56 protein-coding genes (1 of these 56 only partly in view) are annotated in these 57,522 nt (G+C 52.3%); 36 read left to right on the top strand and 20 right to left on the bottom strand.

The window, feature by feature from the left end; translation table 11 throughout:
- The 11 genes from PHE17_RS14755 to PHE17_RS14705 all read right to left on the bottom strand — a co-directional run.
- Positions 1-284: the 5' portion of a hypothetical protein gene (locus PHE17_RS14755; RefSeq protein WP_301016659.1), read on the bottom strand. It extends 319 nt beyond the left edge of the window; the window shows 284 of its 603 coding nt (coding positions 1-284); the start codon lies at positions 282-284; the stop codon falls past the left edge of the window.
- Positions 285-287: 3 nt separating this feature from the next.
- On the bottom strand, positions 288-419 hold the full coding sequence (locus PHE17_RS14750; RefSeq protein WP_301016658.1) for a hypothetical protein: 132 nt from the start codon (positions 417-419) through the stop codon (positions 288-290).
- 18 nt (positions 420-437) lie between these two features.
- Complete coding sequence (locus PHE17_RS14745; RefSeq protein ID WP_301016657.1) at positions 438-1,205, bottom strand: OmpA family protein; 768 nt, start codon at positions 1,203-1,205, stop codon at positions 438-440.
- Positions 1,206-1,360: 155 nt separating this feature from the next.
- A complete protein-coding gene (locus PHE17_RS14740; RefSeq protein ID WP_301016656.1) occupies positions 1,361-1,783 on the bottom strand; it encodes a rhodanese-like domain-containing protein in 423 nt (140 codons plus the stop codon).
- Entirely contained in the window at positions 1,776-2,060 is a 285-nt protein-coding gene (locus PHE17_RS14735) for a succinate dehydrogenase assembly factor 2 (protein ID WP_301016655.1), read from the bottom strand. Before PHE17_RS14735 ends, PHE17_RS14740 begins: the two co-directional genes overlap by 8 nt.
- A complete protein-coding gene (locus tag PHE17_RS14730) occupies positions 2,053-2,289 on the bottom strand; it encodes a succinate dehydrogenase assembly factor 2 (RefSeq protein WP_301016654.1) in 237 nt (78 codons plus the stop codon). The genes PHE17_RS14735 and PHE17_RS14730 overlap by 8 nt, the downstream gene beginning before the upstream one ends.
- Positions 2,290-2,298: 9 nt before the next feature.
- Positions 2,299-3,078, bottom strand: a complete 780-nt coding sequence (locus tag PHE17_RS14725; protein ID WP_301016653.1) for a succinate dehydrogenase iron-sulfur subunit — start codon at positions 3,076-3,078, stop codon at positions 2,299-2,301.
- A gap of 12 nt (positions 3,079-3,090) precedes the next feature.
- Positions 3,091-4,878, bottom strand: a complete 1,788-nt coding sequence (sdhA, locus tag PHE17_RS14720; RefSeq protein WP_301016652.1) for a succinate dehydrogenase flavoprotein subunit — start codon at positions 4,876-4,878, stop codon at positions 3,091-3,093.
- A gap of 23 nt (positions 4,879-4,901) precedes the next feature.
- A complete protein-coding gene (gene sdhD / locus PHE17_RS14715) occupies positions 4,902-5,282 on the bottom strand; it encodes a succinate dehydrogenase, hydrophobic membrane anchor protein (RefSeq protein ID WP_301016651.1) in 381 nt (126 codons plus the stop codon).
- Positions 5,283-5,306: 24 nt separating this feature from the next.
- Positions 5,307-5,684 carry a succinate dehydrogenase, cytochrome b556 subunit gene (gene sdhC / locus PHE17_RS14710; protein WP_301016650.1) on the bottom strand — a complete coding sequence of 126 codons (378 nt, stop codon included), beginning with the start codon at positions 5,682-5,684 and terminating at the stop codon, positions 5,307-5,309.
- A 37-nt stretch (positions 5,685-5,721) separates the two neighbouring features.
- Positions 5,722-6,411 (bottom strand): GntR family transcriptional regulator, encoded by a 690-nt coding sequence (locus PHE17_RS14705; protein ID WP_301016649.1) that lies wholly within the window; start codon positions 6,409-6,411, stop codon positions 5,722-5,724.
- Between the two features lie 262 nt (positions 6,412-6,673).
- On the opposite strand from PHE17_RS14705, the gene PHE17_RS14700 reads away from it, so the two are divergent.
- The 18 genes from PHE17_RS14700 to PHE17_RS14615 all read left to right on the top strand — a co-directional run bounded on the left by PHE17_RS14700 (position 6,674) and on the right by PHE17_RS14615 (position 31,584).
- Positions 6,674-9,520, top strand: a complete 2,847-nt coding sequence (locus PHE17_RS14700; RefSeq protein ID WP_301016648.1) for a 2-oxoglutarate dehydrogenase E1 component — start codon at positions 6,674-6,676, stop codon at positions 9,518-9,520.
- The gene (zapE, locus tag PHE17_RS14695) at positions 9,517-10,641 is read left to right on the top strand and encodes a cell division protein ZapE (protein WP_301016647.1); all 1,125 of its coding nucleotides are present in this window, start codon (positions 9,517-9,519) and stop codon (positions 10,639-10,641) included. Before PHE17_RS14700 ends, zapE begins: the two co-directional genes overlap by 4 nt.
- Positions 10,642-10,771: 130 nt before the next feature.
- Positions 10,772-12,022: a 2-oxoglutarate dehydrogenase complex dihydrolipoyllysine-residue succinyltransferase gene (odhB, locus tag PHE17_RS14690; RefSeq protein ID WP_301016646.1), complete on the top strand. Its 1,251-nt coding sequence runs from the start codon at positions 10,772-10,774 to the stop codon at positions 12,020-12,022.
- Positions 12,023-12,033: 11 nt separating this feature from the next.
- Complete coding sequence (lpdA, locus tag PHE17_RS14685) at positions 12,034-13,470, top strand: dihydrolipoyl dehydrogenase (RefSeq protein ID WP_301016645.1); 1,437 nt, start codon at positions 12,034-12,036, stop codon at positions 13,468-13,470.
- A gap of 12 nt (positions 13,471-13,482) precedes the next feature.
- Positions 13,483-14,652, top strand: coding sequence for an ADP-forming succinate--CoA ligase subunit beta (gene sucC, locus PHE17_RS14680; protein ID WP_301016644.1), 1,170 nt, complete (start codon positions 13,483-13,485; stop codon positions 14,650-14,652).
- Positions 14,649-15,521 (top strand): succinate--CoA ligase subunit alpha, encoded by an 873-nt coding sequence (gene sucD, locus PHE17_RS14675; protein ID WP_301016643.1) that lies wholly within the window; start codon positions 14,649-14,651, stop codon positions 15,519-15,521. Before sucC ends, sucD begins: the two co-directional genes overlap by 4 nt.
- 36 nt (positions 15,522-15,557) lie before the next feature.
- Positions 15,558-16,862, top strand: a complete 1,305-nt coding sequence (locus PHE17_RS14670; protein WP_301016642.1) for a citrate synthase — start codon at positions 15,558-15,560, stop codon at positions 16,860-16,862.
- A gap of 26 nt (positions 16,863-16,888) precedes the next feature.
- A complete protein-coding gene (acnB, locus tag PHE17_RS14665) occupies positions 16,889-19,492 on the top strand; it encodes a bifunctional aconitate hydratase 2/2-methylisocitrate dehydratase (protein WP_301016641.1) in 2,604 nt (867 codons plus the stop codon).
- A 134-nt stretch (positions 19,493-19,626) separates the two neighbouring features.
- Positions 19,627-21,414, top strand: a complete 1,788-nt coding sequence (locus tag PHE17_RS14660; protein WP_301016640.1) for a sensor histidine kinase — start codon at positions 19,627-19,629, stop codon at positions 21,412-21,414.
- Positions 21,404-22,063, top strand: coding sequence for a response regulator transcription factor (locus PHE17_RS14655; RefSeq protein WP_301016639.1), 660 nt, complete (start codon positions 21,404-21,406; stop codon positions 22,061-22,063). Before PHE17_RS14660 ends, PHE17_RS14655 begins: the two co-directional genes overlap by 11 nt.
- A gap of 231 nt (positions 22,064-22,294) precedes the next feature.
- A complete protein-coding gene (locus tag PHE17_RS14650) occupies positions 22,295-22,945 on the top strand; it encodes an SH3 domain-containing protein (protein ID WP_301016638.1) in 651 nt (216 codons plus the stop codon).
- A gap of 46 nt (positions 22,946-22,991) precedes the next feature.
- Entirely contained in the window at positions 22,992-23,720 is a 729-nt protein-coding gene (locus tag PHE17_RS14645) for a hypothetical protein (RefSeq protein WP_301016637.1), read from the top strand.
- 81 nt (positions 23,721-23,801) lie between these two features.
- Complete coding sequence (locus PHE17_RS14640) at positions 23,802-24,590, top strand: hypothetical protein (protein ID WP_301016636.1); 789 nt, start codon at positions 23,802-23,804, stop codon at positions 24,588-24,590.
- Positions 24,591-24,679: 89 nt separating this feature from the next.
- A complete protein-coding gene (locus tag PHE17_RS14635) occupies positions 24,680-27,148 on the top strand; it encodes a Cys-every-fifth RiPP peptide CefA (protein ID WP_301016635.1) in 2,469 nt (822 codons plus the stop codon).
- 71 nt (positions 27,149-27,219) lie between these two features.
- On the top strand, positions 27,220-28,674 hold the full coding sequence (locus PHE17_RS14630; RefSeq protein WP_301016634.1) for a TIGR04463 family radical SAM/SPASM RiPP maturase: 1,455 nt from the start codon (positions 27,220-27,222) through the stop codon (positions 28,672-28,674).
- The gene (locus PHE17_RS14625) at positions 28,671-30,626 is read left to right on the top strand and encodes a RiPP maturation radical SAM C-methyltransferase (protein WP_301016633.1); all 1,956 of its coding nucleotides are present in this window, start codon (positions 28,671-28,673) and stop codon (positions 30,624-30,626) included. The genes PHE17_RS14630 and PHE17_RS14625 overlap by 4 nt, the downstream gene beginning before the upstream one ends.
- Entirely contained in the window at positions 30,623-31,081 is a 459-nt protein-coding gene (locus tag PHE17_RS14620) for a hypothetical protein (protein WP_301016632.1), read from the top strand. The genes PHE17_RS14625 and PHE17_RS14620 overlap by 4 nt, the downstream gene beginning before the upstream one ends.
- A gap of 89 nt (positions 31,082-31,170) precedes the next feature.
- Positions 31,171-31,584, top strand: coding sequence for a lysozyme inhibitor LprI family protein (locus tag PHE17_RS14615; protein WP_301016631.1), 414 nt, complete (start codon positions 31,171-31,173; stop codon positions 31,582-31,584).
- Positions 31,585-31,644: 60 nt separating this feature from the next.
- Here PHE17_RS14615 and PHE17_RS14610 read toward each other — a convergent pair whose 3' ends face one another.
- Both PHE17_RS14610 and PHE17_RS14605 read right to left on the bottom strand, forming a co-directional pair.
- Positions 31,645-32,292, bottom strand: coding sequence for a hypothetical protein (locus PHE17_RS14610; RefSeq protein ID WP_301016630.1), 648 nt, complete (start codon positions 32,290-32,292; stop codon positions 31,645-31,647).
- 152 nt (positions 32,293-32,444) lie between these two features.
- A complete protein-coding gene (locus PHE17_RS14605) occupies positions 32,445-35,510 on the bottom strand; it encodes a cellulase family glycosylhydrolase (RefSeq protein ID WP_301016629.1) in 3,066 nt (1,021 codons plus the stop codon).
- 162 nt (positions 35,511-35,672) lie between these two features.
- On the opposite strand from PHE17_RS14605, the gene PHE17_RS14600 reads away from it, so the two are divergent.
- The gene (locus tag PHE17_RS14600; RefSeq protein ID WP_301016628.1) at positions 35,673-36,302 is read left to right on the top strand and encodes a TetR/AcrR family transcriptional regulator; all 630 of its coding nucleotides are present in this window, start codon (positions 35,673-35,675) and stop codon (positions 36,300-36,302) included.
- A 114-nt stretch (positions 36,303-36,416) separates the two neighbouring features.
- On the opposite strand, the gene PHE17_RS14595 is transcribed toward PHE17_RS14600, so the two are convergent.
- On the bottom strand, positions 36,417-36,674 hold the full coding sequence (locus tag PHE17_RS14595) for a hypothetical protein (protein WP_301016627.1): 258 nt from the start codon (positions 36,672-36,674) through the stop codon (positions 36,417-36,419).
- A gap of 73 nt (positions 36,675-36,747) precedes the next feature.
- Between PHE17_RS14595 and PHE17_RS14590 the strand changes: the two genes are divergently transcribed.
- A complete protein-coding gene (locus tag PHE17_RS14590; protein ID WP_301016626.1) occupies positions 36,748-37,302 on the top strand; it encodes an NUDIX hydrolase in 555 nt (184 codons plus the stop codon).
- 3 nt (positions 37,303-37,305) lie between these two features.
- Here PHE17_RS14590 and cysZ read toward each other — a convergent pair whose 3' ends face one another.
- Positions 37,306-38,034, bottom strand: a complete 729-nt coding sequence (gene cysZ, locus PHE17_RS14585; RefSeq protein ID WP_301016625.1) for a sulfate transporter CysZ — start codon at positions 38,032-38,034, stop codon at positions 37,306-37,308.
- Between the two features lie 84 nt (positions 38,035-38,118).
- Here cysZ and PHE17_RS14580 point away from each other — a divergent pair, with 84 nt between their 5' ends.
- Together PHE17_RS14580 and PHE17_RS14575 are read left to right on the top strand one after the other, a co-directional pair.
- Entirely contained in the window at positions 38,119-38,742 is a 624-nt protein-coding gene (locus PHE17_RS14580) for an NAD(P)H-dependent oxidoreductase (RefSeq protein WP_301016624.1), read from the top strand.
- 43 nt (positions 38,743-38,785) lie between these two features.
- Positions 38,786-40,543 carry a glycoside hydrolase family 9 protein gene (locus PHE17_RS14575; protein ID WP_301016623.1) on the top strand — a complete coding sequence of 586 codons (1,758 nt, stop codon included), beginning with the start codon at positions 38,786-38,788 and terminating at the stop codon, positions 40,541-40,543.
- A 2-nt stretch (positions 40,544-40,545) separates the two neighbouring features.
- On the opposite strand, the gene PHE17_RS14570 is transcribed toward PHE17_RS14575, so the two are convergent.
- A complete protein-coding gene (locus tag PHE17_RS14570) occupies positions 40,546-41,424 on the bottom strand; it encodes a neutral zinc metallopeptidase (RefSeq protein WP_301016622.1) in 879 nt (292 codons plus the stop codon).
- A gap of 143 nt (positions 41,425-41,567) precedes the next feature.
- Here PHE17_RS14570 and PHE17_RS14565 point away from each other — a divergent pair, with 143 nt between their 5' ends.
- From PHE17_RS14565 to PHE17_RS14505, 13 genes are all read left to right on the top strand, one after another.
- Positions 41,568-42,179, top strand: coding sequence for an RNA polymerase sigma factor (locus PHE17_RS14565; RefSeq protein ID WP_301016621.1), 612 nt, complete (start codon positions 41,568-41,570; stop codon positions 42,177-42,179).
- A 2-nt stretch (positions 42,180-42,181) separates the two neighbouring features.
- Positions 42,182-42,592 (top strand): hypothetical protein, encoded by a 411-nt coding sequence (locus PHE17_RS14560; protein WP_301016620.1) that lies wholly within the window; start codon positions 42,182-42,184, stop codon positions 42,590-42,592.
- Between the two features lie 21 nt (positions 42,593-42,613).
- Entirely contained in the window at positions 42,614-42,835 is a 222-nt protein-coding gene (locus PHE17_RS14555; RefSeq protein ID WP_301016619.1) for a hypothetical protein, read from the top strand.
- The gene (locus tag PHE17_RS14550) at positions 42,832-43,299 is read left to right on the top strand and encodes a DUF3106 domain-containing protein (protein ID WP_301016618.1); all 468 of its coding nucleotides are present in this window, start codon (positions 42,832-42,834) and stop codon (positions 43,297-43,299) included. Before PHE17_RS14555 ends, PHE17_RS14550 begins: the two co-directional genes overlap by 4 nt.
- 287 nt (positions 43,300-43,586) lie before the next feature.
- On the top strand, positions 43,587-44,594 hold the full coding sequence (rpoS, locus tag PHE17_RS14545) for an RNA polymerase sigma factor RpoS (protein ID WP_301016617.1): 1,008 nt from the start codon (positions 43,587-43,589) through the stop codon (positions 44,592-44,594).
- A 188-nt stretch (positions 44,595-44,782) separates the two neighbouring features.
- The gene (alaC, locus tag PHE17_RS14540) at positions 44,783-45,976 is read left to right on the top strand and encodes an alanine transaminase (protein ID WP_301016616.1); all 1,194 of its coding nucleotides are present in this window, start codon (positions 44,783-44,785) and stop codon (positions 45,974-45,976) included.
- 2 nt (positions 45,977-45,978) lie between these two features.
- Complete coding sequence (locus PHE17_RS14535; protein WP_301016615.1) at positions 45,979-47,289, top strand: homoserine dehydrogenase; 1,311 nt, start codon at positions 45,979-45,981, stop codon at positions 47,287-47,289.
- Positions 47,290-47,292: 3 nt separating this feature from the next.
- Complete coding sequence (gene thrC, locus PHE17_RS14530; protein WP_301016614.1) at positions 47,293-48,723, top strand: threonine synthase; 1,431 nt, start codon at positions 47,293-47,295, stop codon at positions 48,721-48,723.
- 37 nt (positions 48,724-48,760) lie between these two features.
- Entirely contained in the window at positions 48,761-49,408 is a 648-nt protein-coding gene (locus PHE17_RS14525) for an OmpA family protein (protein WP_301016613.1), read from the top strand.
- Positions 49,409-49,487: 79 nt separating this feature from the next.
- Positions 49,488-50,051, top strand: a complete 564-nt coding sequence (locus PHE17_RS14520) for a CDP-alcohol phosphatidyltransferase family protein (protein ID WP_301016612.1) — start codon at positions 49,488-49,490, stop codon at positions 50,049-50,051.
- The gene (locus tag PHE17_RS14515; RefSeq protein ID WP_301016611.1) at positions 50,048-51,139 is read left to right on the top strand and encodes an AI-2E family transporter; all 1,092 of its coding nucleotides are present in this window, start codon (positions 50,048-50,050) and stop codon (positions 51,137-51,139) included. The genes PHE17_RS14520 and PHE17_RS14515 overlap by 4 nt, the downstream gene beginning before the upstream one ends.
- Positions 51,136-51,846, top strand: a complete 711-nt coding sequence (gene hda, locus PHE17_RS14510) for a DnaA regulatory inactivator Hda (RefSeq protein ID WP_301016610.1) — start codon at positions 51,136-51,138, stop codon at positions 51,844-51,846. The genes PHE17_RS14515 and hda overlap by 4 nt, the downstream gene beginning before the upstream one ends.
- A 50-nt stretch (positions 51,847-51,896) precedes the next feature.
- Positions 51,897-52,577: a DUF533 domain-containing protein gene (locus PHE17_RS14505; protein ID WP_301016609.1), complete on the top strand. Its 681-nt coding sequence runs from the start codon at positions 51,897-51,899 to the stop codon at positions 52,575-52,577.
- A gap of 60 nt (positions 52,578-52,637) precedes the next feature.
- Here the strand turns inward: PHE17_RS14505 and PHE17_RS14500 are convergent, their stop codons facing one another.
- From PHE17_RS14500 to PHE17_RS14485, 4 genes are all read right to left on the bottom strand, one after another.
- Complete coding sequence (locus PHE17_RS14500) at positions 52,638-52,823, bottom strand: PA3496 family putative envelope integrity protein (protein WP_301016608.1); 186 nt, start codon at positions 52,821-52,823, stop codon at positions 52,638-52,640.
- Positions 52,824-53,053: 230 nt separating this feature from the next.
- Positions 53,054-55,390 carry a protein-disulfide reductase DsbD gene (dsbD, locus tag PHE17_RS14495; protein WP_301016607.1) on the bottom strand — a complete coding sequence of 779 codons (2,337 nt, stop codon included), beginning with the start codon at positions 55,388-55,390 and terminating at the stop codon, positions 53,054-53,056.
- Entirely contained in the window at positions 55,387-55,524 is a 138-nt protein-coding gene (locus PHE17_RS14490; protein ID WP_301016606.1) for a hypothetical protein, read from the bottom strand. The genes dsbD and PHE17_RS14490 overlap by 4 nt, the downstream gene beginning before the upstream one ends.
- 301 nt (positions 55,525-55,825) lie before the next feature.
- Positions 55,826-56,143 carry an H-NS histone family protein gene (locus tag PHE17_RS14485; RefSeq protein WP_301016605.1) on the bottom strand — a complete coding sequence of 106 codons (318 nt, stop codon included), beginning with the start codon at positions 56,141-56,143 and terminating at the stop codon, positions 55,826-55,828.
- 271 nt (positions 56,144-56,414) lie between these two features.
- Between PHE17_RS14485 and PHE17_RS14480 the strand changes: the two genes are divergently transcribed.
- Positions 56,415-57,428 (top strand): diguanylate cyclase, encoded by a 1,014-nt coding sequence (locus PHE17_RS14480; RefSeq protein ID WP_301016604.1) that lies wholly within the window; start codon positions 56,415-56,417, stop codon positions 57,426-57,428.
- Positions 57,429-57,522 lie beyond the last annotated feature (94 nt).

Raw genomic sequence — 57,522 nt, 5'->3', positions numbered from 1 at the left:
GCGGTGTTTGTCAGACCGGATGCTGCACCACCGAATACTGAGCGGGAAGCGGATGCATTGTCTGGTGTTTCGCGGCTGCGCAACAGGCTGTTCATGTCAGCCGTGTAACCACCAGCTTTCGCACCATCAGCTTCGTGGTCGTATGCCGCGCTTCCGCCGCCACAGCAGATGCCCATTTTGCGTAACAGCCAGCACAACAACATGCCAAGCAGGAAGGCCAGTGCCAACAGGATGATGATTTCCCAACTGGCAATGCCAAAGGTGTAATCAGGCGTGTGGTTCATTGCTTAGTCCTCTTGGCTTTTGTTGCGGAAGTAACAAAACAGGAAGCCCAACAGAAACGCGACTGCCAACATAATGATGACTTCCAGACTGGCGTTGCTCGCATCACTTACACGGCTGGTAATATCTTTAAACATGGTTCAACTCCAATCAGGTTATTTTACTGGGGTGATTTCTACACGGCGGTTTTTCTTCCGGCCTTCTTCGCTGCCATTATCCGCAATCGGTTTGTCAGCACCCTCGGAGGCGGCAGCAACGCGGTCTTTCGGTGCGCCCAGTTTGACTAGGATTTGCTGGAGCATTTCTGCGCGTTTTAAACCGAGTGCTTTATTCTTGGCGGCATCCCCTTTGTTGTCAGTGTGCCCAACGATGGTGACTTTCGCCGTGCCATTGTCTTTGAGGAATTTAGAAACTTTCTCGAAATAGGCTTTGGTGCTGTCAGCCAATTGGGGGTTGGCGGAGCCAGTGGGGAAGTGCAGGGTAGCAGGGCCGATGTCAGCACCGTTGGTGCTTGCAGTGGTTTCTATAGTGACTTTATCAGCGTCGGCTTTGGCTTGTTCGGCGGCAGCTTTATCAGCATCTGCTTTAGCTTGGGCATCAGCAGCAGCTTTATCGGCGTCGGCTTTGGCTTGTGCGGCAGCATCAGCGGCAGCTTTATCAGCATCGGCTTTGGCTTGGGCGGCGTCAGCAGCGGCTTTATCGGCATCAGCCTTTGCTTTTGCGGCAGCGTCAGCAGCAGCTTTATCAGTATCGCCTGCGGTATTTGCTAGTCCAGAAATACCTGCTGCGGCAGTGCCAGTGGCAATTTGGGCAGCGGTCGTATCAGCACCGCAGAATCCTTTAATTTTGCAGGTGTACCACCACCAGCTACCGACGCCCCAAATACCTGCTAACAGCAGTACGATTAATGATTTCATCTTCATACGGAGGAACTCCTTTGGTTGGGTAAGTGTCGTGTGAGTCACTGAACACACTTTCTATAGTATGCAACACCTTGAATTACAACCAAAGGGGATCATGAAAATAAAACCCTAGAATTAACGGTGAAATTTTTTACCGACCGGCATTTTTCAACAGATTAGCATTGTTCCCACGGCAGCCCATGAAAGCGCCAGCCGCCGAGTGTACCCCGGTGATGGTGTTCGTCACGTTCGCCTTCAAAGCCTTCATCAACGTGCATGACTTTTTGGAAACCGGCCTCTAACAGCGCTGCGGCTGCTTCCCGTGAACGTTTGCCGCTACGGCAGATGAGGATGACGGATGCCTCTTTGTGCGCATCAACGTGCTTGAAACGGCCTTCCAGCAGGCGTTGGACTTCAGCAACGAACGTTGGGTTGACTTCCCAATCCGGTTCGTCGATCCACGCAATGTGCGTTGAGCCGACGGGATGACCGACAAACAGGTATTCCATGGATGAGCGGATGTCGATCAGGGCGCTGTTCGGATTTTCTTGCAACCAAGCGTAAGCGGCCTTAGGGTTTAAGTCATGTAGCTCATGCATTGTGGGTTCCTCCTGCGGTCTTGTCGTTATGTGTGCGTATTTTTTCGATAATAGCGCGGACTTTAGCGTCATTGGATTGGCGGTTGCCGATTAACCAATCCAGAATGTCCTGATCCCGTGAGTTCAACAGGCGCTCGAAAGCAAACTGTTCGCCCATATCCAAGGTGCTGTAACAATCTTTCAGGAACGTGCCCAGCGGGCGGTCAAGCATTTGTAAGGTGCGGCGGCACGCCCAGCGCAGGCGTACCATCCGCTCTTCAAATTGCGGGTCAGTCATGCGCCTGCCTTAATTTGACGATCAGGCTTTCATACTGCAACGGCACGGGGTCAATGCCAAGAACCATGCCGAACAGTAGGGGGTCTTGCAAGTCAAGCAATTCCTCCAAGTACTGCTTCTCATCGTCCCCGGCAGTTGGGTAGTGGTTTTGCAGGTAGCGCCCGAAAACCACATCCAATTCCTTCATGCCGCGACGGCAGCGCATTTTTACGCGGGATAATTCACTCATACCCCACCTTTACCGCCGTTCGATCATTTTTTTCTTCAGCTCGGCAATTGCCTTGGCAGGGTTCAAACCCTTAGGGCAAGTGTTGGTGCAGTTCATGATCGTATGGCAACGGTACAGGCGGAACGGGTCTTCGAGGTTATCGAGGCGGTCGCCGGTCGCTTCATCACGGCTATCCACCACCCAGCGGTAGGCTTGCAACAGCACTGCGGGCCCCAAGTAACGGTCGCTGTTCCACCAGTAGCTTGGGCAAGAAGTGGAGCAACTGGCGCACAGGATACACTCGTACAAGCCATCCAATTTCTTGCGGTCTTCCGGCGATTGCAGGTGTTCGCGGTCAGGTGGGGCAGGCGTTTGGGTCTGCATCCACGGCTTGATGGAAGCGTACTGCGCGTAGAAATGCGTCAGGTCAGGAACCAAATCTTTCACCACTTCCATGTGCGGCAGTGGGCTGATCTGGACATCGCCGTCAAACGCATCAATCGCCTTGATGCACGCCAGCGTGTTAGTCCCGCCGATGTTCATTGAGCAGGAACCGCAAATCCCTTCACGGCAAGAGCGGCGGAAGGTCAACGACGGGTCGATTTCGTTTTTGATCTTCAGCAGCGCATCCAACACCATCGGCCCGCATTGGTCGAGGTCGATTTGGTAAGTATCCCAGCGCGGGTTTTCGCCGCTGTCTGGATCGTAACGGTAGATGCGGAAGTTTTTAACACGGGTTGCACCAGCGGGTGCTGCCCACGTTTTACCTGTTTTAACCACCGAGTTGGCAGGTAATGTAAATTCAGCCATGGCTATGCTCCCTTAGTAAACCCGTTTCTTCGGTGCGATGTATTCGATTTCATCCGTCAGCGTGTAAGTGTGGACGGGGCGGTAGTCGATAGCGACTTTGCCTGCTTCGTCCAGCCACGCGATGGAGTGCTTCATCCAGGTTTCATCGTTGCGGTCTGGGAAGTCTTCGCGGGCATGTGCGCCACGGCTTTCTTCACGGTTCAGGGCGCAGTTGATGGAGGTTTGGGCGCAATCCAACAGGTTGGCAAGTTCAAAGGTTTCCATCAGGTCGGAGTTCCACACCAAGCTGCGGTCTTTCACCGAAACATCGTTGAAGCTGGCGTAAATCTCGTTCATTTTCGCCACGCCTTCTTTCATGGATTCGCCGGTGCGGAACACGGCGGCGTGCTTTTGCATGGTGCGCTGCATGTTATCGCGGACTTGCGCGGTTGTCAGTTTGCCGTCAGCGTGGTGGATGCGTTTGAAACGATCCATCGCTTTTTGCACGCCAGCCTCAGGCAGGTCTTGCTGTACCGCACCCGGTGTCAGGGTTTCTGCGCAACGGTTAGCCGCCGCACGACCGAATACCACAATGTCGAGCAGGGAGTTGGAACCCAAGCGGTTTGCCCCGTGGACGGAGACGCAGGCACATTCGCCAATCGCCATCAGGCCGGGAACAACGGTGTCTGGTTCGCCATTTTTCAGGGTCACGACTTCGCCGTGGTAGTTGGTGGGGATGCCACCCATGTTGTAATGCACGGTCGGCAATACTGGGATCGGCTCTTTGGTTACGTCCACGCCAGCGAAGATACGCGCACTTTCGGCGATCCCCGGCAAACGTTCGTGGATCACATCAGAACCTAGATGTTCGAGGTGCAGGTGGATATGGTCTTTATCCTTGCCCACGCCCCGGCCTTCGTTAATCTCGATAGTCATGGCGCGGCTGACGACATCGCGGGAAGCAAGGTCTTTGGCATTCGGTGCGTAACGTTCCATGAAACGCTCGCCCTGTGCATTGGTCAGGTAGCCACCTTCACCACGCACCCCTTCCGTAATCAAGCAGCCCGAACCGTAAATGCCAGTTGGGTGGAATTGGGTAAACTCCATGTCCTGTAATGGCAAGCCAGCGCGTGCCACCATGCCGTTACCGTCGCCGGTACAGGTGTGGGCAGACGTAGCGGAGAAGTACGCACGACCGTAACCGCCAGTTGCCAGCACCACTTTCTGGGCGCGGAACAAACGCAGGATGCCGTTCGCCAAATCCCAAGCCATGACCCCACGGCAAATGCCGTTTTCGTCCATGATCAGGTCGGTAGCGAAATGCTCGATGAAAAATACCGCGTTGTGGCGCAAGGATTGTTGGTACAGGGTGTGCAAAATCGCGTGCCCAGTACGGTCAGCCGCCGCGCAAGTACGGTGGGCAATGCCTTTGCCGAATTCGGTGGTCATGCCGCCGAAGGGGCGTTGGTAAATACGGCCTTCTTCAGTGCGGGAAAACGGTACGCCCTGATGTTCCAGTTCAATAACTGCCGGGCCTGCTTCGCGGCACATGTATTCGATGGCATCTTGGTCGCCCAGCCAGTCGGAACCTTTTACGGTGTCGTACATGTGCCATTGCCATTTATCTGGCCCCATGTTGCCGAGGGCTGCGGACATGCCGCCCTGTGCCGCCACGGTATGGCTACGGGTAGGGAAAACCTTGGTAATGCACGCTGTGGACAAACCTTTCACCGCCATCCCGAAAGTGGCACGCAAACCCGCGCCGCCAGCACCAACGACAACTACGTCGTAGGTATGATGTTCAATCTTGTATTCGGACATTGTGTATTCAGCCTCTCTCTAATTCAGCCTGCAAAAGCGACACGCAAAATGCTCAAGGTGCTGCTGACGCCCAGCAATACCAGTACCAGTTTCATCCCGATCAGGGCAGCGAATTTCGCCCCCTCATGATGCAGGTAATCTTCAATGATGACCGTCAAACCTTGCGCCGCGTGAAGGAATGTGGTGAAAACAAACAGTGTCAGCAACGTGGTGGTCATTGGTTGGGCAAACCATGCTGCCACGCTGGCGTAATCATCCCCTGCATGGGCTGCAACTGCAAACACCATCCACAAGGTAAGGGGGGTTAATGCGACAGCAGTCAGGCGCTGCATCCACCAGTGGTGTACCCCATCGTTGGTAGTACCAAGGCCGCTGGCGCGTTTAAAAGGTGTCAACATGCTCATGTGTATTTCCTTCTGAATGGGGGGTTAAGCAATCAACCAAAGGAGGATTGTCAGGGCAAAGGATGCACCGACTGTGATTTTTCCGCCCAGATACACTGTCGGTAAATCAAAGCCGTAGCCAACATCCCACAACAGGTGGCGGACGCCGTTGGCTAAGTGATAGAACAATGCCCATGACCAGAAGAACAGCACGACTTTGCCAAGGAAAGAACCGAGGATGGCATTGGCAGCGGCAAATGTTTCCACGCCTCCAGCAATGGCGGCTAGCCAATACGCGACCAGCAATGTACCGACAGCTAGCGCTACGCCAGTAATTCGGTGCAGGATCGACAAAACCGAGGTGATCTGCGGTTTGTATACCTGCAAATGCGGTGAAAGTGGTCGGTTGCTCGTGTGCTTCATGGATAGTCCCCGTTAGTGGAAAGGTCTGTTGCTTGGCTTAACTCTCTTCCTGCGGCACGTTTTCCAGCATATTGCGGGCATAATCCCGCGAGGCCCGGATGTGGTGGCGCATTAAAGTCTCTGCCATTTCCCCGTCGCGCCGCTCAATGGCTGACACGATCAGGTTGTGTTCCTGAAATGCCTGTTCACTGCGATGGAAGCCGGATTTGAGCCGGAAGCGGTAAAACCGCACCAGATCGTACAAATCTTGGCATAACATGCGGATCAGGCGCGAATTCTTGCTGCCCTGAATAATGCAGAAGTGGAAATCAAGGTCAGCATCCTGCTGGGAGCTATCCTGACGTTGGGCGATTTCCTGCCGATGGCGCTCCAGTATCTTCCGCAAGTGCGCCAACTCGTCTGCGGTTATGTGTTCGGCTGCCAAGCGTGCAGCCATGCCCTCCATTGCCTCGCGTATCTGGTAAATTTCCATCAACTGCGCGGTGGAAAAGCCGATGATGCGTGCACCAATATTGGGCTTGCGCGTCACCAAGTTACAGTTCTCCAATTTGCCAATCGCTTCCCGTAATGAGCCTCGGCTCACCCCGTAAGCAGTCGCCAGTTCGGGTTCGCTAATCTTCTTTCCAGCAGGGATTTCGCCTACCAGAATGGAACGGCGCAGATCAAGAAACAACTTGTCTGCAATCGTCACGGGTTCTTGCAATTTACATGCTGTTGAAAACGCCATGGTGCTCCTCACTTTGTCGACATCTTGTATGTTATGTTGACAATAATACCGTGAAATGGCGGTTTTTCAAGAGAAATATCCTGACATTGTTGACACTTTTAAGTTATAATGTCGACACTATAACAAAGAAATGGCAGAATTTGGCTTGAAAAACAGGCTTGCAATGCACTAAGTGACATCAAGATGTCGACAATGCACCATTTTGCTGCATTGCGTCAAGCCAGGGGTGTTTGATATTTACCATCAATGCAGGTTCAACAAGATGAAGAAAGGAGAAGCGCAGGCAGTAGCCTGTAATGTAGATACACAATTGGATGGCAATAGTGTCCTGTATCTGGAGGAGATGTACGAACGGTACTTGCAGGAACCAGCTTCGATCCCGTCAAGCTGGCAGCAGTATTTCGATGGTTTGCCGTCAGTGGGTGGGCAAGAGCGCGATACCCGCCACTCAGTAGTAAAAGATTATTTCCGTGCCTATGCAGCCAAACCGCAGGCATACGCAGCGCCCGCCGCCAGTGGTGGCTCCATTGATATGGAACACGAGCGCAAGCAAGTTAAAGTCTTGCAGTTGATCAATGCCTACCGTTTCTTGGGGCATTTCCACGCTAAAACCAATCCGCTGGATGAAAATGCCCCCGCCTTCGTTAAGGAATTGACGCTGGCCTACCACTCCCTCAGCGACAGCGATCTGGATACACAGTTTAATACTGGCTCCTTGTTTGCCCCGGATATGATGAGCTTGCGCGAAATCATTGCCCAGTTGGAAAAAACCTACTGCCAGCATGTCGGCGTGCAATACATGCATACCACCAGCACCGAACAGAAACGTTGGATTCAGCAGCGCATCGAAACAGTGCGTTCTTCCCCAGTATTCACTAAAGAAGAGCAACTTGAAATCCTTGATCGTCTCACTGCGGCGGAAGGGTTGGAACGGTACCTGCATACCAATTACGTTGGGCAGAAACGTTTCTCGCTGGAAGGTGGCGAAAGCCTGATCCCCATGCTCAATAGCCTGATCCAGCACGCAGGTACACTGGGTGCGCAAGAGATGGTGATTGGCATGGCGCACCGTGGGCGTTTGAACGTGCTGGTCAATGTGTTGGGCAAAGCCCCCGGCATGTTATTCGGCGAGTTCGAGGGCAAATACTCTTTTAGCGGGCGCACGGGCGACGTGAAATACCACATGGGTTACGCCTCTGACATGCAAACACCGGGTGGTGCGGTGCATGTGGCAATGGCATTCAACCCCTCACATCTGGAAATCGTTGGCCCTGTAGTGCAAGGTGCAGTACGGGCGCGGCAAGACCGTTGGGACGACGCAGGCGGTGATAAGATTATCCCGGTTGTGTTGCACGGTGATGCGGCGTTTGCCGGGCAGGGCGTTAACATGGAAATGCTGCAAATGGCAGAAACCCGTGGTTATCGTACCAGCGGCACTATCCATATTGTCATCAACAACCAAGTCGGTTTCACCACCAGTGCGGCGGCGGATGCGCGTTCCACGTTCTATTGCACTGACATTGCCAAGATGGTTGATTCCCCAGTCTTCCACGTCAACGGTGATGACCCTGAAGCGGTGGTGATGGTGACGCAAATTGCCTTCGATTTCCGCGCCAAGTTCGACAAAGACGTGGTGATTGACTTGGTGTGCTACCGCCGCCACGGTCATAACGAAGCGGATGAGCCGTCTGCCACCCAGCCGGTGATGTACCGTAAAATCCGTGCGATGCCAACTACCCGCGAACGTTACGCGCAGCAATTGGTTGCACAAAGCGTAATCAGTGAAGAAGAAGCACAAGCACGGGTGCAACGCTGCCGTCAGCAATTGACCGAAGGTGCGCCAACCGTGCCGCATTTGCTGGAAAAAGGCCAAGTGGAAAACCCGCATCCGGTCAAGTGGAAGCGTTTCGTTGGCGGTACATGGGATATGCCTACCGATACCACCATCGAGGCAGCTACTGTGCGTGACTTGGGTGAAAAACTCACGGTTTACCCAGAAGGTTTCAAACTCAATTCCCGCGTGGCACGTATCGTTGCCGACCGCAAGAAAATGGCGGCTGGCGAACAAGCGATGGATTGGGGCTTCTGCGAAAATCTGGCTTACGCAAGTTTGATTGAAGAAGGCTACCCGATCCGTTTGTCGGGCGAAGACTGCGGGCGTGGTACGTTCTTCCATCGCCATGCGGTGTTCCATGAGCAGGAAACTGGGGAATCTTTCATTCCTTTGCAAAACCTGTCCCCAGCGCAAATGCCATTCGTGGTCATCGACTCACTGCTCTCGGAAGAGGCGGTACTGGGCTTTGAATACGGTTACGCGACTACCGAAGCCAATACCCTGACCATTTGGGAAGCGCAATTCGGTGACTTCGCCAACTGTGCGCAAGTGGTTATCGACCAGTTCATCAGTTCCGGCGAACAGAAATGGGGTCGCTTGTGCGGTCTGGTGATGTTGCTGCCACACGGCTTTGAAGGGCAGGGGCCGGAACACTCTTCCGCCCGTTTGGAACGTTATTTGCAACTGTGCGCCCAGAACAACATGCAAGTGTGTGTGCCGAGTACGCCAGCTCAGGCTTTCCACATGCTGCGCCGCCAAATGCTGCGTGATTACCGCACGCCGCTGATTGTGATGACTCCGAAAAGTTTACTGCGCCACCCAATGGCAGTGAATACGCTGGAAGACCTGACCGAACGCGGTTTCCAAAATATCATTGATGAAGTGGATGGCATTGACCCACTGAAAGTGACCCGTTTGGTATTGTGCAGCGGCAAGGTGTATTACGATTTGTTGGAAAACCGCCGTAAAGCCGGGCTGAATCATGTCGCCATCGTGCGTATTGAGCAGTTGTACCCATTCCCCGAAGCGGACATGAACGCTATGCTTGACCGTTACCCGAATGTTGATGTCAACGTCTGGTGTCAGGAAGAGCCGCTGAACCAAGGCGCATGGTTGAGCATCCAGCCATCGCTGCGTTTAGTCTTGGGTGGGTTAGCACGTTTGGATGTGTCAAGCCGTCCGGCGTCTGCATCCCCGGCGGTGGGCAGTGCGAAAGTCCACGGCATCCAGCAACAGGAATTGGTGAATTCTGCATTGGGGATTGTTGAGCCATGAAAGAAGGAAGCGTTATGCCATTGTTGAAGCATTATCACGATGCCATCAAGGAGGGTTCGATCCAACAGGATCCCGCCCAACTGGAAGGTCTCAAGGTTTTGCAAGATGTCTGGAACGGATTGCTCAAGCCGCGTGAAAAAGCGCCAGCGCGGGGTTTGTTTTCGGTCTTCTCCAATCGGCGTAACGTGGTCGAACCCGTGTGCGGCGCTTACCTTTGGGGTGGCGTCGGGCGCGGTAAGACGTGGTTGATGGATATGTTCTATTCGCGCATTCCGCTGGCAGAAAAGCGGCGGATGCATTACCACCACTTCATGTTCTTCATCCACGAAGAATTGAAGAAACTGTCAATGCTGCGCAACCCGCTGGAAGCTCTGGCGGAAAAACTGGCGCAAGATGTACGTCTACTGTGCATTGACGAATTCCATGTGATGGATATTGTCGATGCCATGATGTTGCACGGCGTATTGGATGCCATGTTCAAAAATGGTATTACGCTGGTAACAACCTCCAACCGCGTACCGGGCGACCTATACTTGAACGGTTTGCAGCGTGAACGTTTCCTGCCCGCGATTGCTTTGTTGAAGAAACACACGCATGTCGTTGAGTTGGATAACCACATCGACTACCGCATGTTGAAGAAAATCAGCGGTGACAGTTTCTTGGAAGATGACGATGCCATCTTGGTGGAACACGAGTTGGAAAAGTGTTTCGCTGAATTGGCTATTGGTGAAATCCACATTGGGCAGGACATTGAAGTGCAAGGGCGCATCCTGCCAACCCACCGGGTCGCTGACAACAGTGTTTGGTTTGATTTTAAAACCTTGTGCGAAACCGCCCGTTCAACCCGTGACTATATAGAACTGGCAGAGCGTTTTGATTATATTGTGTTGTCTGGTCTGCATGTCCTGACGGAAGACCATGAGGCTGCCGCCCGCCGTTTCCTTAACTTGATCGACGAGTTGTATGACCGTCAGGTGCAATTCATCTTTTCCACCACCATTTCGCTGGAAAACCTCTATCAAGGGCAGAAGTTGCACTTTGAATTCCAGCGTGCACTGAGCCGCCTGAATGAAATGCAAGGCGACGACTATCAACAGGTGAGGTTAGCAGAAGCCGTATAATGTCGACAATAACGGCATCAAACTGTTTTAATTACGTGAATTCTGGCATATAATGTCGACAATCCAGAAAACCAAAAATCTAAAGCGCCTTGGCGCGGTTTCAAATAATACAATCGAGGATGTGTATACAATGAGTAGTGAGATTCTGACCCCCGTACTGCCGGAGTCCGTTGCCGATGCTACCGTAGTCGCATGGAGCAAGAAAGTTGGCGATGCGGTCAAGCAAGACGAAGTGTTGGTTGAAATTGAAACCGACAAGGTTGTTCTGGAAGTTCCCGCACCGATGGATGGTGTCCTGACCGAAATTATCGAAGTGGCTGGTGCAACCGTCATCAGTAGCCAATTGCTGGGTCGCCTCACGGCTGGCGCTGTTGCCGCCGCCCCTGCGCCGCAAGCCGCTGCTGTTGAAGCCCCTGCCGCCGCAGCCAGTACAGACGCCCAAACCGCTCCAGCAGTACGCAAGTTGATGGCAGAAAATGAACTGTCAGCCAGCGACGTGGAGGGTTCCGGCAAACAAGGCCGCATCCTGAAAGAAGACGTTCAAGCTGCTGTTGCCGCCAAACCTGCCACCGCACCGCAACCTGCCACCGCACCGCAACCTGCCACCGCACCGCAACCGGCTGCTGCACCAGCACCTGTCGCAGCACCTGCACCAACCGTTACTGTTACCGCTTCCGGCTCCCGCATGGAACAGCGCGTCCCGATGACCCGCCTCCGCGCCCGCATTGCCGAACGCCTGATGTACGCCAAGCAATCTACCGCCATGCTGACCACTTTCAACGAAGTCGACATGAAGCCGTTGATGGATATGCGCAGCGAATACAAAGACGCATTCGAGAAAAAACACAAAGCGAAACTGGGCTTGATGTCCCTGTTCGTCAAAGCAGCCGCTGTTGCGCTGCAACGTTTCCCTGAAATCAATGCCTCAATTGATGGCAATGATGTTGTTTACCACGGCTACTGCGACATCGGTATTGCCGTTTCATCTGATCGCGGACTCGTCGTTCCGATCCTGCGTAATACTGAAAATATGGGTCTTGCTGACATCGAATCCGGTATCGCCGGTTACGCTGCCAAAGCCCGTGAAGGTAAGCTGGATATGAATGACTTGTCTGGTGGCACGTTCACTATAACCAACGGGGGCGTTTTTGGGTCGTTGCTATCAACCCCAATTCTAAACCCTCCTCAAAGCGCGATCCTGGGGATGCACTCGATCCAGAAGCGCCCTGTCGTTGTTAATGATCAGATCGTCATCCGCCCCATGATGTATGTGGCGCTGTCTTACGACCACCGTATTGTCGATGGTCAAGGTGCGGTTACTTTCCTTAAAACCATCAAGGAATTGGTCGAAAACCCAGTTCGCTTGGTTCTGGATGTGTGAGGTAACACGCCATGTCTGAAAAGTATGATGTCATCGTCATCGGGGCAGGCCCCGGTGGTTATGTTGCCGCGATCCGTTGCGCCCAACTCGGCCTGAAAACCGCGTGTGTGGAAGAATGGATCAACAAGCAGCAAAAGCCAGCCCTTGGCGGTACTTGCCTCAATGTAGGCTGTATCCCTTCCAAGGCACTGCTGGAAAGCTCCGAACGTTACGAAGAAATTGCCCATCATAATGCCGATCACGGTATTACTGTTGACGGTTTGCAAATCGACGTGGCGAAGATGATTGCCCGCAAAGATAAAATTGTCAGCCAGTTAACTGGTGGCATTGAGCAACTGTTTAAGGCGAATGGCATTACTTGGCTGCAAGGCCGGGGCAAGCTGTTGGCTGGTAAACAGGTGCAAGTGACCGGACACGATAGCGCAATTACCACCTATAGCGCGGACAACATCATCGTCGCGGTCGGTTCTACTCCAATTGAACTGCCGATTGCCAAATGGCTGGATACCCGCATTGTCGATTCTGCTGGTGCGCTGGATTGGGAAACCGTCCCCAGCAAACTCGGTGTAATCGGTGCTGGTGTTATCGGTTTGGAACTGGGCAGCGTATGGCGTCGCTTGGGTGCGGAAGTGGTAGTGCTGGAAGCGATGGATGATTTCCTTAGCTCAGCCGACCGCGACGTTGCCAAAGCCGCGCAAACCCAGTTCAAAAAGCAAGGGCTGGACATCCGCCTCAGTTCTAAAGTGGCGAAAGTTGAAGCCAGTGATGACGGCGTAACCGTTACCTACAACGACGCTAAGGGCGAACAATCCGTAGTGGTTGAGCGCTTGATCGTGGCAGTTGGGCGCAAGCCGAATACGGCTGGCGCATTTGCTGACGATTCCGGCGTGCAATTGGATGAGCGTGGGCGCGTGGTGGTGGATAGCCACTTGCGCACCGCTGTTCCCGGCGTGTATGCCATCGGTGACTGCGTGGTTGGCCCAATGCTGGCACACAAAGCCTCCGAAGAGGGCGTGATTGTTGCCGAGCAGATTGTCGGGCAGAAACCGCACATTAATTACGATGCGATTCCGTGGGTTATTTACACCCATCCAGAAATCGCATGGGTAGGCAAAACTGAAGCTGACCTGAAAGCGGCGGGTGTTGCTTACAACGTGGGTAGCTTCCCCTTCGCCGCTAACGGGCGTGCCAAAGCGATGGATCAGGCCGACGGGATGGTAAAAGTGTTGGCGGATGCCACCACTGACCGGATTCTGGGTGTGCATCTGGTCGGGCCGCTGGCTTCCGAAATGGTGGGTCAAGCGGTTATCGCTATCGAAACCGAATGTTCGGCAGAAGATGTGGCACGTATGGTATTTGCCCACCCAAGCCTTTCCGAAGCTGTCCACGAAGCGATGCTGGCGGTCGACGGCCGTGCGCTGCACGCGGTTGGCAAGAAACGTAAATAAAAGGAACGCAGGATGAATCTACACGAATATCAAGCCAAGGCCGTATTCAGCCAGTACGGTTTGCCAGTCCCCAACAGTAAGGTGGCAACCACGGCGGAAGAAGCAGCCAGTGCGGCAGCTTCCCTTGCTACCCCTAAAGTGGTGGTCAAGGCGCAAGTCCATGCCGGTGGGCGTGGCAAGGCCGGTGGTGTCAAGCTGGTTGATTCTCCGGCTGCGGCAGCCGAAGTGGCAGCGAGCCTGTTGGGTAAAAATCTGGTCACTTACCAGACCGACAAACACGGTCAGCCCGTCAACACCATTTTGGTGGAAGAAACCTGCAACATCGCCCGTGAATTGTACCTCGGCGCAGTGGTAGACCGCTCTTCCCGCCGTGTGGTGATCATGGCTTCCACCGAAGGCGGTATGGAAATCGAAAAGGTTGCCCACGAAACCCCGGAAAAAATCCTCAAAGCCACCATCAACCCGCTGGTCGGTGTTATGCCTTACCAAGCGCGTGAACTCGGTTTCGGCTTGGGTTTGAACGCAGACCAAATCAAGCAGTTCACCAAGCTGCTGACTGGCTTCGGCAAGATGTTCGTGGAAAAAGACTTGTCGCTGGTTGAAATAAACCCGCTAGTCGTCACCGCTGAAGGCAAACTGTTATGCCTCGACGGTAAAATCAATGTGGACAGCAATGCCCTGTACCGCCAGCCTGAATTGGTGGCGATGCGTGACAAGTCACAGGAAGATGCCCGCGAAATCGAAGCGTCCGAATGGGATTTGAACTACGTTTCCCTCGAAGGCAACATCGGCTGCATGGTCAACGGCGCAGGCTTGGCAATGGCAACGATGGACATCATCAAGCTGTCCGGTGGGCAACCTGCCAACTTCCTCGACGTAGGTGGCACTGCCACTGCTGAGCGCGTCGCGGCGGCATTCAAAATCATCCTCTCCGATACCAATGTCAAAGGCATTCTGGTCAATATCTTCGGCGGCATTGTGCGCTGCGACCTGATTGCGGAAGGCATTATCAAAGCGGTACAGGAAGTAAATGTGGCTGTCCCTGTGGTGGTGCGTTTGGAAGGTAACAATGCCGAGAAAGGCGTTGAACTGTTAAACAACAGTGGTTTGGCTGTTATCGCCGCCAGTGACCTTGGTGATGCTGCCCTTAAAATCGTCAGTGCTGTAGGAGAAGCCGCATGAGTGTATTGATTAACAAAGACACTAAAGTCATCTGCCAAGGCTTCACCGGCAAGCAAGGCACGTTCCATTCCGAACAGGCGATTGCTTACGGCACGAAAATGGTCGGCGGTATCACGCCGGGCAAAGGCGGTTCCGAGCACTTGGGTTTGCCCGTATTCAACACCGTGCGTGACGCTGTGGCGCAAACGGGTGCAGATGCTAGCGTGATTTACGTGCCAGCGCCTTTCTGCAAAGATTCCATCATTGAAGCGGCAGAATCCGGCATCAAGCTGATTGTGTGCATCACCGAAGGCATTCCCGTCATGGACATGCTGGAAGCGAAAATGGTGGTTGATAGCCTCGGCGTGCGCCTGATTGGGCCTAACTGCCCCGGTATTATTACCCCCGGTGAGTGCAAAATCGGTATCATGCCGGGTCATATCCACCGTGCGGGCAAAGTGGGGATCATTTCCCGCTCTGGCACGTTGACCTATGAAGCGGTCAAGCAAACGTGGGAATGGGGCCAAAGTACCTGTATCGGTATCGGCGGCGACCCAATTCCGGGCACAAATTTCATTGACGCGCTGACGTTGTTCCAAGCTGACCCGCAAACCGAAGTGATCCTGATGTGTGGTGAAATCGGCGGTTCTGCGGAAGAAGAAGCGGCTGAATTCATCAAAAGTCATGTCAGCAAGCCGGTGGTTTCCTACATTGCAGGCGTCACTGCACCGAAAGGTAAGCGCATGGGTCATGCTGGTGCGATTATTGCAGGTGGTAAAGGCACGGCAGATGAAAAGTTTGCGGCATTAGAAGCAGCGGGTGTCATCACCGTGCGTTCTCCAGCCGAATTGGGGCAAGGTGTTGCTGCTGCGTTTGCCAAACTCGCCTGATTGATTTATTGACTTTCCGTAAGAGTGGATTGAAACATGACCAAACAGACTGTAACCATTACTGATAATGCAACGGGTAAGCAGGTTGAACTGGATGTCTTGGAACCGACCGTCGGGGCAAAGACGATCGACATCCGCAAGCTGTACAAGGAATTGGGTTATTTCACCTATGACCCCGGCTTTATGTCAACTGCCAGTTGCTCCAGCGAAATTACCTATCTGGATGGGGATGCAGGGACGCTGCTCTACCGGGGTTATCCCATTGAACAATTGGCGGAACACAGCAGTTTCCTCGAAGTATGTTACTTGCTGTTGAACAAGACGCTGCCAACTGCTAAGGAAATGGCTGACTTCGAGTACATGATTACCCGCCATACCATGCTGCATGACCAAGTGCAGTATTTCTACCGGGGTTTCCGCCGTGACGCGCACCCGATGGCAACCATGGTCGGGGTGGTTGGGGCGCTGTCGGCGTTCTACCACGATGACATGAATATCCACGACCCGGAACAGCGCCAACGTTCTGCGCACCGTTTGATTGCGAAAATGCCGACCATCGCGGCGTGGAGCTACCGTTATTCCGTGGGCTTACCGTTTGTGTACCCACGCAATGACTTGTCGTATGCGGAAGATTTCCTGCATTTGATGTTCTCCGTACCGACTGAGCCTTACCAGATTGACCCGCTCCATGCCAAGGCGTTGGAAGTCATCCTGATCCTGCACGCTGACCATGAACAGAATGCGTCTACATCAACAGTGCGTTTGGCGGGTTCATCCGAAGCTAACCCGTTTGCAGCGGTGGCAGCGGGGATTGCATCCCTGTGGGGGCCTGCACACGGTGGGGCAAACGAAGCTGTGATTACCATGCTGCGTGAAATCGAAAAGTCTGGCCTGCCATTGTCGCATTGGGTTGACCGTGCCAAAGACAAGAATGACCGTTTCCGTTTGATGGGCTTTGGGCATCGTGTGTATAAAAATTACGACCCACGCGCTAAGATCATCCGCAAGCTGGCGAATGAGATTCTGGATCGCTTGCCTGCTAATGACCCGAACCAGAAGTTGTTTGCGATTGCCCGCGAACTGGAACAGGTGGCGTTGAATGATGAATATTTCAAAGCGCGTAACCTGTATCCTAACGTGGACTTCTACTCCGGCGTCATCTTCCTGAGCATGGGGATTCCGGTCAGTATGTTTACGGTTATGTTCGCGCTGGCACGTACCATCGGCTGGATTTCGCAATGGGATGAAATGATGGGTGATGAATCATCCCGCATCGGTCGCCCGCGTCAGTTGTACATGGGGTCAGCAGCACGCGATTATGTGCCGGTAGAAAAGCGTTAAGATTTTGTTTTGAGGAGATCATTTGAATGTTGGAAGCGTACCGCAAACACGTTGAAGAACGCGCCGCCCAAGGCGTCCCACCCAAGCCATTGGATGCTGCACAAACGGCTGCACTGGTTGAATTGCTGAAAAATCCTCCGGCGGGTGAAGAAGCGTTTCTGGTTGACCTGTTGGAAAACCGCGTTCCCGCTGGTGTGGACGAAGCCGCTTATGTGAAAGCCGGTTTCCTCGCTGCGGTTGCTAAAGGTGACGTGAGCTGTGGTCTAGTGAGCCAAGTCCGCGCTGTCGAAGTGCTGGGCATGATGCTGGGTGGCTACAATGTACAACCGTTGATTGCTGCATTGGATAGCGACGTGACCGCAGCGGCAGCCGCTACTGCTTTGTCACATACTTTGCTGATGTTTGATGCGTTCCACGATGTGGAAGAAAAAGCCAAAGCAGGCAACGCAGCAGCGAAGCAAGTTATGGCTTCTTGGGCAGCGGGCGAGTGGTTTACTTCCAAGCCAGAAGTGGCTGAGAAAATCACCGTTACGGTCTTCAAAGTTCCCGGTGAAACCAACACTGACGACTTGTCTCCTGCGCCAGATGCGTGGTCACGCCCTGACATCCCACTCCATGCCAACGCGATGCTGAAAATGGCACGCGACGGTATCGAGCCAGAAGTTCAAGGCAGCGTAGGCCCGCTGAAGCAAATCGAAGCCATGAAAGCGAAAGGTTTCCCGGTTGCTTACGTTGGTGACGTTGTTGGTACAGGTTCTTCACGTAAATCAGCAACCAACTCTGTGCTGTGGTTCTTTGGCGATGACATGCCGGGGATTCCTAACAAGCGTGTGGGCGGTTACTGCTTCGGTAGCAAAATTGCACCAATCTTCTTCAATACGATGGAAGATTCCGGTTCACTGCCAATCGAAATGGATGTTGCCCAAATGAACATGGGCGACGTGGTTGACGTTTATCCGTATGAAGGCGTTGCCAAGCGTCACGGTACGGATGAAGTCATCTCCACTTTCGGCCTGAAAACCCAAGTGTTGTTGGACGAAGCCCGTGCGGGTGGTCGTATCAACCTGATCATCGGGCGTGGTTTGACCGCGAAAGCGCGTGAATCACTGGGTCTGCCGCCAGTTGACCTGTTCCGCACTCCTGAGCAACCTGCTGACACGGGTAAAGGCTTCACACTGGCACAGAAAATGGTCGGTAAGGCTTGTGGCATGACGGGTGTACGCCCCGGCATGTACTGCGAACCGAAAATGACCACGGTAGGTTCACAAGATACCACTGGCCCGATGACCCGCGACGAGCTGAAAGACTTGGCTTGCTTGGGCTTCTCGGCTGACTTGGTTATGCAGTCTTTCTGCCATACCGCTGCTTACCCTAAACCAGTTGACGTAACCACTCACCACACGCTGCCTGATTTCATCATGACCCGTGGCGGTGTTTCCCTGCGTCCGGGCGATGGTGTAATCCACTCATGGTTGAACCGCATGTTGTTGCCGGATACCGTTGGTACTGGTGGTGACTCGCATACCCGTTTCCCGATTGGTATTTCCTTCCCGGCGGGTTCTGGTTTGGTGGCGTTTGCGGCGGCGACGGGCGTTATGCCTTTGGATATGCCGGAATCTGTACTGGTACGTTTCACGGGCACAATGCAACCGGGTATCACCCTGCGTGACCTCGTGCATTCCATTCCACACAAAGCGATCCAAATGGGTCTGCTGACAGTGGAAAAGAAAGGTAAGAAGAACGTCTTCAACGGTACTGTGCTGGAAATCGAAGGTCTGGATCACCTGACGGTCGAACAAGCCTTTGAACTGTCTGACGCTTCTGCTGAACGTTCTGCTGCTGGCTGTACGGTTGCGTTGTCTGAAGCATCGGTTGCTGAATACCTGCGTTCTAACATCGTGATGTTGCAGTGGATGTTGGTGGAAGGTTACGGCGATCCACGTACTATCGAGCGCCGTATCAAAGGCATGGAAGCATGGTTGGCTAACCCAAGCCTGATGCGTGCTGACGCTGATGCGGAATACTCGGCTGTGATCGAAATCAACATGGATGAGATCAAAGAGCCTATCCTGTGCGCACCGAATGACCCAGATGATGCACGTCTGTTGTCTGAAGTTGCAGGCCGCAAGATTGATGAAGTCTTCATCGGTTCTTGCATGACCAATATCGGTCACTTCCGTGCCGCAGGTAAGTTGTTGGATGCTACCAGCAAGCAAATCCCAACGCGCATGTGGATCACGCCACCGACGAAGATGGATGCTTCCCAGTTGAGTGACGAAGGTTACTACAACATTTTCGGTCGTGCCGGTGCGCGTATGGAAATGCCGGGTTGCTCACTGTGCATGGGGAATCAGGCGCGTATCGCTGAAAACTCCACTGCTGTGTCTACTTCTACCCGTAACTTCCCGAACCGTTTGGGTACTGGCGCGGATGTGTTCCTGGCTTCTGCGGAACTGGCTTCTGTGGCGGCAATCATGGGTAAACTGCCTACGGTTGAAGAGTACATGGAATACGCGAAGAAGATCGACAGCATGTCAGGTGACATTTACCGTTACCTGAACTTCGATAAGATGGAGCATTACCAGAAGGCGGCGCAGAAGCTTGTGCCGATTCCGGTAGTGGCGGGGTAAGAGAAAGAGTTCCCCCCATCCCCGACCCTTCCCCCGCAAGGGGTGAAGGGAGGAAGATAAAGAAAAAGCCTCGCTGGTCGGGGCTTTTTTTATGCGCTAACATCGGTCATCACCATTGAACTCGGTAAACCGAAGTGCAACTGTTCTGGACTCCTCTCGCCATCAATTTTTTCATCGAATTGCTAATGGTATCGCTGTTGACTGGCTATTTTGCAGTGCGCTTGGCAAATGCGCTGCGAACGCAAGTCAATGTTAAAATAGCGTTTTTCTTATTGCTGACCTTTGCCTCGGCAACTTGCGGCACGCTGCTGCAATTTCTCGGTATTGCACTTCACCCCGACTATGCGGAATTCGCACTGCCGTTTGTTAGCGTGTTTGGCGCGTTGGCGATGTCAGGTTTTTTACTGTTTGCGTTCTATTTTCAACGCCAATCCAGCCCAAAATGGTGGGTCGAAGCCACGATGCTGGTGAGCATTTGCCTTATTATTGGCGTTGAAAGTTTCGTTGCTATTCAGCGTATCGCGCTGCTGAGCCAAGGCATTGTGGAATATAGAGATCATTGGTTGAGCATTCCCTTTCCCTTGGGCTTTTTTGCCGTACACGCCATCTTGTTGTTTCGACTGGTGGATGCGCTGGCTCAGGAACAGCATAGCCGTCGATACAACGCTGTGTGGCTGGCGCTTCAGGCGTTACTCATCCCTTCCATTAGGCTGGAAAAGCAGGCGGCTGCGCTGCGGGCATTTTTCTATGTGACCGTGCTGCCCGCTGCTATCGGGATTGTGCTGATCGTGCGTGGTTTTGGTTGGATCGACTGGAGCCTAGCCGAGTTGATGAACTGCTGGCTGACCTTGCTCACCTACGTCGCTTTTACGCTGGTATACATTAACCATACCCCGGAATATTCTTCATTCCAATTCAAGCTGGTGGGGATCACCTTGGCGGTGGTGCTGTCGATCCTGTCGGGCATTTCGTGGATCATGAGTTCGGTTTACACGGATGCTGATCCGAATCGTATTTATCAGCCGATAGCGGTTTTCATCCTTGTTTCTACCCTTGCGATTCTGCTCATTTTTCCGCGCTTCTTCCATGTCAGCTTGAATCGCCCCCTGCAAGCCATGATCCGTGGTGTGCGGGACATTCAGGCGGGTGACCTCACCACCGCAATTAAGGTGTCATACCGCGATGAAATTGGTTTTCTGACCCAATCTTTCAACGAAATGGCGGCAGTACAGCACAATCTGGTGTTGCATCTGGAAGAGCGGGTAGCGGAACGTACCGCTGAAGTGGCAAGTTACGCCGCTGAAAATGCCCGTCTGGAGGAACGCAACCGCCTGTCACGTGAGTTGCACGATGCCGTGAGCCAAACCTTGTTTTCTGCCAGTTTGATGGCGGAAACCTTGCCGCTGGTCTGGCAACGCAACTCGCAACAAGGGCAGCAAGTGCTGGATGAACTGCGCCAGCTTAACCAGAATGCCTTGGTGGAGATGCGTATTTTATTATTGGAACTGCGCCCATCTGCCCTGATTGACAAGCCGTTTGGTGAACTGGTGCGCCAGTTAAGCACCTGCGTCGGCGTACATACCCCGTTGGCGGTCAAGTTGGAGATTGAGCAGGACTGCATTTTGCCCCCAGAGGTGCAAACCACGTTTTACCGCATTGCCCAGGAAAGTCTCAATAACATCAGCAAACACGCCAAGGCAACGCAGGTCAGTCTGTATTTTGAAGGAATGCCGACGCAAGCTATACTCACCATCAGCGACGACGGCTGCGGTTTTCATACAAACCGGGTGCTGGCGGGGCATTTAGGTCTGGATATTATGCGGGAGCGAGCCGCAAACATTGGCGCATCACTGGAAATCGAGGCGCAACCTGACCACGGAACAACCATTACACTGATTTGGAACAAGGCAGATGCCGAATAAAGTGAATAAAGCGATTAGGGTACTTGTGGTGGATGACCACATGGTCGTGCGTAAAGGACTGCGGCATGTTATTGCGTTCTTTCCGGGTATCGTGGTGGTTGCAGAAGCCGACAGTGGCGAAGAAGCTTTGTGCTTGTGCCAACAACTTCAGCCTGACGTGGTGTTAATGGATGTGAAAATGGAAGGCATGGGCGGTATTGCCGCGACCCAAGCCATCCGCCAATGTTGCCCGCAGATCAGGGTGATTGCACTCAGCATGTTTCAGGATATGGCACTGGTCACGCAGATGCTGCAAGCAAAAGCCAACGGTTATCTCCTGAAAAATATCTCCGCCGAAGACATGGAACAGGCTATCCACTCGGTTCATGCTGGTGAAACGGTACTTTCCCCTGTCATTGCCAAGGCACTGGCAGTGGAAAAATCGGCTTCCAGTAATACCGATGCCAAGTTGAGTGCGCAGCAGCGCAAAGTGCTTGGCTTGCTGGTGCAAGGTTTCAATAACACTGAAATTGCAGGTAAATTAAACATATCCCAACCCACCGCGCGTTATCACGTCAGCGCGATTTTGCTCAAACTGGGCGTTGCCACCCGCGTGGAAGCTGCCGCCCAAGCCATTAAACAGCAGTTGCTGAATAACGATTTCTGCTGATTTGTCATTGAGTATTCTCAAAATACTGTACAACTGTACAGTTCTATCCTGATTGGAATGTTTTATTATTATCGTTATATATAAGTGAGCTTATGGGTTGAAAGCGTGTTTGGCTCATTTATAACGGGCTTGAATCAACCGCAACCATTCCGACCGAGGATCAATCGCAGCATTTAGACGCCCCGTTGCTTAACAGGGTATTTCTTCATCAATACGATAACGAGGGTATGTATGTTAAAGCGTTCATGGTTAGCAGCCAGTTTTGTTGGGGTAATGTTAGCTCTTCCTGTCATGTTGCAAGCAGCGCCACTGTTACCAGTGGATGAAGCGGCAAAACAGCCCGACTTTTTTACTTTTCGTGCGCAATTGCAGATTGCAGTGGCGAAACGCGACAAGGCGGCAGTGTTGGCAGTCGTCAGCAAGACTGTCCAAAATGGCTATGGCGACGATAACGGCATCGACCATTTCAAGAAAAATTGGGCCATCGACAAGTCGAATAGCGAGTTGTGGGAAACGCTCGGCACGGTGTTGGCATTGGGTGGCAGTTTCCAAAGTGATGGCAGTTTCGCCGCGCCCTATGTGGCTTCGAGTTGGCCCGATGCGGCTGGGGATGGGTTTGAAAATACCGCGATTGTCGGTAACAAGGTCAATGTGCGCAAAGCACCTAAAACGGATAGTGAAGTTCTACAAACGCTTAGCTATGAGGTTGTACCAGTGGATACAACCGATCATGGCAATGATGCGTGGGTCGCTATCAAGCTACCTGATGGTAAAAAAGGTTATGTTTCCCGTAGTTTTGCGCGTAGTCCAGTGGATTACCGTGCATCGTTTGAGAAAGTTAACGGGCGTTGGCAGATGACATCGCTGGTGGCTGGGGATTAGGCGAATCGAGTTGAGTTGTTACAAACCAGTTTAGTGAGGAATGGTTATGGAAATGAAATTACTGTCTGTGGCTGCATTATTAGCCGCAAGCTTATTCGGGCAAGCAACAGTCGCCCATGCTGAAGATTGGCGCAAGGAAGCGGAAGGCCGCGAAGTGGATTGCTCACTGAAGGTCAAGGGCAAAACCTACCTCAAGGGTACGTGCATATACGATGCCGACAAGGATGGTTCTTTCCGCCTGTTTGGGGACAAGTATTTTGTTTACCTGAATATGCTGGAAAAAGGCGTGGCGGGGGCTTCCTGGAATGGCACAGAGCAGGCATCCCACGCACAGGAGTTGCTGGGTGAAGATTTCAAACTCAAGGGTGGTTGCTGGGTTGGCAAAAATGCTGAGATTTGCGCATGGGACAAAAAGGAAGCAAAGCCCAAGGGTAAAGCCAGTGCTGCTCCAACCCGGATCAAGTTTGCCAAGGGCGCATCCAGCGCGGTAGTTACGGGCAAGCTTGCCGATTTCGACGGTGAGCAGAACTATCTCATCGGCGTAGGTAAAGGCCAGACCATGACGGTGGAACAGCTGGACAAGAAAAGTGATGGTTCCGTTTCCATCTATATCACTGACCCCAAGGGTGAAAACGCCAATGACATGGATCTTTCCTGCCACAGCAATGCAAAGGTCAAGCCCACAATTGCAGGCGACTACAAAATTCAGGTGGTCGAGTGTAAGAAGGCTGATCCGTGGAAAGGCAAATTCGCGTTTAAGATCACGGTGAAGTGACAAGTTTATCAGTGGCAACTGGTGTGGCTGGAAAGTTACTGCCAAGTAAGCGGTTTTTGGTCATTTGAGAGCGAGGGGTTTATGAAAAAATGGTTATTGTCAGGTTTGGTATTGGGGATGTTTGGTCATGCCCAAGCAGGGACAATTTATGCTTCCTACACCGACTCACAACGCGGGGTGACGGTGCGGGATGAGAACTTAACGCAGTCGGCATTTTTACCGATGACTTTTGCACCGGGTGCGATTGGCGATGGTGAAGGCGATACGTTTTATACCTTGTCGAAAAACAATATCTACCACTACGACAAGGATGGTCAGGAGTTGGCTCATTTTGCGTGGGGTGATTCCACCATCAAATACACCGGGGTAGCTTTGCATGGCGTGAATATTTATGTGACCTATACGGGTTCGCAGACGGGTATTAGCGTGCGCAATGCGGAAACCCTGGAGCAATCCGATGTGTTCCCCACACCGTTTGCGCCGAGTGCGATTGCGCTTGATGATAATGGCCTCATTTATTTGGCGGCACGTAACCATTTGTATAAGTACAGTAACGATGGGCAGTTATTGGTTGATATGACATTCCCTGAGCCAGGTATCAACTATTCCGGTATCGCCGTTAAGGGTGGCAAGGTTTATGCCGCTTACAACGGTTCGCAGCGCGGTTTCACTGTCCGTGATGCCCGGTTGGAGCAAGAAAATTTCGTGGAAACAGGTTTTAGCCCAACCGGCATTGCGGCAGGTGACAGCAATGATGTTTACCTTTCCACGAAAGATAATTTGTACCGCTACAGTGTCGATGGGCAACAGTTGAAAAAAATGAACTTCCCGCGTATTACCTATACGGGAGTGACGTTTGATGACCAGTGAATTATCAAGCCCCACTTAGCTGGGGCTTTTCACTATCCTGATGCTTACATGAATTAGAGCTGTTAACGAATTTAAGAGAGAGCTTACTTATGAAATACCTTGTCCAACCTTTAGCCCCCCATTCTGTAAATAGCCCGCTAGTGGGCGGCAATCAGGATCAGGTATACGCAATTTCATCTGCCTATTCGGGTTTTGCACTTACGGCTGATGCGAGAAGCGCGCAGATTAAGCAATATAAATGGAATGAAGCTACCAACCAGCAATGGAAAATTGTGGCAAATTCTGACGGCACATACCGAATCCAGAATATCGCTACTAATCAGTCGATGGATGTGTATGCGTTTGGCGGGCAGGGTGCAAAAGTTTATTCGTGGGACTCAAACGATGCCAATAACCAGCGTTGGCGAATAACTGAAGTTCAGGCCGGGCATTTTCGTATCGAAGCTGTGCATAGTGGTTTGGCTCTGGATTTGGGTACCCTTGGTGATGGGGGTGAAATTATCACTTACCCTTGGCATGGTAATTTGAATCAGTTATGGATATTGTCGGCTGTCCGCTCCAAAGATGTTGCCCAGGAACTCGCAGTGACCATTTATCAGGGGGATAATTATACGGGGGCTAATTATATATTGGGGATCGGGAGTTATGATATAAATGACTTAAGTATGTATAACGATGATATTTCCTCTGTTAGAGTGCCGCAAGGTTTGGAAATTTCCCTTTATCAGCATCCCAATTTTAGGGGTGAAGTCCGCAAATATACGGCAGACACGCCCCGCTTGGAAAGTAATGTAGATAATCAAGCGTCGTCGGCTGTTGTCCAGAAAGTTATTACCTTTTATGAACATACGTATTATAGAGGCAGTTCAGCTACGCTAGGAGTTGGGGTATACAAAGATGCAACGGCTATGGGGTTGCCTGATAATACTATCAGTTCCCTGCGTGTTCCCTATGGTATGTTGGTAACTTTATATGAGTACCCTGATTTTCAAGGCGATTTCCGCACTTATTACTCTGATTGTGCTGAAACCATTGTCGCAAATTTTAATGATAAAGCATCATCCATTATTGTTAAACAAATGGGGGTTGTTGTACCCAAGGGGGCTTTGCGTTTTGGTGACAAGATTCAGCTAAAAACTGCTCATGGCAAGTGGATGACAGAAACAAATGGTAATGTCCGGGCGGATGCTGCATCAAATGCGATTGGGGAAACCTTCACGCTGGTCCGTTCTGGTCCAACCACGACCATGCCACTTGCCAGTTTCGGTGACATCGTATCGCTAAAAACGCAGCACAATACGTTTTTGTCTGCCACTGCGGGGGGAGATGTGACCACCGTTAGCTCGGCGGCGGGTACGTCTGAGCAGTGGCAGGTTATTCGTGCAGGGGCTACTGCTTCCAATAGTTTCATGAGTGTGGGGGATAAAATTGCATTCAAGTCTGTTCCTCAGCAAAAGTATTTGGTGGCTGAAGCTGGTGGGGATGCCAATGCTAACCGTGCCGCGTGTGGAGCATGGGAGACATTTGAGATTATCCGTATGTTTGACAATAGCACGGCGGAAGGCGGGCCAGCTCAAACGTATACCATTTCACCGCTTAGCTCAGGACTGGTTCTGACTGCTGAGGCTAACGATGCCCAAGTCAGGCAACGCAAGTTGAGTGGGGCTGCAAATCAGCAATGGAAATTTGTTGCTCACCCTGATGGGACGTACCGAATCCTGAATGCGGCTAACAACCAGTCAATGGATGTCTATGCTTTTGGTAATGTAGGCGCAAAGGTTTATTCGTGGGCTTCAAATGATGCCAATAATCAGCGTTGGAAAATCACGGAAGTCCAGGGTGGAAAGTTCCGGATTGAAGCACTGCACAGTGGTTTGGCACTGGATTTAAGTACGACAGGAGATGGTGGTGAGGTTAGCACTTACCCATGGAATGGTGGGCTAAACCAGTTGTGGGCATTGTCTCCTGTCGAGGGGAGTATTTCTATTGCACCAGCGGGCAGTGGGGCAACCAGCACATCATCAGGTGGAGCAGCTGTTTGTGGTGCAGCAGTCTGTGGGGCAGAAGCCTGTGGTGCTGACCTTTGTGGCGCGGATGCCTGCGGTGCGGATGCTTGTGGGGCAGATGCGTGTGCCGCCGCTGCTTGTGGTGCCGCTGCGACATTGATAGGGGCTTGTGGTGCTGCGGTTTCGGTCATTGCACTTTGTGGCGCAGATGTTGCAGGTGCCGGTGCGTGCGGTGCGGCTGCGTGTGGTGCTGCGCTGGCGGGGATTGCAGCATGTGGTGCGGATGCCTGTGGCGCGGCAGCTTGCGGCGCAGCAGCCTGTGGCGCTGCTGCATGTGGTGCAGCAGCCTGTGGCGGGGATGCGTGTGGTGGGGATGTTTGTGGCGCGGCAGTGGCAGGTGCAACGGCATGTGCTGCCAAAGTGTCACCGATTAATGCGTGTGGTGCAGATGCTTGTGCCGCCAATGTTTGTGCCATCAATTTATGTCCAGCGGATGCTTGTGCAGCAGATGCTTGCGCTGTGGATCTTATCCCTATTATTCCGGGGATTTGACTTCAGATAGCTTTCCTCATGCGATCGGGAGGGGAAAGTTTTTTTCGTTGAAAGTGACCCGGAGAATAGGCATGAGTCGATACAAAACCTCCCGTTACGTGATTACTGCGCCGTTAAAAGATGGGCGTGAATTGGCATACAACGGTATGAGCGGCGCACTAGCCGTATGGGAGCCAGCCGAGGCGCAGGTGTTTCAGGACATTGCCCAAGGGCGGGAAACTACCGATAGTCGCACAGCCGCAGAATTGTTTTACGGTGGCTATTTGGTAACACCGGAAACCGATGAGTTGGAGTTATTGCATGGACAATATCGACTACACCGTTTTAACCGTCGGACATTAGTCCTGACGGTTGCCCCCACCTTGGCCTGTAATTTTGCCTGTGATTATTGCTTCCAGGGACAAGATAAACCGATCGAAACCATGGGGCAGACGGTTCAGGATGCGGTGGTGGATTTTGTTTTAAAACTCAGCCATGAGTTAAATCATGTGCATATTGCCTGGTATGGTGGTGAACCATTGTTGCGTATGAACGTGATTGAAGCCCTGTCAGACCGTTTTATGGCTGTGTGTGATGAAAGAAATATTCAATACGATGCCATGGCGGTTACGAATGGCTATCGTTTGACGCTCGCGGTGGCTCAAACCCTGGTGAAAAAACGAGTAAAAACGGTACAGGTGACATTGGATGGTAATCAGGTATACCACGATAGCCGTCGCTTCTTGTTATCGGGGGGCAATACGTTCGATAAAATCATTAAAAATCTGAAAGAAGTGGTGACTCATACCCCGCTAAAAATCAATATCCGTGTCAATATTGACCATCGTAATAGTACGGGCGTTTTTCAATTGCTGGATGTGTTGGCGGCAGAAGGTTTAGCCAACCAGCAAAATTTCCGGTTGTATTTTGCTCCCATTGAGGCGATGACAGTTGGTTGCCATTCGGTCGAAGGGGCTTGCATGAGCAAGTCGGATTATGGCCAGTTGGAAACCCGGATTTACCGTTATGCGTTTGATAAAGGACTGACAGGGCTGCCTTATCCTCCCCGGTTTCATGGGAGTTGTGGTGCAATCCGTCCGAGCAGTTTTATTGTGATTCCCTCCGGTGATATTCATAAGTGTTGGGATACCGTGACATATCCGCAACATGCGATTGGCTCTATTTTTGATATGGATAAAGCTATCCGCTCTGAAAAAACCATGAGATGGTTGAGTTGGTCGCCGTTCAATAACGATGCATGCCGTAACTGCAAATTACTGCCGAATTGTGCGGGCGCGTGTGCGTATAAATTTTTGCACGCAGATGATACACGTGGTGAGGCGGCTTCTTTACCTTGTCCAAGCTGGAAATACAATATCAAGGAGCGATTGCTGCTACGGGCGGAGAAAAGTGCTGCTATTTTGCCGACCGATTGGGATGCTGAAATGGTTTATACTAACCCACAGGAATTGTGTGTAGATAAGGTTATCCTGAAACCACAGGATAAAGAGCCTTCTGCAACGACCGAAGTGTTGGAGGTAACATGATTCATCTGGTGCAAATGCCCTTTGGCTCCATCACAACACCGAGTTTGGCGTTAGGGCAATTCAAGGCTCAATTGGCTGAGGCAGGAATTGCCGCGCAAGTGTTTCCTTTCAATATGGCATTTTCACGTTTGATAGGGGCGGGTGCATACGAAATTATTGCCCGTTTTAAAGGTGTGGAAACCCAGATAGGTGAATGGCTGTTTGCCCAAGAGGCGTGGCAACGGGAGTTCGGGCTGTCAGAAGAAGACTTTTTGAGCCTTTCAGGGGATGAGTTAGAGGGGATTCCACATGTCAAAGATTTACCTGCATGGTTACATCAAATTCGCCACCAGATTGTGCCTGCGTTTCTTGATCAATGTATAACGCGTTTGTTGGCCGTTGCGCCCGTGCAGGTGGTTGCGTTTAGTTGTTCATTTTTCCAGACACTGCCCGCCCTGGCTTTGGGGCGTCGTCTCAAACAACGTTTCCCCCATGTGAAACTGCTCTACGGTGGTGCATGTTTTCACGGAGAAATGGGGGAAGAACTGATGCGGGTAGCGAATTGGATAGATGCCTGTTCCACCGGAGAAGCGGATGACGTTATTGTACCGTTGTGTCAGGCGATGCTGGAAGAACGAACACCATCCGGTTTACAAGGAATTTTGTACCGCCAAACATCAGATGGAGAGGTGATAAAAGATAAACCTCACCAACCTATTGATAGCGAAACGTTGGATCGTATTCCTGCCCCGGATTTTAGTGATTTCTTCACGGAGGCGCAAAATGTCAACTATCTGCAAGACCCGAATTGGCGTATGCGGGTTTTGATTCCTTTTGAATCCAGTCGAGGTTGCTGGTGGGGGCAGAAACAGCATTGCACCTTTTGTGGATTGAATGGGGATGGCATGAATTATCGTGCTCGCTCGGCAGATAATACGCTAGCACTATTGCATACTTTGGCGGCACGTTATCCGTGGGTGAAACGGTTTCAAGCGGCAGATAATATTATGCCAATGTCATATTTTCATGACTTGCTTCCACGATTGCAAAATAATTTACCTCGTTCAGATGTTGAGTATTTTTGGACAGTCAAAACCAATCTGCGGCAACATCAAATCGAGCAATTGGCTGCGGCCAAAGTATTGTATTTACAACCCGGTATTGAATCGCTGTCCGATAACATCCTGAAGCAGATGCGTAAAGGTGTGACGGTTTTACAGAATATTTATTTTATGCGCACTTGTCAGGAACAGGGGATTACGGTTTATTGGAATAATTTGATTCGTATTCCGGGGGAAATGGCAGAGGATTATGCCAATATGGTGAAGTTACTCCCGCAACTACGTCATTTACGCCCTGCTTATGGTGGAACACCCAAAGTAGAGTGCCATCGCTTTAGCCCTTATTTTTTTGAAGAAGAGCATTGGACAACGAATTTACGCCCTATGCGTTGGTACGAGGAGCTTTATCCCAGTGATAGTGTCAATATTCGCAAAGTGGCCTATTATCATGAAGCCGATTGGAAAGGGGTATTAGACAATACAGCCTATGATGCTCTTCTGCTGGAGAGTGAGCTGTGGACTGGGGCATGGCGTGGTGATAATGCGGAGCCGAAGTGTATCATTGTTAAGCGCGAAGGGGATACATTACAGGTAGAAGACAGCCGGAGGGGAAGTCCGCTGCGGCACGCATTGCAAGGCAGCCGTCGTGCAGTTTTGCTGGCGCTACATGCACCGACCTCGCGGACGTTATTAATGCAGAATTTACCTGAATTCTCAGTAGATGAAATCGGTGAGGCACTTGAGTATTTATTGGCATTACAATTGATCATCACGGATGGAGCCAAGTATTTATCATTGGTTATCACTGAAGGTGTATATCAACTGGAAGAATGGCAACGTAAAGGTCTCCTGAAAGCAGTAACCAATCAGAAGATAAGTCAGTCTCTGGTAAAATTGGAGAAGGTTTCATGAATAATGTGCTTGTAATTATTGCTGGTGTTATTGTCATTGTCAGTATTGTGCTGGTAGCTTTTTGGTTGTTGTGGAGTCGGATAGGGCAATCAGGGCAAGAGGTTCTGGAAAGCCGTTATCCGCTTGATAAGCCAATACTTTCTGATGCTGGCGCTTATTTTGTAGGGGTGGAAAGTAAAGGGCGGCTCCAGCTCCGGGGAAATGGTGCGCTGGCACTAACAGCAACGGAGTTGTGGTACAAGGCCGCATTTTTCTCAACCGAGTTGGTGATTCCCATGCAAGATATTAATCATGTAGAGCTTGTGGATAGCCATCTTGGTAAAGTCGTATTTGGACGAAAAATGTTGAAGGTGTATTTTAAAAATATCAATGATCAAGCTGATAGCGTAGCTTTTTTGGTAAATAATGAATCCTTATGGAGGCAGTCGCTGGAACGCGCCAAATTTGGTAAGTGAATATGAATGATGCAGAATCGGAGTAATTGATGGTTCAATTCTCTGATTTTTTTGGACTACACATATTTATTAAATAATGGGAAATGACTATGATGAAAATTGTTATCAGCACCGCTTTGGTATTGCTGTTATCCACCACCACCGTTACCGCCGGGGAGATCGAATGCAACCCCGACGGCAACCAAATGGAAATGAATCAGTGCGCCGCCGATGATTACGCGGCGGCGGACAAAAAGCTCAACGCCACCTGGAAAAAGTTGATGGCGCAATTCAAGAGCGACAAAACCGCCACTGCCAAGCTGAAAGCCGCGCAAAAGGCGTGGATTGCGTTCCGTGATGCTGAAATTGCCGCCCAGTTTGCCTGTGACGAAGGTGATATACGGGTGTGCTGGGGCAGCATGTACCCGATGTTGGTCAATGGCGAACTGCAAGCCATGACCGAAACCCGCACCGAACGTTTGCAGAAATACCTCGACGACGGTTTGGGTGTGCCGATGAACTAATCCCCTTGGCTGAAACCGAAAAGCCCCGTTATACGGGGCTTTTTGTTGGCGTGGGGATGTCTAGGTTCTGGTTTCAGTTTCCTGTACCACCACATCCGTGCCGCAATACGGGCAATTCAGGTGGGTTTGCCCGCCATTCCACAGATGCGCCGGGATTGAGGCATTACAGGCAGGGCAGGCGAGCCGCATCACTTTGAAGTTCCCCAAACCTTGTGCAGTTGGGCGTACCTTCGGTGTATGGGTTACTGGATGTCGCGGGGCTTCGGTTGTGGGTTGCCGGGGTTTGCAGGCCATTATTCCCGCCAGACCGACCAGCGCCGTCATGACCATACCGCCCATTACACCTTCTTGCGCGTCGGGGTCTGCATTGAACCAAGCATCTGCTGCCATCAGCAGCGTGATTCCCAAAAATATCAAAGCGATGGCGTTCAATGCAGCGGCAATGCCAGACTCGCAGCACGCCATCGACCTCACGGTTTTATGCAGCCAAGCTGTTAACCCCGGCGTGTCAGTTTTCACAGGCTCGGTGGCACGCAAACACAGGAATAGGCCGGGAATCCCCGTGGCAAAGCTAAACATGCTCAGCCCAAAAAAGGCATCCATACCCGCTGGGTCATGGTCGAAAAGGGTGGTCAAGGCCAATAGCGCCAACAGCGTGGCGATACCTAAGAGTAGGAACCCTGACCTGCTTTGGCAGTGCTTAAACATGATGCTCCCGCGTTTGGATGTCTTGCCTACCGTATACCGGATTGGGGGCGCAGAACGCAAGGCATGAAGAAGGCTTTAGTGACTTCGCATGTGCTTTTATGTGCTGACATCAGGGGACGTGGACAACTAAGCGCCCACATCCCCATCCATCATCAGCGCGTAGTGCTGGTGAAAGTACTTTTGACCCCGCCGATGTTTAGGACACTGCTCATAGCGGTAAGTGCCTTGCTGGAGGAAGTGTGGCGAACCTTCACGGTCTTGCCCTCAGTGACCGTCCCCGCAGCGCTGGTGTATGCCCCACCGTTGATGCTGTAGGCCGCACCCGTGCCGGTAACACTGATGCTGGCTGCTGCATTAATCCCGCTGACCGTGATGGCATTGGATTCAACCACTGTTGAAGGCGCAACACCCGTCTGCGCGTTGAAGATGAAAGCATCCGGCCTAGTGTCCTTCGCCAACGTAGTGCTCTTGAACACGCCGTTGACCCCGCCGACAGTCAACGTGGTAGTGACGCTGGTGGAGAAACTAGCGGAAGTCGTGTGCCGCACTTGCACCTTGTCGCCGTTGCTGACCGTCCCAGCAGTAGCGGTATATGTTCCACCGTTGACGCGGTACTCGCCGTTTGCCACGTTGATGGCGGTCGGAAGCGTGATGCCGCCGATGGTCACGACCCCGGATTCAACGGGTGTGGCAAGGGCGGCGCTGGCTTTGGTGACAAAGCTGAAAGTGTTAGGTGTGACATCACCAGTGGTGCTTTTAAAGGCTCCATTGACCCCGCCAATAGTGATGGTGGTGGTCACACTGGCATTAGATTTGCCGGACGAGGTATGCCGCACCTTCACGCTGTCCCCGTTGCTCACTTTACCCGCTGTGCTGCTATAAGCTCCGCCGTTGACGCTGTAGGAGCTGCCACTGCCGGAACTTACGCTGATGCTGGCAGGCGCATTGATCCCGCTGACTGTGATGTTGGCGGATTCAACCGTACTGTTCAGCGGAACATCCTTCTGTGCAGCAAAACTGAAGGCATTCGGCTTGGTGTCGGCGGTAGCTGTGGTGCTGGTGAACGTGTCGGATACGCTGCCGATGGTCAGGATAGTGTTCACCTTGGTTTTAGACAGGTCGGAAGACATGTGGCGCACCTTTACTTGGTCGCCGTTATTGACCGTCCCCGCTGCCGAGGTGTACGCCCCGCCGTTGATGCGGTATTCCCCTCCAGTGACTGAAACCGGCGCAGCACTGTTGATCCCACCAAGGGTGATACCGTTGGATTCCGTCAGGGTGGATAGCGCCACGCCCGTTTGGTCGGTGAAGCTGAATGGGTTGGGGGTCGTATCATTCGGGTCTGCAAGCGTGGTGGAGCTAAAGGTGTCTGACACACTGCCGATGCTCAGGACAGTATTGGTGGCAGTGGCATAACTGGCAGATGATGTGTGCTGTACTTGCACCGTGTCACCATTGTTGACCGTCCCCGCCGCAGATGTGTACGCCCCGCCGTTGATGCGGTATTCCCCTTCACTCACGCCGATGTCTGCCGCCACTTTAAGACCGCTAACGGTGATGGTGTCGGAGGTGATTACGGTGGATCGTGCCACGTCGGTCTGGTCGGTGAAGCTGAAGGCATCGGGATTGATGCCATTAACACCGTTGATGGTTGGCAGTGCTTCCTTGAGAGCCACAGTGGTCTTTGTGTGTTCATTAGGGTAGCTGTTCCAACCCCGGTAAATGCCAAAGTTCGGCTCGTTGTAGTGGAACAACTGGCGGCTGATACCGAAATGGTCAAACGCGGCATTGGCGTGTTGCAACCATGTCTCCCCGTTTACACCTGCCAATTCGTATTTCTCGAACGTGACCCCGTATTCACCAATGTTGAACGGCACGGTAAAGCTGTCAGTGGCGGCATCGTAGAACTCAGTCAAGCCTTCCCCTTCACGGAGCTGCTGTTTGAACTGTGCCAATGTGCCAACGTAAGGCGTATTGTTGGTATGTGAACCTGCCCAACTCCAAGGCTCATACCAGTGGACATCGTACAGGATATTGTTGTCCGCCAGTTTGTACATGCCGATGTCGCTGGGGTGGAAAGACACCTCCACGTCAATCAAATGGTTGCTGTCCACCGCACGGATTTTGCTGATCAGGGTTTGGGCGTATATAAACCAGTTGTTGATGTGCGGTTCATTAATCAAGTCATAAGCGGCGATGGTGGTTTCATTGCGGTAACGCTGGGCGATGGCCACCCACAAATCTTCCAAGCGTTTTTTCAGGTCAGCACGGCTACCAAACCCAGTGAAATCGTTGCTTTGGTAGCCACCGGGTGGGACGTGCATATCCAGTATCAAACGCAAGCCGTTTTGTTTGGCCCACTGGATATGCCGGTCAACTAATGCCCAGCCTTCATTCTTGTAGACACCGGGTGCGGTGCTGTTCTCAAACAGGTTGTAAGATAGCATCAGGCGCACACTGTTGAAGCCGAGGTCACGGATTTCTTTATAAGATGCCGCATCAATATTTTTGTACTTGAAATCGTCGAGGGGTGGCGGTGGGTCAACATCATTGCCTTGGTCATACAGGTAAACGTTGATCCCTTTCATCAGGAACGGGGTTTTTTGCGTCCCCATCACCAAGCGGTTGCCATCAGCATGGATCAAGGCCGAAGTATCCAGCGTTGCGGGCGGTTGGTAGCCAACCTCGTCTGTGGTCAGTGGTTTCACAAACACTTCATCCACATGGAACGGTTTGTTGGCAGCCCCGCTAATACAGACTTTGAGCGTGTCGGTGGGGGTAAAACTGGCTTGCCACACCCCAAACACCTGCGTCCATTTGTCGGGATAAACCCCGGCATCGTAGCTGGATTGCTCGCCATCCAGGGTGATTGGGCTAGCCCCGTTCTTGATCAAACCAAGGGAAAGGTTGGCAGAACTGCCCACACCACTGCTCAAGCGTACCCGCGCCCCAAATTCGTAGAGTGTGCCATTTTGCAGGTTGGCGGTGTTCAAGGTGTACAGTGCCCCGGTAGCACACCCGCTATAGGCGGAATTGACTTTCATCCCAGCTTGTCCGGCATAAGCTGCCACAGGGTCAAGGGTGAGGATGGATTTGGTACTTGCCCATGCTAGCGAACCGCTTTCAAAACCGCCGTCCGTAACCAAGTTTGTCCCAGCCAAAGCACCTTGCACCGCCAATACCAACGGCAAGGCATAAAACCACGTTTTACGCTTCATAGTTGAAATTCCCTCGCATTAATCTTATTCATGTAGAATCATCGGTAATTGCCAGTGCTGCTATCACTCACTGCCAACAATGTTAACAATGATTACATTAATGCTACGTATTAATATTGACCATTGTCAAACTTTATAAAGATGGATAATGGCATTTCCTATATGACCGAGAAAAAAGACACTTACCACCACCCCAACCTGCGTGAGGCGCTGATCCAAGAAACGGAAAAGATGTTGGCAGGGTGTCAGTTGGACAGCATCACCTTGCAAGAATTGGGGCTGCGCTTAGGGGTGACTCGCTCTGCCCCTTACCGGCATTTTGCCAGCAAAAACCTGCTGCTGTGTGCAGTGGCGGAACGGGCTTGTGGGCGTTTCAAACTCATGCTGCGTGACATCCGCCTGCAAGCGCAATTGCCCCCACAAGAACGTTTCCGGCAAATGGTCATCGCCTACTTCACGTTTGCTGTTGGCAATCCAGACTATTACCGGCTGCTGTTCCGTGAGCCGCTGATGGGGGCAAACCAAACCCCAGAACTGGCACAATCCCGCGCCAGTTCATTTGAGGAATTGCTGTTGATGTTGCAGGAATGCCAAGATGCCGGGTTGGTGCAGGTGGGTGATAAGGGGCAGCAGGCATTGTTTGTCTGGTCAACCATGCACGGTATGAGTAGCCTGTTGGTGGATGGGCATCTGCGTTTGGATGTGGTGGGGGAGGGGATATTCGAGGTGCTGTTCCAGAATATTATGCAGGGCTTGGCAGCTTATCCCTTGGCTGTTGCCAGCCCCCTTTGAAGCGATGCCCTAGAAAATACCCCTGAAAACAGGTGCAGGGTTGGATTTGGCAGGAATTGGGTCTCGACCGCCGCCACTACAGGGATAGTGGACGACGGTTGAGTGCTTCCGTTATCACCAACGGCGTGGGTGACGGATGTCTGGGCTTGCGCCGGGGCCACCAATCGGGCCACGTGGATTTTCCCAGTTTGTGCCAGGGCCACCGCGTGGGCCGGGCGGATCGTTGTCACGGTCATTGCGGTTATGGTCGCGGCATTCCAGCGGATGGTTTTCGCACCATGTGTGGACACGGTGGTTATCGTGGCGTGGTGGGTTTTCGACGCAGGCGGTCATACCTAACACCAACATGGAAAGTAATATCGTTTTTTTCATCGGGATGCTCCTTTTTTCAGGCTCAACAGCCATGTACTATCAGACCACAGAAATTGGCGAAGGGTTCAAATAAATGAAGTATTGCAGTGATTGTGGCGCAACTGTCACCCATAAAATGCCTGAGGGCGAAACCCGGCTGCGCTTTATTTGCGACAGTTGCGGCATCATCCATTACCAAAACCCCAAAATCATCGCGGGGGTATTGCCGTTGTGGGGCGAGCAAGTGCTGCTGTGCCGCCGCGCGATTGAGCCGCGCTACGGCTTGTGGACGCTGCCTGCCGGTTTCATGGAAAACGGTGAAACTACCGACCAAGCCGCTGCCCGTGAAACCCACGAAGAGGCCAATGCGCCCGTCAGCAATTTGACGTTGTACACGGTGATTAGCTTGCCCCATGCGAATCAGGTGTACATGATTTATCGCGGCGAATTACCGGCAGAAGATGCCTTTTCCCCCGGCACGGAAAGCCTTGAAACCCGCTTGTTTCACGAAGCAGAAGTTCCGTGGGATGAGTTGGCGTTCCACACGGTACGCAAAACGCTGGAACGCTACTTCCACGACCGTAAGCACGGGGTGTTTCCGGTGCATAATTTTGAATGCCCGCCGATGACGGTGAAGTTGGCTACTTAACGTTCAGGCGTTTTTGGAAAGTTTCTGTACCCACAACGCAGTACCACCTGCCACACCCACGGGCATGACGAGGAAATTCAGTACCGGGATCGCGGTCATCAGCGACAGCAGCCCGCCAAAGCCTAACGCTTCCGGGCGGTTTTTCTTCAATGCCTTGAGTTCATCGGTGAAAAACAGGTTGTGGTTGCCCATCGGGTAGTCGGCGTATTCAATCGCCAGCATCCACGCGCCGAACAGCATCCACGCTACGGGTGCGGCAATGTTTACTACCGGGATCACGGTCAGGATCAGCAGCAAGATGAACCACTTGCCCATGTACCACAATTTGCTCAGTTCACTGCGGAAGGTGCGGGCAACCAGTGCGGGGATGCTGCCATAGCCCGCAAATTCGGGGACAGGCAACCCATTGATGCGGGCTTCCACCCGTTCTGCCAGTACCGAGTTAAAGGGTGCGGCAAGGATATTCGCTACGATGGAAAACACGTAAAACACCACGAAGAAAATCAGCACGGCGAATACAGGCCACAGTAACCATTCCAGCCATGCCAACCAGCTTGGCAGCAGGCGCGTCATCCAGTAGTCAAGTTGGGACTTTGCCAGCCATACGCCACCCGCAAACAGCACCGTATTAATCAGCAGTGGAACCAGCACAAACGGGCGGATGCCGCGCTGGGTAATGAGTGACAGGCCGCTAAACACATAGCCAAAGCCTTTGAATAATCCCGTTATCATTGTTGCTTCCCTATTCCAGAGCATGGAGGTGTGGCTATACTGTAGCGCATTTATCCCAGCGTTTTAAGTTAAGGAGTTTTAACCATGCAAGCATTCATGCAAGCGATGTCCTTCCGCCATGCCTGCAAGAAATTCGATCCGGCACGCACCATTCCCGCTGACGAATTTCAGCAGATTCTGGAATTTGCCCACCTGTCGCCGTCGTCGTTTGGCATGGAACACTGGCGTTTCGTGGTGGTACAAACCCCGGCGTTGCGGGCGAAATTGCGCGAAGTGTGCTGGAACCAGCCGCAGATTACCGATAGCAGCCACGTGGTGGTGATTCTGGCGAAAGTTGCCGAGGTAGAGCCGGGCAGTGAATACGTGCAACGCCTATTCGAGCGCCGGGGTTTGCCGGAAGCGGCTAAGCAAGCGTATCTGGCGAAATATGCCGCTCACTATGATGCTGAAATCCGACCGTACATGAATACCTTCGCGTGGAGTTCCAAGCAGTGCTATATCGCGCTGGCAAACATGATGACGGGCGCGGCGAGTTTGGGGATTGATTCCTGCCCGATTGAAGGCATGTCCAAAGAAGGCGTGGAAACGCTGCTGGAAATCGACACCCAACGTTACGGCGTGGCGGTGGCAGTGGCATTCGGCTACCGCGCTGGCGAACAAACGCCCCGTCTGCGCCAAGCACTGGACGATTTGGTGGAATACCGCTAGATTGGAGGCTTCCGCATGAATACAACAATAAATGGAAGCCGCCATGCCAAACATTCACCGATTGCGTTTACCCCTGCTGCTGTTGTGCCTGTGGGGGACAAATGCCCTCGCCCTGCAACCGGCTGACCCCAGCGAAACAGTTCCCTCTGACGTTGCCAGCGTTAGGCAGGAAGCGCGTATTGGCGTAAACCAAGCTGGTTATCTGCCGGATGCCCCTAAACGCGCGATCATCCTGAATGCGGATGCCACCGCACCGTTGGAACTGCGCCAAACCCATAGCAATATGCTAATGGCGACCTTGCCTTTGGGTGAGGCCACTACTACGCCGCAAGGCTTGCGCTGGCAGTGGGTGGATTTCAGCAACGTCCAATTGCCCGGTGAGTATTTCCTCCAGCAAGGTTCACTTAAATCGGCGGCTTTCCAGATCGGTGCGGATGTTTACGCCAGCCCGTCGTGGTTGCTGCAACGCAGTTATTACCTGCAACGTTGCGGGGTAGCATTACGCGATCCGGTCAGCGGTATTGGGCATGAGGCTTGCCATGCCAACGATGCGGTATATGCCCGCGATGATGCCTTCAGTAAGGCAGGCGAGCCGCACGAAGCGCAAGGCGGTTGGCACGATGCGGGCGATTTCGGCAAATACATGGCAACCGCGACGGTCACGGTCAACCGCTTGCTAAGCCTCTACTTGATGCAGCCACAACGCTATCAGGATGGTGCTTTACAAATCCCCGAATCCAGCAACGGCAAGCCCGACCTGTTGGACGAAGTGGCCTTTGAATTGGATTGGATGCTGAAAATGCAGCGTCAGGATGGTGCGGTTTACCGCAAGCTGGCAGGCCCCAAATGGGTCTCAGCACGTAAGCCCGAAGACGACACCGAGCAACGCCTGATTTTCGGCGTTTCTACCCCTGAAACCGCGAAATTTGCCTCCAGTATGGCGTTGGCTGCCCGCGCCTACCGTGAGGTTTCCCCGCAAGCTGCTAAAACCTACCAGCAAGCGGCTGAAAAAGCATGGGCATGGCTGGAAAAGAACCCCAATATGGACGCGGATTGGCAGAAAAGTGACGATGGTGGTTCTGGCAAATACTTGTCTTCCGGCACGGACACCGAAGCCAGTTTGGAGTTTGACGACGATGACCGGCTCGCCGCTGCGGTGGAACTTTATCTGACGACAGGGGATAAAAAATACCGCGCTTACATCCTGAAAATTGCCCCCGATACACCCTACACCCTGTTTGAGTGGAAAGACCCTTCTGCGCTAGCATTGTGGCATTTGCTGACCTACGACCAGTCGGCGGAATTAGCGCCGTTACGTGCCAGCATCAAGCAAAAGTTGTTGGTAAGGGCGGATGAATTGTTGCAGACGGTGGCAGATTGCCCGCTCCAGATGGCGAACCCGCACCTCGTGTGGGGTTCCAATAAAATGCTGGTGGAAGAGGGCATTACCTTGCTGCACGCTTGGCATTACACACAGGATAAGCGCTATCGGGATGCTGCCTTGGCACAGGTGGATTTCTTATTCGGGCGTAATCCCTTTGCGCTGTCGTTTGTTACGTCGGTGGGCGAAGCGCATGTAAAAACGCCACTGCACCTTTTCGGCACGGCTATCCAGCGCACTATTCCCGGTTTGCTGGTGGGTGGGCCGAATGTGATTGCGCAAGATAACGTAGCCCCGCGTGATCGGGGGCTACTCAGTTATGTGGATGATCCACGGGCGTATTCGGTGAATGAATACGCCATTGATTACAATGCGGCAGTGATTGGGTTGCTGGAAATACTGGCGATTTACCGCCAATAGTTTCAGCGTCCGCTAAACGTATCGCACTGGCGTATGTCGCCCGACTGGAAACCGCGTTGGAACCAGCCCATGCGTTGTTTGGATGTGCCGTGGGTGAACGAGTCCGGGTTGACCGAATTTCCAGACATGCGCTGCAAACGGTCGTCGCCGATGGACTCGGCGGCAGCGACCGCTTCCTCTACATCACCCTGTTCCAACATATTGAACTGTTGGTGAGTATGGTTTGCCCAAACCCCGGCGTAACAGTCGGCTTGTAACTCCAGCGCCACCGATAGGGCATTGCCGTCTTTTTCACTCGCCCGTGCTTGCATGGCGCTGACCTTATCGGTAGTGCCCAGCAGGTTTTGCACGTGATGCCCGATTTCATGCCCCAATACATAGGCTTGGGCAAAGTCGCCGGATGCGCCTAAGTTTTTGAGTTCGCGGAAGAAGCCTAGGTCAATGTAAACCTTTTGGTCGCCGGGGCAATAAAATGGCCCAGTGGCAGCACTGGAATAGCCGCAAGCCGAGTCGGTCTGGTCATTAAACAGCACCAGTTTGGGTTCAGTGTACTGCCCACCAAGTTGTTTGAAAATCGGCCTCCAGACATCCTCGGTGGTGGCGAGGACAGTAGACACAAATTTCCTGCCTTCATCATTAATGCCAGTGCCACTGGTTGGTTGGCTGGATTCTGAACCGCCAAACCCGCCGAGGATGGTGTTTGCCCCACCGACCAAGCCGAGCAGTTGGATCGGGTTTGCGCCCATGTACCAGCCGACCAGCACGATAGCCACTGTCCCCATCAGGCCGATACGGAAACCGCCGCCACCACCACCGCCACTGCTGCCGCCACCACGGCGGTCTTCCACATTGCTGCTTTCTCTTCCCGTTCTCCAACGCATTTTTTGCTCTCCGTAATGTCTCAAAGGGAAATGGAACTATTTCACAGAACTACAACTAAATGGGGCGTATATGTCAACTTCTAAATGGTTGGAACGTTTTGAGGAGGGAGTCCACGGCATTTGTCCGGTGGATTTAAAACAATATGATCGAATCTGCGGCACTGATAACGGGTCACAATGACCAGTTGGGGCGGAACACGCAAAGGGAGCGGAATCTGACGGCGACTGCGAGGATGAACAACTTCCTACGGGGGGTGGAACGTCGTGCATTCGTGATTGCGCGTCTGGCGACTCAGGATGAGGATGAGTCGTTGGATATTGTGCAGGATGCAATGTTCAAACTGGTACAAAAGTATTCGTCCCACCCGGAAGCGGAGTGGGGTGCGCTATTTCACGCCATTTTGCACAGCAGGATCAATGACTGGCATCGGCGTCAGAAAGTGCGTAACCGTTGGCGGGTGTTTTTCTGGGCACATGATGATGAGGACGATGATGGGCTGAAACCTGAAGATCAGGTTGCCCAGACCCAGTTCCTCGAACCCGAAAGTCAGGCTTTGCACGAAGAAATGAGTGAAACCATGCTGTCAGCCGTGGGACAGTTGCCACTCCGTCAACAACAAGCATTGCTGTTACGGGCGTGGGAGGGCTACGATATTAGTGAAACCGCAAAAATAATGCGATGTTCAGAGGGCAGTGTGAAAACGCACTATTCCCGCGCCATCCACAGTTTACGGGAAAAACTGGGAGATTATTAATCATGAAAAATTTAACAGAGCAGGTCTTGGTTGAGGCAGTCAAACAGGGGTTAGACTGTTCAGCCAATGGCTTGGATGCACAGATCAGGGGAAAATTGAGTCAAGCGCGGTTACAGGCGTTAGCACGAAATGACCGTTCGTCGGACTTTTTTGGCTTCATGTCGTTTTCTAACGGATTTGCTGCGACTGCTGTAGTCACACTGGCAGTAGCACTTTGGGTCTTACCGAATGCGACCGATTCACTCACCCCGGAGACGGTTCCAGAAGCATCAATAGTACCTGAACGTTCCTTACCAGAAGCCGCTGCGCTTAATCAGGAGGGGAATGTAATGGATATTTTGATGTCCAACGAGGAGATGGATTTTCTCGAAAATCTGGAAATGTACGAATGGATGGATGCCGAATACGGCTAACCTAGGACATTAGGTGATGTTATGCAAAGGAATGGAATCCGCATAGGCTGTTATGGCCTGTTGATCTTGTTGGTGTGGTTTTTACCGGCATCTGCCGACGAAACAGCCGATGAAATTACTGAAATGATGTCGTGGTGGGATGAATACGGGAGTTATTGGGACGATGCCAATGAATTGATTGAATTTGCTGGCGAAGATTCCCTTTATATGCTGGCAGAGAATACCGTGGAGAATTCGGAATGAAATCCAGCGATACAAGCCGTTTCATCTATCCCTTATTTGGAACGGCAATACTGATGATGGGCGGGCAGGTCATGGCTGATACCGTGAAATGGTCTGAACTGAATGGTAATGAACAGGCGGTGTTGAGACCGTTTGCAGGTGACTGGGATGATTTCCCGGAAGGCAAGCAGACAACCTTGCGCCGTTGGGCAGCCAAGCCACCGACAGAACGCGGGCGCATTAAGCAGCGTTATACCGAATGGAAGCAACTTTCCCCCGCCCAGCAGCGAAAAGTTGCAGCACAGCTCCAACACTATAAAGCTATGCCTACGGCTAAAAAAGCAAGGATCAAGGTGTGGTATCAATGGGTGAAAACCCTTCCCCTCGCCGAACAGCAGAAACTCCGTCAGGTGTGGCCGGACATGAGTGATGCAGAGCGTAAGGCTTATATGCAAAGCCTGCGTCAACGTTATGGTGGCCTCTAACGTTTACTGTCAAATAGTTTTGTTTGTTCAGTGTGCGTTCAGTTTGAATTTTCAGTACTTTTTATGCTGGCTATGCGATTGTTTAGTAATCATGTACTTAAGTTTTTCGTTAAGTTTACATTAAGGTCTTTTCGCTGGCGTGCTTTTGTGCTAACGTGCATCCAGAATAAGTTTAAGAGTGTCAGTTTGGGGACGAAGGATAAGTCAAACACCCCGTCAGAAGGGTGAATTTCGATCAGGTGACGCTGATCCTGTGTATGAAACCCCGTTACAACAAAGGAGTCTACATGATGCCAAGACCACAGACTCGCATTCGTGACAAAGAAGAACCGTTTGTCGCGTTTGATACCGCTGAAGAAGATGATTTGTGCGCCCTGGAGGAGGAGTTGGATGATGCTCCAGAGGTTGAAGTTGATGATGCCAGCCCACTCGTTACCGTTACCACAGTGGGGACGTATGAGATGGATGCCACGCAGATGTATTTGCGTGAAATCGAGTTCTCATCACTGCTGACGCCTGAGGAAGAGGTGTATTACGGTCGGCTTGCCCGCGCAGGTGATGAGCTTGGGCGCAAAAAGATGATTACCTGTAATTTGCGTCTGGTGGTGAAAATTGCCCGCCGCTACATGGGGCGCGGTTTGCCGCTGCCTGATCTGATCGAAGAAGGGAATCTCGGTTTGATCCATGCGGTAGAGAAGTTTGATCCTGAACGTGGTTTCCGTTTTTCCACGTATGCCACTTGGTGGATTCGGCAAAATATTGAACGGGCACTGATGAACCAGACCCGTACCATCCGTTTGCCCATCCACGTCAATAAAGAGTTGAATGCTTATCTGCGTAAGGTGCGCGAAATGACCCAGAAGTTGGGTTATGAACCGTCTTTGCAGGAAGTAGCGGCAGTCATGGATAAGCCGGTGGAATCCCTGCGTAAGCTGCTGGATTTCAATGAGCGCATTACCTCGCTGGATATTCCCGTCGGCAAGGATGGCGATAGCCCCTTAGTGGATTTTGTCAGTGGCGATGGGGAAGACGAACCCGCCAGCAAACTGGAAGATGAAGACATTACCCAATCGGTTGATAGCTGGTTGGAGCAATTGGAATTCAAACAAAAAGAAGTGATTGTGCGCCGTTTTGGTTTGCATGGTCATGAACGCGCCACCCTCGAACAAGTTGGCGAAGCTCTGGGGCTGACCCGCGAGCGCGTCCGCCAAATCCAGATGGATGCCCTTAAGCGTCTACGCCGTATCCTTGAAAACAAAGGCTTATCCGGCGAAAGCCTACTCGGGCTAGCCTAAACTGCCTTACCTTTAAGTAAATGCCCCACTGTTACTGCACGGTGGGGCATTCTTGCTGCCGCTCTCCATCCATTTCCTCCCCCTTAGCCTTTTCTATAATTGACAGCCTGCATGGTGGATTGTAATGTGGCTGGCTTATCAAGGCCCCAGTGATGGGTTGTTTTTGCTTCGATGGATTAGAACAAACCGTGCAGGACGACTTTCAAAGAATAAACCGGCTTCCAACCTACGTTTTCAAGATTACCGATGCACTCAAACGGGAAGCGCGAGCCAAGGGCGAAGACATTATCGACTTTGGGATGGGGAATCCAGACCAGCCGACGCCCAAGCATATCGTGGACAAATTGGTGGAAGCAGCACAACGCGGCGATACCCACCGTTATTCCATGTCTCGCGGTATCCCGCGCCTGCGCAAAGCCATCAGTAACTGGTACAAACGCAAGTTTGACGTAGACATTGACCCGGAAACCGAAGCGATTGTCACCATCGGTTCCAAAGAAGGTTTGGCGCACTTGGCGTTGGCAACCTTAAGCCGGGGCGATACGGTATTAGTGCCGAATCCTGCGTACCCGATCCACCCGTATGGCAGCATTATCGCCGATGCCGATATTCGCCATGTGCCCTTGGTTCCGGGTAAAGATTTCTTCGAGGAATTGGAGGCGGCGATCAAAAACTCTTGGCCTAAACCCAAGATGCTGATCATCAACTTCCCCGGTAATCCAACCGGGCAGTGTGTGGAACTGGATTTCTTCGAGCGCGTGATCAAAGTCGCCAAAGAGCACGATGTTTGGGTAATCCATGACATTGCTTACGGTGAAATCTGTTTCGACGGTTATACTGCGCCTTCGATCCTGCAAGTGCCGGGTGCGAAGGATATTGCAGTGGAATTCTATTCCCTGTCAAAAACTTACAACATGCCCGGTTGGCGGGTAGGTTTCATGTGCGGCAACCCGGTGCTGGTGAAAGCGCTGGAACGTATCAAATCGTATCTGGACTACGGTATGTTTGCCCCGATCCAGATTGCGGCGATTGCTGCTTTGGATGGCCCGCAGGATTGCGTGGAAGACATCCGTAAAATGTATGAAAGCCGCCGCAACGTGTTGTGCGATGGCTTGAATGGCGCTGGTTGGGAAGTTGAACGCCCTAAAGCCAGCATGTTCGTGTGGGCAAAGATTCCCGCCGCTTACGCTGCGATGGGGTCACTCGAATTTGCCAAGAAACTGTTAAAAGATGCGCAAGTTGCAGTATCGCCGGGGATTGGCTTCGGTGAATACGGCGACGACCACGTGCGTTTCAGCCTGATTGAGAACGAGCACCGTACCCGTCAGGCGATCCGCAATATCAAACAAATGTTCCGTAAAGATCAGGGTTTAAAGGAGTGAGCATGGAACCTGTCAAGGTTGGCCTGCTGGGGCTGGGAACCGTCGGTGGTGGTACTGCCACTGTTTTGAAACGTAATGCGGAAGAAATCGCCCGCCGCGCAGGCCGTGGCATTGTGATTGATTACGCCGCAAACCTCGACCTGAGCCGCGCTGCCGAATTGGGTTTGAGTGATGTGCGTTTGACGCAAAATGCTTTCGATGTGGTCAATGATCCCGACATCCAAATTGTGGTGGAACTGATCGGCGGTTACACCGTGGCGCGTGATCTGGTGTTACAGGCTATCCGTAGCGGTAAGCACGTTGTGACCGCCAACAAAGCGCTGATTGCGCTGCACGGTAATGAGATTTTCGCCGCTGCACAGGAAAAAGGTGTGATGGTGGCGTTTGAAGCCGCTGTTGCGGGTGGCATTCCGGTTATCAAAGCCGTGCGTGAGGGCTTGGCAGCGAATCGCATTGAATGGCTGGCAGGCATCATCAACGGTACGGGCAATTTCATCCTGACCGAAATGCGTGACAAAGGCCGTGCTTTTGGCGATGTATTGGCAGAAGCGCAAGCACTGGGCTACGCCGAAGCTGACCCGACCTTTGACGTGGAAGGCATCGACGCAGGCCACAAGCTTACCATCTTGTCATCCATTGCGTTTGGTATCCCGCTGCAATTCCGCCAGACCTATACCGAGGGCATCACCAAAATTACTGCCGAAGATGTGACTTACGCCACCGAACTCGGCTACCGCATCAAGCACTTAGGGATTGCCCGCCGTACCGCCAAAGGTATTGAACAGCGCGTACACCCGACCTTGATTCCGCACCGCCGCCTGATTGCCAACGTGGATGGGGTCATGAATGCGGTATTGGTGAAAGGCGACGCCGTTGGCCCAACGCTGTATTACGGCGCGGGCGCAGGTGCGGAACCGACTGCTTCAGCAGTGATAGCTGATTTGGTGGACGTGACCCGTGCACTGACGGCTGACCCGGAAAATCGCGTACCGCATTTGGCGTTCCAACCAACCCAACTGGCTGATACTGCGATCCTGCCGATTGAGGAAGTGGAAACCGCGTTCTACCTGCGCATGTGTGCGGTTGACCGCCCCGGCGTATTGGCAGATGTGACGCGCATCCTCGGCGACCGCCAGATCAGTATCGAAGCCTTCATCCAGAAAGAGCCGACGAGCGGCGTGGATAAGGTCGACATCATCATGCTGACCCAGCGGGTGCGCGAAGGTAACATGAACGAAGCGATTGCGGCGATTGAAGCGCTGGACACCATTTGCAGCAGTGTGACCCGTATCCGCGTAGAGGCGTTGGGCTAAACCATGAAATACATTTCGACCCGTGGGCAATCGCCTGCGCAATCTTTCAGCGAAATTCTGCTGGGTGGCCTTGCGCCCGATGGCGGTTTGTACCTGCCTGAAACTTACCCGCAACTGACGGTTACGGATTTGACGCAAATGCGCGGCATGAACTACCGCGAGTTGGCGTTTGCAGTGCTGTCGCGTTTTATTACCGACATCCCGGCAGATGATCTGAAAGCGATTATCGACAAGACTTACACGCCGGAAGTGTATTGCAATGTGCGTGATGGCGAAAATGCAGCAGACATTACCCCGCTGCATACATTGGAGCCGGATTTGCACCTGCTGTGCTTGTCGAATGGCCCGACCATTGCGTTTAAAGACATGGCAATGCAGTTGCTCGGTAATCTGTTTGAATACGTGCTGGCAAAAGCAGGGCAGGGGATCAATATCCTCGGCGCAACTTCCGGCGATACAGGCTCTTCCGCTGAATACGCGATGCGAGGCAAAAAGGGTGTGAACGTGTTCATGCTGTCGCCGCATGGCAAGATGAGCCGTTTCCAGACTGCGCAGATGTTCAGCCTGCAAGACCCGAATATTTTCAATATAGCGGTCAAAGGTGTGTTCGATGATTGTCAGGACATCGTGAAAGCGGTTTCCAATGATCATGCGTTCAAGGCAGCGAATAAAATTGGCGCGGTCAATTCGATCAACTGGGGTCGGGTTGCAGCACAAATTGTTTACTACTTCAAAGGCTACTTTGCGGCTACCGACTCGAATGATCAGCAAGTGAGCTTTGCTGTGCCTTCCGGTAATTTCGGCAATGTGTGTGCCGGGCATATTGCGCGGATGATGGGTTTGCCGATCAAGCATTTGGTGGTGGCGACTAACGAAAACGACGTGCTGGATGAATTTTTCCGCACTGGGGTTTACCGTCCGCGCGGTTCGGCGAATACCTACCACACCAGCAGCCCGTCGATGGACATTTCCAAAGCGTCCAACTTTGAGCGTTTCGTGTTCGATTTGGTCGGGCGTGATGGCGCGAAGGTTGGGGCATTGTGGAATGCAGTGGATAATGGCGGCGCATTTGATTTGAATGCGGACGGCGTGTTTGCACAAGTGCCAACGTTTGGCTTCCAGTCGGGGGCGAGTTCCCACGCGCATCGGATGCAGATGATCCGCCAAACATGGGAAACCTATGGCGTGATGATCGACACGCATACTGCTGACGGTTTGAAGGTGGCGTTGGAGCAGCGTGAAGCGGGAGTGCCAATGCTGGTGCTGGAAACTGCGCTGCCTGCCAAGTTTGAAGATTCCATCCGTGAAGCATTGGGGCGTGACCCGGTACGGCCTGCGGGCATGGAAGACCTCGAAAGCCTGCCTCAGCGTTTTGATGTCATGGATGCAGATGCCGATGCTATCAAGGCGTTCATCGTCGCAAAAACAGCGTAAAACAACTTTCATAACAACATAATAGAGGTTAACAATAATGCAATTTTCCATGAGTCATGTAGTGGTCGCGTCTTTGGCAGCAGCATTGCTGGCAGGGTGTGGGCCAAACGGTGAAATGACCCGTGCCGAACAAGGGGCTTTGATCGGTGGTGTTGCGGGTGCTGTGATTGGCAAAACCACGGGGGATAAAGACGATGACCGTGCGTTGGCGGGTGCTGTAATCGGTGGTTTGGCGGGGGCAGCTATCGGCAATTACATGGATCAGCAAGAAGCTGCTTTACGTCAAAGTTTGCAGGGTACAGGTGTTGAAGTACAACGTCAGAATGACAATATCATCCTGACCATGCCAGATGCGATTACCTTTGATTTCGGGCAAGCGGGCGTGAAGCCGCAGTTCTACGGTGTGCTGGATAACCTAGCAAATACCCTGAACCAGTACCCGAACACCCGTATCCAAGTGGCAGGCTACACGGACAACGTGGGCGGTACTGCTGCTAACCTGCAATTGTCTGAGCAACGTGCTATCAGCGTGCGCAGCTATTTGGCGGGTGCAGGCGTGATGGCGCAACGTATGCAGGCGGTGGGTTACGGCGAAAGCCGCCCAATTGCAGACAACAGTACCGAGTATGGACGTGCGCAAAACCGTCGGGTTGAGATCACCCTGATTCCACTCCAGCAGCAATAAACCTGTGGCGGTCGGAAAATCGGTACTTGACCTATAATCCGTTATATCATGAAGGCTCCACTGGGAGCCTTCTTTGTATTTGAACAGGTTAAACGTGCGGGAACAAATTCCAAACATCATCACAGTGATCCGTATCCTTTCCATTGCACCGATTTGCTGGTTGCTGTGGCGGGAAGCCTATGCCTTGGCATTGGGTTTGCTGGTGGTGGCAGGGTTGTCTGATGCGCTGGACGGTTTTTTAGCGCGGCGCTACGGCTGGCTTACCCGTTTGGGGGCAATACTTGACCCGGTGGCAGACAAATTGTTTGTGGTGTCGGTTTTCATCGTGTTTGGCTTGCAAGGCACGCTGTCGTGGTGGCTGGTTTGTCTGGTGCTGGGGCGCGATGTGGTGATTGTGTTGGGCGCGATTGCCTGCCGCTTATTGCGTGGTCGGCTGGAAATGCGCCCCTTGATGATCAGCAAACTCAACACAGGCTTGCAAATTTTCTTGCTGGCGATGACCTTGTTGCATGTGGCGCTGTACCCCTTGCCTGAATGGTTTAATCAGGGATTGCAATGGGCGGTTGCTGTCACGACCTGCCTTAGCGGTATTGCTTATGTGATTCTGTGGGGGCGCTATGCATTCCAAAGGAGTGATTCATGATACTGGATAGTGGACGTTGGTTTTGGTTGGCGGTTGGGGTGCTGGCGCTCAGCCTGCTGTATTTGCTCGCGCCGATCCTCACGCCATTCTTGGTCGGGGCTTTTCTGGCGTATTTGGGCGATCCGTTGGTTGATCGGCTGGAATCGTGGAAACTCTCACGCACCTTGTCGGTGGCAGTGGTGTTTCTTGTCATTATCCTGTCGCTGGTATTGTTTTTCCTGTTCCTCGTGCCAGTACTAGAAACCCAAGTTAAACGCTTCATCGGCATGGTTCCGGTGTACATTGATTGGGTGGTGAATGTACTTGCACCGTATTTGCGGGATACCCTCGGGGTTGACCCCAGCGTGTTGGAGGCGGATAAACTGAAAACCATCATCTCGGGACATTGGCAGGAAACGGGTGGCTTTATCCGCAATGCGATCCAAACCATTTCTAAATCCGGCTTTGTGGTGTTGGGTTGGGTAGCAAATCTGGCGCTGGTTCCGATCATTACCTTCTACCTGTTGCGCGATTGGGATCGGATGGTGGCGTATGTCGACGACTTGTTGCCGCGTTCCATTGAGCCGATTATTGCTAAGCTGGCACGGGAATCAGACGATGTGTTGGGTGCGTTCCTGCGCGGGCAACTGTCGGTGATGCTGGCGCTGGCAAGCATTTATGCCACGGGGCTGACGTTGATCGGGGTGGATTTTGCTTTGCTGATTGGCCTGATTGCCGGGTTGGTCAGTTTCGTACCGTATCTCGGTTTGATCGTCGGGGTCAGTGTGGCGGGGATTGCGGTGCTGTTCCAGACCCAAGACGTATTCCAGTTATTTTGGGTTTTCGGGGTGTTTGGGGTGGCGCAAGTGATTGAAGGGACTGTCCTAACCCCGTTGCTGGTAGGTGAACGGATTGGTTTGCATCCGGTAACGGTCATTTTCTCCGTATTGGCGGGGGGGCAGTTGTTTGGTTTCCTTGGTATTTTGTTGGCTCTGCCGGTGGCGGCGGTACTGGCGGTCATTTTGCGGCATATCCACGATACATATAAGCAAAGCCACATTTACGGTATCGACGTTGACGTTGCGCCCACTGCGACGGAGCCGCCATGAGCCAGCAATTGACCCTGAATGTGGGGATGCGTGACGGGCATCGCTTCAGCTCGTTTTTCGTTACCCCTGAAAATGCGGAATTGTTAGGGGTGCTGAAACGTGGGTTTGAACAACATTTCCCCCAGCTATTTTTGTGGGGAGATACGCTGGCGGGAAAGTCCCACCTGCTGCAAGCATGTTGCGAAAACTATTACCAACAAGGTTTGCGGGCAGCGTATTTTCCGTTGAAGACTTGTTCGCAGTACGGCATCCGCGTGTTGTTAGGTCTGGAAGACAAGCATCTGGTGGTAATTGACGAATTGGATGCCATTATTGGGCAGCGTGACTGGGAAATTGCCTTGATGCACCTGATCAATGCTTGCCGCGCCAATAACCAGCCGTTGTTGCTGGCTTCCCGTACCAATCCGCGTGAAATGCAGTGCCTCGTGCCTGACCTTGCCTCCCGCTTGTTATGGGGACCGGATTACCGTGTGCAGGTGATGCGGGAAGAGCAGTGTATGCAGGCAATGGCATGGCGTGCCCACCAACGCGGTTTTGAGCTACCTGCGCATGTGATGAAATACATCGAGCGCCATTACCCGCATGACATTGAAACTTTGGTGACGATGTTGAACCGCTTGGATGCTGCCAGCTTGACCAAGGGGCGCAAAATCACCCGCGAATTTATCCGTGAAGTCATGCAGGATTCACCAGCGGCTTCTGCCTGACGGACTATCATTACTGCAACGCAGACATTACCAAAACAAAGGAAACGGACATGGATATGAAAAATTTTCTGGATCAAGTACTGCAATCCGGCAAGGAAATGGCACAAAAAGGCCAAGTGGTTGCTGAGCAAAAGCTGGGTATTCCCGCAGAAGGTGAGCAGCGTGATTCCATGCTATCTGGCATGAAAACCGGGGCAGCAGCGGCTGGCGTGTTGGCCTTGTTGTTGGGAACCCAAGCTGGTCGGCGCGTAACAGGAGCCGCAGTCAAAGTGGGTGGTCTTGCTGCACTGGGTGGGATGGCCTATCAAATGTACCGCCAGTGGGAAAGTGGCGCGTCAACACCAGCAGAGGGTGATGCAGCGGAATCGGCACAACAAACTGCTACACCAAAAGCCAGTGCGGAAGTCCTACTGAAAGCCATGATCGCCGCCGCCAAAGCGGATGGGCATGTGGATTCCACTGAGATGGAAAATATCCGTCAGCGCATGGGTGAAATGGCGCTGGATGCCGATGTCAACGACATGATCTTGACCGAGCTGACCCAGCCACTGTCGGCAAGTGATATTGCAGCACTGGCGAATGGCGACCTAGCAGTAGCCACCGAAATTTATTTGGTGTCTGCGGCAGTGATTGATGCAGCCAATGACGCAGAGCAAGCTTACCTGAAAGATTTACGGGTAGCGTTGCAGTTGCCTGAAACGGCTGCTGACGATACTTCCACGGCAGTTTAGCTTGCCGAAACACGCCCACGCTTCTGGTGTGTAGGAGGCGTGGGCGTGTTTTTTCCGGTTCTAAAAATTATCGTCGAATACGTCTTTTAGCCGCCGTTCCAGTGCCTTGCGTTCAAGGTAATCCTCAACATTCCGTCGGATAATATGGGGTTTGACCTTTTTGGTGTCTGCTGGTGGTGGTGCAGTTTTTTCCAGTACGAAGAGTTCTTCGTCCCGCTCTATATCAAACTCGTTATTATTACGCATGATTTTCTCTCCTGTTCGCGTCATCCACACTGAGGTTCAGAACTGAAGTTGTATGTACGTTTTATTGTCAGTGCAACCCATCATCCGGTGTGCGACTGTAGTATAGAAAGGATAGCTGAATTTCTGCTGATTAATGGGCAAAGCGCTGTAAAAGGAATCATTTGGCTGACAGACGTGCAGAATTTATATTCTGCACGCCGTTGACTGGCTTGTCCCGAGGGGGAGATTTTTTACTTCACTGCCTGCTGCATGAAGTTGCTGGCGTGTGAGGAAAGCTGCTCTGGTGTGACTTCGCCGATCAGACGGAGCGAGCGTAATTCTTCCCCGTTAGCAGCGAAAAATACCAAGGCAGGTGGTGCTGGAACATCAAAACGTTTCTCCAGTCCGGTATCCTGCTCGTCCTGCTTGGTAACATCGGTCTGCAAGAACAATGTATTTCCTAGCGCTTCGATGGCCTCAGGGTTCTTGAAGGTGGTTTTTTCCATGGTCTTGCAGTAAGTGCACCAGTCTGCGTAGAAGTCCAGCATGACCGGACGGTTCTGCGATTTGGCTTGGGCGAGTGCTTTTTCCAAGCCTTCAACCCCTTTGATGCGCTGGAAGGTAATCCCTTCCGCTTGGCGTTCACTGGCACTGACAGCAAACACGCCTTTCAGCGGTTGCAGCAGGTTTTGGCTGCCCGCCGCTAAGCCCAGCAGGATGAGTCCGCCGTAGAAGAGTTGGATCATCCCTGTGCTTTTCCAGAAACGTCCCCAGCCGCCAGCTTCCTCGTTGGTCTTTTCCAGTGCGCCCATATAGACGCCGGAGGAAACCAGCAGGATGCCAGTCAAAGCCATGGTGATTTCTGGCGGTACAATGCGGCTGAGCATGTAGATGGCGATGCCCAGCATGATAATGCCGAAGACTGCCTTGACGGTATCCATCCACGCGCCAGCACGTGGCAGCAAGTGGCCAGCGGAAGTACCAATCAGCAGTAGCGGTACGCCGATCCCCACACCCATTGAGAACAGGGCGGTGGCTCCCAGCAAGGCATCCTTACTTTGGGCGATATAGGTCAGTGCACCCGCGATAACAGGGCCTGCGCACGGGCCGACAATCAGGGTAGAGACGAAGCCCATGATAGCAGCGCCGATGAAGCTGCCGCTTTCCTGCTTGTTGCTGATTTCACTCAGGCGGCTTTGGATGCTGTTGGGTAGCTGTAAGTCATAAAAGCCAAACATGGACAAGGCCAACGCCACAAACAGCACGCTCATCAGGCCGATGGCAATGGGGTTTTGCAGCACGGTTTGCAGGTTTTGCCCGAAGAAACCAAACACAAAACCAATCACTGCGTAGGCAATAGCGCCCGCCATGACGTAAGTCAGTGACAGGAAAAAGGCTTTACGTGATGAGGTGTTTCCATAGCCCGCAATAATGCCAGACAGTATGGGGATCATCGGGAAAATACAGGGGGTGAATGCCAGTAATAAGCCAGCCACAAACATGATCAGGATTTTTTGGAAGAAGCTGCCGTCTTCCAATTGTTGCGCGAGAGCATCCTGTTTGTTTAATTGTGCAGGCTGCCGTTCAGGGGCGGCGCTGGCAATAGGGCGGGCATCAGCCAATCCTGCCAGTTTCAGTTCCGTTTCCTTTTTTACTGGCGGGTAACAAATGCCAGTATTATCTGAACAGCCTTGATACTGGGTAACAATAACCAGTTTATCTACCCCAGCAGACTGTTGGACAGGGACTTTTACGTCAATGTCTTTGCCATAAACTTCGATTTTACCGAAGTATTCGTCCTCAACCTTTTCACCCTCAGGGAAAATGGGTTTGCCTAGCGTTACGCCTTGGGGCGATTTGACCGTAAAGGTGATTTTGGGGCGATACAGATGGTGTTCGGGCTGGATAGCCCAATGCGCTTGCAGGGTTCCCTTGTCCAGTGCGGTGATGTCGAAGACAAACGCTTCGTCCACGGGCAGTGGTTCGCCGGGGTCTTTTTTCTCAGCGTTTTGGAAAATTTCTGGTAAAGCAGCAGGTTTCGCTTCGGCAGATGCTGGCGGTGGTGCGGTTGCGGGCGCGGTCGCATCTGCTACGGCTGGCGCAGCAGGTGTGTCTGCGGGGGCAGGTGCTGCTGCATCCGCTGTATTGCTGCCAGCGGCAGTCAGTTGCAAATCAGCCGTTTTGCGTATCGGCGGGTAGCACAGCCCTGCGTCGGCACAACCTTGGTATTTGACCTTGAGGGCAAGGCTAACGGCTTGGGCTGCGGTTTGACCGCGCTCAACCGGAATCTCTACCTCAACTTTCTTGCGGTAGACCTCGTGCTTGGGCTGCGTAGCGTCTGCTTTGTTCTCCGCAGGCGGATAGCTGGGGTCGGCAAGTTTCAGCTCGGCACTGTCCGTCTCGAACTTGAATTGCTCGCGTGAAAGGTAATGCCCTTCTGCTATGTCCCAAGTGGCTTTCACCACAGTAGGGGACACCACCTCCGCTTTGAACTTGAAGGCTTCGTCGGGCAGTAACGGCTTTTCCTGCTTGAGTGCGTGGGCTTGCATCGAAGCAAGCAAAAGCAGAAAGCAGAACAGTTTTCTCATTCTTGGGTGCTCTCTTTTATCCATCCTAAGTAACCGGGTAAACCGTGAGTGGTGTTGATGCAGGCCGCAAGCCCCTGTCCTAGCAACCTACGTGCAATAGCTCCGGCCTCATCCAGATGCGAGAAGGTTGTCATTACAAGCAAACAGTCCGTCATATTCCAATGTGATTTACCTAGATTCGGCTAATAGTAGATTAAATGAGTGTGATCGGCAAAATATCTTCGCGCCATTTTGTACCATATGTCTTTTTTTCTTGTGTTGCGGCGCAGCAAAGTTGGAATATTTTACGTAATGCTGCGTCCTCTACAACACTGGTTGTTTTTTTGCAACAGTTAATGCGGTAATGTCTAGGTGGGCGGCGGGGGTGGCGGGATGCAGGTGTGGGGGGTAAAAAGAAAAGCCTGAATAAATCAGGCTTTTCTTGCGCAAGAGCGATTAGATCAGGCAGTCATCCAGTGATCCGCCCGCTGCAAGGTGCTCGACAACCCAGCCCGGCTTGCGCCCGCGCCCAGTCCACATTTGGGTGCTATCGTTAGGGTTTTGGTATTTTGGTAATACAACTCGTTTTTTGGTAGTAGTCGTGGCTTGCATGACTTCTTCAAGGGTAAAGCCTGCGGCTTCTGCCATTTCTTCAAAGGTGACGTACATATTGCTGAGTTCTGTTTGGCGGCGGTTGCCAATTACACTGTCAATATTGCCTTTGAGTGCTTCGAGTTCAAAAACGCTCAGATTGGATATATCTACCATAGCCATAAATAATGCCTGTCCTTTATATTTTGGTTGGAGAAAGAATTTTCATGTATTTTATTTCCTAAATAATAATTGTCAAGAGCGCTTTTAAAAACTTGTTGATTAAAGTTGTTTTGTGGCTGAATTACGCCTTTAGTGCCGGTTTTGAAAGCTACGGGTGCGACCCTGATGGATATTAACCATCAGACGGGCGGAGTAGCATTTTAGGGTGAAATTACCTATAATTGAGGTTAATTATTAATCAAAACAATAACTTTTTATGCAGGGGGATGTGATGCTATTTATCGTTCCAGTCCTGTCGTTGCTTGGCTTGGCGTTCGCTTTGGTATGGGCGGCGGCTAACGGGCAGCTTCATTTCACAATACCGGGAGTGGGTGAGCAGCCGTTATTGACCGCCTCTATGCCTTACCTGCTGCTGGCGATGCTTGCCCTGCAAGGCACGTTGCTTTACGTATTAGCCCGTTCGACTAAGCGTGTGGGGGGCGACCAAAGTGGCGTCGTGGATAGTGTTGCCCCGACAGGGGAGCAGGTCAATACCGAATGGGTTTTGGACGCGCTTGCTGGGGGTGTGGTTGTGGTTAACCCTCGCGGGAACATTACCTACATGAATGCCAGTGCAGAAAAGCTGACGTTGTGGCAGCGTGAAAAAGTCATGGGCGAACCAGTCGGTAATGTGCTCAAGTTGGAAGATTTGCAGGGTACGCCGATCATGGGGCGTGCGTTTGAAGCCCATCGGGCGCATCCGGGGCATCCTTTGCAGTTTGGTCAGGTAAAACTTTACCCGCGAGTAGGCGACCCGCGTTTTGTCGAGTTGCATACCACCTGCATCTTGGAAGACTGTAAGGCCGTTGTTTTCATTTTCCGTGACGTGACTGCCGACCGCAAAGTGATTAATCGTTTGTACCGTCAAGCATCGCGTGATGCGTTGACCGATTTGATGAACCGCGCCAGTTTTGAGCAATATGTCGAGCAATTGGCGCACGATACCTCCAGTTTGCTCAGGACGCATGTTTTGGCGAGCGTGGATTTGGATAATTTCAAAATCATCAATGATACCTGCGGGCATTTGGCAGGGGATGAGCTGTTGAAGCAAGTCGCGCAGATATTCCGCCGTTCCGTGCGCACGTCTGACAAGGTGGCGCGTATTGGTGGGGATGAATTTGCGGTTTTTCTGGAAGGTTGCTGCCAAGATAAAGGGCGCAGCATCATGGAATCCATTTTGACCGAGTTGCGTAATTTCCGCTTCAGTTGGGAAGCTCTGTACACGACAAAAACCATAACCAATTGATTTTATAAGCCTGACCTTGAAAGGTTGAAAGCCCGCCGAGGATCTGCTCCACTCTCAGCGACCAAGCAGGAGAGTGTCATGGATTTGAACGACG

The sequence above is a fragment of the Thiothrix sp. genome, from assembly GCF_028714775.1.
In the GTDB taxonomy this organism is placed as follows: Bacteria; Pseudomonadota; Gammaproteobacteria; order Thiotrichales; family Thiotrichaceae; genus Thiothrix.
The sequence above is the reverse complement of the archived record's forward strand: the minus strand, read 5'-3'. Positions and strand labels throughout refer to the sequence as shown.

Coding starts and splice junctions, on each gene's coding strand:
- PHE17_RS14750 (WP_301016658.1), bottom strand. CDS start 419: ATGTTTAAAGATATTACCAGCCGTGTAAGTGATGCGAGCAACGCCAGT.
- PHE17_RS14745 (WP_301016657.1), bottom strand. CDS start 1,205: ATGAAGATGAAATCATTAATCGTACTGCTGTTAGCAGGTATTTGGGGC.
- PHE17_RS14740 (WP_301016656.1), bottom strand. CDS start 1,783: ATGCATGAGCTACATGACTTAAACCCTAAGGCCGCTTACGCTTGGTTG.
- PHE17_RS14735 (WP_301016655.1), bottom strand. CDS start 2,060: ATGACTGACCCGCAATTTGAAGAGCGGATGGTACGCCTGCGCTGGGCG.
- PHE17_RS14730 (WP_301016654.1), bottom strand. CDS start 2,289: ATGAGTGAATTATCCCGCGTAAAAATGCGCTGCCGTCGCGGCATGAAG.
- PHE17_RS14725 (WP_301016653.1), bottom strand. CDS start 3,078: ATGGCTGAATTTACATTACCTGCCAACTCGGTGGTTAAAACAGGTAAA.
- sdhA (WP_301016652.1), bottom strand. CDS start 4,878: ATGTCCGAATACAAGATTGAACATCATACCTACGACGTAGTTGTCGTT.
- sdhD (WP_301016651.1), bottom strand. CDS start 5,282: ATGAGCATGTTGACACCTTTTAAACGCGCCAGCGGCCTTGGTACTACC.
- sdhC (WP_301016650.1), bottom strand. CDS start 5,684: ATGAAGCACACGAGCAACCGACCACTTTCACCGCATTTGCAGGTATAC.
- PHE17_RS14705 (WP_301016649.1), bottom strand. CDS start 6,411: ATGGCGTTTTCAACAGCATGTAAATTGCAAGAACCCGTGACGATTGCA.
- PHE17_RS14700 (WP_301016648.1), top strand. CDS start 6,674: ATGAAGAAAGGAGAAGCGCAGGCAGTAGCCTGTAATGTAGATACACAA.
- zapE (WP_301016647.1), top strand. CDS start 9,517: ATGAAAGAAGGAAGCGTTATGCCATTGTTGAAGCATTATCACGATGCC.
- odhB (WP_301016646.1), top strand. CDS start 10,772: ATGAGTAGTGAGATTCTGACCCCCGTACTGCCGGAGTCCGTTGCCGAT.
- lpdA (WP_301016645.1), top strand. CDS start 12,034: ATGTCTGAAAAGTATGATGTCATCGTCATCGGGGCAGGCCCCGGTGGT.
- sucC (WP_301016644.1), top strand. CDS start 13,483: ATGAATCTACACGAATATCAAGCCAAGGCCGTATTCAGCCAGTACGGT.
- sucD (WP_301016643.1), top strand. CDS start 14,649: ATGAGTGTATTGATTAACAAAGACACTAAAGTCATCTGCCAAGGCTTC.
- PHE17_RS14670 (WP_301016642.1), top strand. CDS start 15,558: ATGACCAAACAGACTGTAACCATTACTGATAATGCAACGGGTAAGCAG.
- acnB (WP_301016641.1), top strand. CDS start 16,889: ATGTTGGAAGCGTACCGCAAACACGTTGAAGAACGCGCCGCCCAAGGC.
- PHE17_RS14655 (WP_301016639.1), top strand. CDS start 21,404: ATGCCGAATAAAGTGAATAAAGCGATTAGGGTACTTGTGGTGGATGAC.
- PHE17_RS14650 (WP_301016638.1), top strand. CDS start 22,295: ATGTTAAAGCGTTCATGGTTAGCAGCCAGTTTTGTTGGGGTAATGTTA.
- PHE17_RS14645 (WP_301016637.1), top strand. CDS start 22,992: ATGGAAATGAAATTACTGTCTGTGGCTGCATTATTAGCCGCAAGCTTA.
- PHE17_RS14640 (WP_301016636.1), top strand. CDS start 23,802: ATGAAAAAATGGTTATTGTCAGGTTTGGTATTGGGGATGTTTGGTCAT.
- PHE17_RS14635 (WP_301016635.1), top strand. CDS start 24,680: ATGAAATACCTTGTCCAACCTTTAGCCCCCCATTCTGTAAATAGCCCG.
- PHE17_RS14630 (WP_301016634.1), top strand. CDS start 27,220: ATGAGTCGATACAAAACCTCCCGTTACGTGATTACTGCGCCGTTAAAA.
- PHE17_RS14625 (WP_301016633.1), top strand. CDS start 28,671: ATGATTCATCTGGTGCAAATGCCCTTTGGCTCCATCACAACACCGAGT.
- PHE17_RS14620 (WP_301016632.1), top strand. CDS start 30,623: ATGAATAATGTGCTTGTAATTATTGCTGGTGTTATTGTCATTGTCAGT.
- PHE17_RS14615 (WP_301016631.1), top strand. CDS start 31,171: ATGATGAAAATTGTTATCAGCACCGCTTTGGTATTGCTGTTATCCACC.
- PHE17_RS14610 (WP_301016630.1), bottom strand. CDS start 32,292: ATGTTTAAGCACTGCCAAAGCAGGTCAGGGTTCCTACTCTTAGGTATC.
- PHE17_RS14605 (WP_301016629.1), bottom strand. CDS start 35,510: ATGAAGCGTAAAACGTGGTTTTATGCCTTGCCGTTGGTATTGGCGGTG.
- PHE17_RS14600 (WP_301016628.1), top strand. CDS start 35,673: ATGACCGAGAAAAAAGACACTTACCACCACCCCAACCTGCGTGAGGCG.
- PHE17_RS14595 (WP_301016627.1), bottom strand. CDS start 36,674: ATGAAAAAAACGATATTACTTTCCATGTTGGTGTTAGGTATGACCGCC.
- PHE17_RS14590 (WP_301016626.1), top strand. CDS start 36,748: ATGAAGTATTGCAGTGATTGTGGCGCAACTGTCACCCATAAAATGCCT.
- cysZ (WP_301016625.1), bottom strand. CDS start 38,034: ATGATAACGGGATTATTCAAAGGCTTTGGCTATGTGTTTAGCGGCCTG.
- PHE17_RS14580 (WP_301016624.1), top strand. CDS start 38,119: ATGCAAGCATTCATGCAAGCGATGTCCTTCCGCCATGCCTGCAAGAAA.
- PHE17_RS14575 (WP_301016623.1), top strand. CDS start 38,786: ATGCCAAACATTCACCGATTGCGTTTACCCCTGCTGCTGTTGTGCCTG.
- PHE17_RS14570 (WP_301016622.1), bottom strand. CDS start 41,424: ATGCGTTGGAGAACGGGAAGAGAAAGCAGCAATGTGGAAGACCGCCGT.
- PHE17_RS14565 (WP_301016621.1), top strand. CDS start 41,568: ATGATCGAATCTGCGGCACTGATAACGGGTCACAATGACCAGTTGGGG.
- PHE17_RS14560 (WP_301016620.1), top strand. CDS start 42,182: ATGAAAAATTTAACAGAGCAGGTCTTGGTTGAGGCAGTCAAACAGGGG.
- PHE17_RS14555 (WP_301016619.1), top strand. CDS start 42,614: ATGCAAAGGAATGGAATCCGCATAGGCTGTTATGGCCTGTTGATCTTG.
- PHE17_RS14550 (WP_301016618.1), top strand. CDS start 42,832: ATGAAATCCAGCGATACAAGCCGTTTCATCTATCCCTTATTTGGAACG.
- rpoS (WP_301016617.1), top strand. CDS start 43,587: ATGATGCCAAGACCACAGACTCGCATTCGTGACAAAGAAGAACCGTTT.
- PHE17_RS14535 (WP_301016615.1), top strand. CDS start 45,979: ATGGAACCTGTCAAGGTTGGCCTGCTGGGGCTGGGAACCGTCGGTGGT.
- thrC (WP_301016614.1), top strand. CDS start 47,293: ATGAAATACATTTCGACCCGTGGGCAATCGCCTGCGCAATCTTTCAGC.
- PHE17_RS14525 (WP_301016613.1), top strand. CDS start 48,761: ATGCAATTTTCCATGAGTCATGTAGTGGTCGCGTCTTTGGCAGCAGCA.
- PHE17_RS14515 (WP_301016611.1), top strand. CDS start 50,048: ATGATACTGGATAGTGGACGTTGGTTTTGGTTGGCGGTTGGGGTGCTG.
- hda (WP_301016610.1), top strand. CDS start 51,136: ATGAGCCAGCAATTGACCCTGAATGTGGGGATGCGTGACGGGCATCGC.
- PHE17_RS14505 (WP_301016609.1), top strand. CDS start 51,897: ATGGATATGAAAAATTTTCTGGATCAAGTACTGCAATCCGGCAAGGAA.
- PHE17_RS14500 (WP_301016608.1), bottom strand. CDS start 52,823: ATGCGTAATAATAACGAGTTTGATATAGAGCGGGACGAAGAACTCTTC.
- dsbD (WP_301016607.1), bottom strand. CDS start 55,390: ATGAGAAAACTGTTCTGCTTTCTGCTTTTGCTTGCTTCGATGCAAGCC.
- PHE17_RS14490 (WP_301016606.1), bottom strand. CDS start 55,524: ATGACAACCTTCTCGCATCTGGATGAGGCCGGAGCTATTGCACGTAGG.
- PHE17_RS14485 (WP_301016605.1), bottom strand. CDS start 56,143: ATGGCTATGGTAGATATATCCAATCTGAGCGTTTTTGAACTCGAAGCA.
- PHE17_RS14480 (WP_301016604.1), top strand. CDS start 56,415: ATGCTATTTATCGTTCCAGTCCTGTCGTTGCTTGGCTTGGCGTTCGCT.